The organism is Oceanobacillus senegalensis (assembly GCF_900176885.1).
Lineage (GTDB): Bacteria > Bacillota > Bacilli > Bacillales > Amphibacillaceae > Oceanobacillus > Oceanobacillus senegalensis.
Genome location: NZ_LT839648.1, coordinates 2,185,411 through 2,243,081 on the forward strand (window position 1 = coordinate 2,185,411; position 57,671 = coordinate 2,243,081).

62 protein-coding genes (2 of these 62 only partly in view) are annotated in these 57,671 nt (G+C 34.9%); 25 read left to right on the top strand and 37 right to left on the bottom strand.

Annotated features, from left to right (window positions below; all coding sequences use genetic code 11):
• Together CAO17_RS10610 and CAO17_RS10615 are read left to right on the top strand one after the other, a co-directional pair.
• Positions 1-671, top strand: the 3' portion of a protein-coding gene (locus CAO17_RS10610) for a glycosyltransferase family protein (protein WP_085992729.1). Its footprint begins 928 nt before the window's first position; the window shows 671 of its 1,599 coding nt (coding positions 929-1,599); its start codon lies off the left edge, out of view; it ends in the stop codon at positions 669-671.
• A gap of 213 nt (positions 672-884) precedes the next feature.
• A complete protein-coding gene (locus tag CAO17_RS10615) occupies positions 885-2,849 on the top strand; it encodes an acetate--CoA ligase (protein WP_085992730.1) in 1,965 nt (654 codons plus the stop codon).
• A 264-nt stretch (positions 2,850-3,113) separates the two neighbouring features.
• Here the strand turns inward: CAO17_RS10615 and CAO17_RS10620 are convergent, their stop codons facing one another.
• Complete coding sequence (locus CAO17_RS10620) at positions 3,114-3,701, bottom strand: acyltransferase (RefSeq protein ID WP_085992731.1); 588 nt, start codon at positions 3,699-3,701, stop codon at positions 3,114-3,116.
• Between the two features lie 369 nt (positions 3,702-4,070).
• Here CAO17_RS10620 and CAO17_RS21385 point away from each other — a divergent pair, with 369 nt between their 5' ends.
• Positions 4,071-4,223: a hypothetical protein gene (locus CAO17_RS21385; protein ID WP_218775556.1), complete on the top strand. Its 153-nt coding sequence runs from the start codon at positions 4,071-4,073 to the stop codon at positions 4,221-4,223.
• A gap of 171 nt (positions 4,224-4,394) precedes the next feature.
• On the opposite strand, the gene CAO17_RS10625 is transcribed toward CAO17_RS21385, so the two are convergent.
• The 4 genes from CAO17_RS10625 to CAO17_RS10640 form a co-directional block, all read right to left on the bottom strand.
• Positions 4,395-5,801: a hypothetical protein gene (locus tag CAO17_RS10625; protein ID WP_085992732.1), complete on the bottom strand. Its 1,407-nt coding sequence runs from the start codon at positions 5,799-5,801 to the stop codon at positions 4,395-4,397.
• Positions 5,802-5,824: 23 nt separating this feature from the next.
• On the bottom strand, positions 5,825-7,387 hold the full coding sequence (locus CAO17_RS10630) for a hypothetical protein (protein ID WP_085992733.1): 1,563 nt from the start codon (positions 7,385-7,387) through the stop codon (positions 5,825-5,827).
• Positions 7,388-7,407: 20 nt separating this feature from the next.
• A complete protein-coding gene (locus CAO17_RS10635) occupies positions 7,408-8,406 on the bottom strand; it encodes an SDR family NAD(P)-dependent oxidoreductase (protein ID WP_085992734.1) in 999 nt (332 codons plus the stop codon).
• 307 nt (positions 8,407-8,713) lie between these two features.
• The gene (locus tag CAO17_RS10640; protein WP_085992735.1) at positions 8,714-9,412 is read right to left on the bottom strand and encodes a BMQ_0737 family morphogenetic spore coat protein; all 699 of its coding nucleotides are present in this window, start codon (positions 9,410-9,412) and stop codon (positions 8,714-8,716) included.
• 280 nt (positions 9,413-9,692) lie between these two features.
• On the opposite strand from CAO17_RS10640, the gene CAO17_RS10645 reads away from it, so the two are divergent.
• Positions 9,693-10,238: a hypothetical protein gene (locus tag CAO17_RS10645; protein ID WP_085992736.1), complete on the top strand. Its 546-nt coding sequence runs from the start codon at positions 9,693-9,695 to the stop codon at positions 10,236-10,238.
• A gap of 102 nt (positions 10,239-10,340) precedes the next feature.
• Here the strand turns inward: CAO17_RS10645 and CAO17_RS10650 are convergent, their stop codons facing one another.
• The 4 genes from CAO17_RS10650 to CAO17_RS10665 form a co-directional block, all read right to left on the bottom strand.
• A complete protein-coding gene (locus tag CAO17_RS10650; protein ID WP_085992737.1) occupies positions 10,341-11,600 on the bottom strand; it encodes a surface carbohydrate biosynthesis protein in 1,260 nt (419 codons plus the stop codon).
• A 129-nt stretch (positions 11,601-11,729) separates the two neighbouring features.
• Positions 11,730-12,050 (bottom strand): hypothetical protein, encoded by a 321-nt coding sequence (locus CAO17_RS10655; RefSeq protein ID WP_085992738.1) that lies wholly within the window; start codon positions 12,048-12,050, stop codon positions 11,730-11,732.
• A complete protein-coding gene (locus CAO17_RS10660; RefSeq protein WP_085992739.1) occupies positions 12,043-12,618 on the bottom strand; it encodes a hypothetical protein in 576 nt (191 codons plus the stop codon). Before CAO17_RS10660 ends, CAO17_RS10655 begins: the two co-directional genes overlap by 8 nt.
• 71 nt (positions 12,619-12,689) lie before the next feature.
• Entirely contained in the window at positions 12,690-13,370 is a 681-nt protein-coding gene (locus tag CAO17_RS10665; RefSeq protein WP_085992740.1) for a BMQ_0737 family morphogenetic spore coat protein, read from the bottom strand.
• Positions 13,371-13,673: 303 nt separating this feature from the next.
• Between CAO17_RS10665 and CAO17_RS10670 the strand changes: the two genes are divergently transcribed.
• The 3 genes from CAO17_RS10670 (at position 13,674) to trpS (ending at position 17,863) form a co-directional block, all read left to right on the top strand.
• Positions 13,674-15,221: a hypothetical protein gene (locus CAO17_RS10670; protein ID WP_085992741.1), complete on the top strand. Its 1,548-nt coding sequence runs from the start codon at positions 13,674-13,676 to the stop codon at positions 15,219-15,221.
• A 1-nt stretch (position 15,222) separates the two neighbouring features.
• Positions 15,223-15,636 carry a M67 family metallopeptidase gene (locus tag CAO17_RS10675; RefSeq protein WP_085992742.1) on the top strand — a complete coding sequence of 138 codons (414 nt, stop codon included), beginning with the start codon at positions 15,223-15,225 and terminating at the stop codon, positions 15,634-15,636.
• A 1,228-nt stretch (positions 15,637-16,864) separates the two neighbouring features.
• Positions 16,865-17,863 (top strand): tryptophan--tRNA ligase, encoded by a 999-nt coding sequence (trpS, locus tag CAO17_RS10680; RefSeq protein WP_085992743.1) that lies wholly within the window; start codon positions 16,865-16,867, stop codon positions 17,861-17,863.
• A 127-nt stretch (positions 17,864-17,990) separates the two neighbouring features.
• On the opposite strand, the gene CAO17_RS10685 is transcribed toward trpS, so the two are convergent.
• The 6 genes from CAO17_RS10685 to CAO17_RS10710 all read right to left on the bottom strand — a co-directional run bounded on the left by CAO17_RS10685 (position 17,991) and on the right by CAO17_RS10710 (position 23,409).
• Positions 17,991-18,752 carry a YjbA family protein gene (locus CAO17_RS10685; RefSeq protein ID WP_085992744.1) on the bottom strand — a complete coding sequence of 254 codons (762 nt, stop codon included), beginning with the start codon at positions 18,750-18,752 and terminating at the stop codon, positions 17,991-17,993.
• Between the two features lie 275 nt (positions 18,753-19,027).
• Positions 19,028-19,234, bottom strand: coding sequence for a YuzI family membrane protein (locus tag CAO17_RS10690; RefSeq protein ID WP_085992745.1), 207 nt, complete (start codon positions 19,232-19,234; stop codon positions 19,028-19,030).
• 226 nt (positions 19,235-19,460) lie between these two features.
• Positions 19,461-20,702, bottom strand: a complete 1,242-nt coding sequence (fabF, locus tag CAO17_RS10695; protein ID WP_085992746.1) for a beta-ketoacyl-ACP synthase II — start codon at positions 20,700-20,702, stop codon at positions 19,461-19,463.
• A gap of 28 nt (positions 20,703-20,730) precedes the next feature.
• A complete protein-coding gene (locus tag CAO17_RS10700) occupies positions 20,731-21,669 on the bottom strand; it encodes a beta-ketoacyl-ACP synthase III (protein WP_085992747.1) in 939 nt (312 codons plus the stop codon).
• Between the two features lie 106 nt (positions 21,670-21,775).
• Entirely contained in the window at positions 21,776-22,732 is a 957-nt protein-coding gene (locus CAO17_RS10705; protein ID WP_245831822.1) for a BMP family ABC transporter substrate-binding protein, read from the bottom strand.
• A 77-nt stretch (positions 22,733-22,809) separates the two neighbouring features.
• Entirely contained in the window at positions 22,810-23,409 is a 600-nt protein-coding gene (locus CAO17_RS10710) for a hypothetical protein (protein ID WP_085992748.1), read from the bottom strand.
• 336 nt (positions 23,410-23,745) lie between these two features.
• Between CAO17_RS10710 and CAO17_RS10715 the strand changes: the two genes are divergently transcribed.
• Positions 23,746-23,919, top strand: coding sequence for a DUF2929 family protein (locus CAO17_RS10715; RefSeq protein ID WP_085992749.1), 174 nt, complete (start codon positions 23,746-23,748; stop codon positions 23,917-23,919).
• A 49-nt stretch (positions 23,920-23,968) separates the two neighbouring features.
• On the opposite strand, the gene CAO17_RS10720 is transcribed toward CAO17_RS10715, so the two are convergent.
• The gene (locus CAO17_RS10720) at positions 23,969-24,409 is read right to left on the bottom strand and encodes a hypothetical protein (RefSeq protein ID WP_085992750.1); all 441 of its coding nucleotides are present in this window, start codon (positions 24,407-24,409) and stop codon (positions 23,969-23,971) included.
• A 160-nt stretch (positions 24,410-24,569) separates the two neighbouring features.
• On the opposite strand from CAO17_RS10720, the gene CAO17_RS10725 reads away from it, so the two are divergent.
• A complete protein-coding gene (locus CAO17_RS10725) occupies positions 24,570-25,391 on the top strand; it encodes an undecaprenyl-diphosphate phosphatase (RefSeq protein WP_085992751.1) in 822 nt (273 codons plus the stop codon).
• 46 nt (positions 25,392-25,437) lie between these two features.
• Here the strand turns inward: CAO17_RS10725 and CAO17_RS10730 are convergent, their stop codons facing one another.
• From CAO17_RS10730 to CAO17_RS10740, 3 genes are all read right to left on the bottom strand, one after another.
• On the bottom strand, positions 25,438-25,638 hold the full coding sequence (locus tag CAO17_RS10730) for a cold-shock protein (protein ID WP_143833746.1): 201 nt from the start codon (positions 25,636-25,638) through the stop codon (positions 25,438-25,440).
• A gap of 390 nt (positions 25,639-26,028) precedes the next feature.
• Positions 26,029-26,340, bottom strand: coding sequence for a metal-sulfur cluster assembly factor (locus CAO17_RS10735; RefSeq protein WP_085992752.1), 312 nt, complete (start codon positions 26,338-26,340; stop codon positions 26,029-26,031).
• Between the two features lie 98 nt (positions 26,341-26,438).
• Entirely contained in the window at positions 26,439-27,200 is a 762-nt protein-coding gene (locus CAO17_RS10740; RefSeq protein ID WP_085992753.1) for an alpha/beta fold hydrolase, read from the bottom strand.
• Between the two features lie 171 nt (positions 27,201-27,371).
• Here CAO17_RS10740 and CAO17_RS10745 point away from each other — a divergent pair, with 171 nt between their 5' ends.
• The 4 genes from CAO17_RS10745 to CAO17_RS10755 all read left to right on the top strand — a co-directional run bounded on the left by CAO17_RS10745 (position 27,372) and on the right by CAO17_RS10755 (position 29,094).
• The gene (locus CAO17_RS10745) at positions 27,372-28,202 is read left to right on the top strand and encodes a Cof-type HAD-IIB family hydrolase (RefSeq protein ID WP_085992754.1); all 831 of its coding nucleotides are present in this window, start codon (positions 27,372-27,374) and stop codon (positions 28,200-28,202) included.
• A 147-nt stretch (positions 28,203-28,349) separates the two neighbouring features.
• Positions 28,350-28,493: a hypothetical protein gene (locus tag CAO17_RS21050; protein WP_179151935.1), complete on the top strand. Its 144-nt coding sequence runs from the start codon at positions 28,350-28,352 to the stop codon at positions 28,491-28,493.
• Complete coding sequence (locus CAO17_RS10750; RefSeq protein WP_085992755.1) at positions 28,494-28,685, top strand: DUF3813 family protein; 192 nt, start codon at positions 28,494-28,496, stop codon at positions 28,683-28,685.
• A gap of 145 nt (positions 28,686-28,830) precedes the next feature.
• Entirely contained in the window at positions 28,831-29,094 is a 264-nt protein-coding gene (locus CAO17_RS10755; RefSeq protein WP_085992756.1) for a NifU N-terminal domain-containing protein, read from the top strand.
• Between the two features lie 87 nt (positions 29,095-29,181).
• On the opposite strand, the gene CAO17_RS10760 is transcribed toward CAO17_RS10755, so the two are convergent.
• Together CAO17_RS10760 and CAO17_RS10765 are read right to left on the bottom strand one after the other, a co-directional pair.
• Positions 29,182-29,553, bottom strand: coding sequence for a hypothetical protein (locus CAO17_RS10760; protein WP_085992757.1), 372 nt, complete (start codon positions 29,551-29,553; stop codon positions 29,182-29,184).
• A gap of 18 nt (positions 29,554-29,571) precedes the next feature.
• A complete protein-coding gene (locus tag CAO17_RS10765; RefSeq protein ID WP_085992758.1) occupies positions 29,572-30,414 on the bottom strand; it encodes a YitT family protein in 843 nt (280 codons plus the stop codon).
• A 182-nt stretch (positions 30,415-30,596) separates the two neighbouring features.
• Here CAO17_RS10765 and CAO17_RS10770 point away from each other — a divergent pair, with 182 nt between their 5' ends.
• Both CAO17_RS10770 and yppF read left to right on the top strand, forming a co-directional pair.
• On the top strand, positions 30,597-31,463 hold the full coding sequence (locus CAO17_RS10770; protein ID WP_085992759.1) for a DegV family protein: 867 nt from the start codon (positions 30,597-30,599) through the stop codon (positions 31,461-31,463).
• Positions 31,464-31,665: 202 nt separating this feature from the next.
• A complete protein-coding gene (gene yppF, locus CAO17_RS10775; RefSeq protein WP_085992760.1) occupies positions 31,666-31,887 on the top strand; it encodes a YppF family protein in 222 nt (73 codons plus the stop codon).
• Positions 31,888-32,198: 311 nt separating this feature from the next.
• On the opposite strand, the gene CAO17_RS10780 is transcribed toward yppF, so the two are convergent.
• The 3 genes from CAO17_RS10780 to CAO17_RS10790 all read right to left on the bottom strand — a co-directional run bounded on the left by CAO17_RS10780 (position 32,199) and on the right by CAO17_RS10790 (position 35,609).
• Positions 32,199-33,695 carry an alpha-amylase family glycosyl hydrolase gene (locus CAO17_RS10780; protein WP_085992761.1) on the bottom strand — a complete coding sequence of 499 codons (1,497 nt, stop codon included), beginning with the start codon at positions 33,693-33,695 and terminating at the stop codon, positions 32,199-32,201.
• 270 nt (positions 33,696-33,965) lie between these two features.
• A complete protein-coding gene (locus CAO17_RS10785; protein ID WP_085992762.1) occupies positions 33,966-34,325 on the bottom strand; it encodes a DUF1516 family protein in 360 nt (119 codons plus the stop codon).
• A gap of 114 nt (positions 34,326-34,439) precedes the next feature.
• Positions 34,440-35,609: a DUF418 domain-containing protein gene (locus CAO17_RS10790; protein ID WP_085992763.1), complete on the bottom strand. Its 1,170-nt coding sequence runs from the start codon at positions 35,607-35,609 to the stop codon at positions 34,440-34,442.
• Between the two features lie 117 nt (positions 35,610-35,726).
• On the opposite strand from CAO17_RS10790, the gene CAO17_RS10795 reads away from it, so the two are divergent.
• From CAO17_RS10795 to CAO17_RS10820, 6 genes are all read left to right on the top strand, one after another.
• On the top strand, positions 35,727-35,939 hold the full coding sequence (locus CAO17_RS10795) for a spore germination protein (protein WP_085992764.1): 213 nt from the start codon (positions 35,727-35,729) through the stop codon (positions 35,937-35,939).
• 13 nt (positions 35,940-35,952) lie between these two features.
• Positions 35,953-36,159: a spore germination protein GerPB gene (locus CAO17_RS10800; RefSeq protein WP_085992765.1), complete on the top strand. Its 207-nt coding sequence runs from the start codon at positions 35,953-35,955 to the stop codon at positions 36,157-36,159.
• Between the two features lie 141 nt (positions 36,160-36,300).
• Positions 36,301-36,882: a spore germination protein GerPC gene (gene gerPC / locus CAO17_RS10805; protein ID WP_179151936.1), complete on the top strand. Its 582-nt coding sequence runs from the start codon at positions 36,301-36,303 to the stop codon at positions 36,880-36,882.
• A 3-nt stretch (positions 36,883-36,885) separates the two neighbouring features.
• Entirely contained in the window at positions 36,886-37,071 is a 186-nt protein-coding gene (locus CAO17_RS10810) for a spore gernimation protein GerPD (RefSeq protein ID WP_085992767.1), read from the top strand.
• Between the two features lie 15 nt (positions 37,072-37,086).
• Complete coding sequence (locus CAO17_RS10815) at positions 37,087-37,479, top strand: spore germination protein GerPE (RefSeq protein ID WP_085992768.1); 393 nt, start codon at positions 37,087-37,089, stop codon at positions 37,477-37,479.
• Between the two features lie 199 nt (positions 37,480-37,678).
• Positions 37,679-37,897, top strand: a complete 219-nt coding sequence (locus CAO17_RS10820) for a spore germination protein (RefSeq protein ID WP_085992769.1) — start codon at positions 37,679-37,681, stop codon at positions 37,895-37,897.
• A 320-nt stretch (positions 37,898-38,217) separates the two neighbouring features.
• Here the strand turns inward: CAO17_RS10820 and addA are convergent, their stop codons facing one another.
• From addA to CAO17_RS10835, 3 genes are all read right to left on the bottom strand, one after another.
• Positions 38,218-41,973 (bottom strand): helicase-exonuclease AddAB subunit AddA, encoded by a 3,756-nt coding sequence (gene addA, locus CAO17_RS10825; protein WP_085992770.1) that lies wholly within the window; start codon positions 41,971-41,973, stop codon positions 38,218-38,220.
• A complete protein-coding gene (gene addB / locus CAO17_RS10830; protein WP_085992771.1) occupies positions 41,966-45,475 on the bottom strand; it encodes a helicase-exonuclease AddAB subunit AddB in 3,510 nt (1,169 codons plus the stop codon). The genes addA and addB overlap by 8 nt, the downstream gene beginning before the upstream one ends.
• Before the next feature lie 116 nt (positions 45,476-45,591).
• Positions 45,592-46,245 (bottom strand): TVP38/TMEM64 family protein, encoded by a 654-nt coding sequence (locus CAO17_RS10835; protein WP_085992772.1) that lies wholly within the window; start codon positions 46,243-46,245, stop codon positions 45,592-45,594.
• Positions 46,246-46,513: 268 nt separating this feature from the next.
• Here CAO17_RS10835 and CAO17_RS10840 point away from each other — a divergent pair, with 268 nt between their 5' ends.
• Positions 46,514-46,903, top strand: a complete 390-nt coding sequence (locus tag CAO17_RS10840) for a YhjD family protein (RefSeq protein WP_085992773.1) — start codon at positions 46,514-46,516, stop codon at positions 46,901-46,903.
• Here CAO17_RS10840 and CAO17_RS10845 read toward each other — a convergent pair.
• The 4 genes from CAO17_RS10845 to CAO17_RS10855 form a co-directional block, all read right to left on the bottom strand.
• Positions 46,842-47,372, bottom strand: a complete 531-nt coding sequence (locus CAO17_RS10845) for a competence protein ComK (protein ID WP_085992774.1) — start codon at positions 47,370-47,372, stop codon at positions 46,842-46,844. The two genes, CAO17_RS10840 and CAO17_RS10845, sit on opposite strands and share 62 nt — an antisense overlap.
• 113 nt (positions 47,373-47,485) lie before the next feature.
• The gene (locus CAO17_RS21055; RefSeq protein ID WP_179151937.1) at positions 47,486-47,629 is read right to left on the bottom strand and encodes a hypothetical protein; all 144 of its coding nucleotides are present in this window, start codon (positions 47,627-47,629) and stop codon (positions 47,486-47,488) included.
• A gap of 489 nt (positions 47,630-48,118) precedes the next feature.
• Positions 48,119-49,114 (bottom strand): lipoate--protein ligase, encoded by a 996-nt coding sequence (gene lplA, locus CAO17_RS10850; RefSeq protein WP_085992775.1) that lies wholly within the window; start codon positions 49,112-49,114, stop codon positions 48,119-48,121.
• 80 nt (positions 49,115-49,194) lie between these two features.
• Positions 49,195-49,926: an MBL fold metallo-hydrolase gene (locus CAO17_RS10855; RefSeq protein WP_085992776.1), complete on the bottom strand. Its 732-nt coding sequence runs from the start codon at positions 49,924-49,926 to the stop codon at positions 49,195-49,197.
• Positions 49,927-50,027: 101 nt separating this feature from the next.
• On the opposite strand from CAO17_RS10855, the gene yhfH reads away from it, so the two are divergent.
• Positions 50,028-50,156 (top strand): protein YhfH, encoded by a 129-nt coding sequence (gene yhfH, locus CAO17_RS10860; protein ID WP_085992777.1) that lies wholly within the window; start codon positions 50,028-50,030, stop codon positions 50,154-50,156.
• 266 nt (positions 50,157-50,422) lie between these two features.
• Here the strand turns inward: yhfH and hemY are convergent, their stop codons facing one another.
• Genes hemY through hemE form a run of 3 tightly spaced genes read right to left on the bottom strand, consistent with a single transcriptional unit; the run spans position 50,423 to position 53,820 of the window.
• Positions 50,423-51,826: a protoporphyrinogen oxidase gene (gene hemY, locus CAO17_RS10865; RefSeq protein ID WP_085992778.1), complete on the bottom strand. Its 1,404-nt coding sequence runs from the start codon at positions 51,824-51,826 to the stop codon at positions 50,423-50,425.
• Complete coding sequence (hemH, locus tag CAO17_RS10870; protein ID WP_085992779.1) at positions 51,826-52,758, bottom strand: ferrochelatase; 933 nt, start codon at positions 52,756-52,758, stop codon at positions 51,826-51,828. The genes hemY and hemH overlap by 1 nt, the downstream gene beginning before the upstream one ends.
• A gap of 27 nt (positions 52,759-52,785) precedes the next feature.
• The gene (gene hemE, locus CAO17_RS10875) at positions 52,786-53,820 is read right to left on the bottom strand and encodes a uroporphyrinogen decarboxylase (protein ID WP_085992780.1); all 1,035 of its coding nucleotides are present in this window, start codon (positions 53,818-53,820) and stop codon (positions 52,786-52,788) included.
• Positions 53,821-54,404: 584 nt separating this feature from the next.
• On the opposite strand from hemE, the gene CAO17_RS10880 reads away from it, so the two are divergent.
• The gene (locus CAO17_RS10880) at positions 54,405-54,911 is read left to right on the top strand and encodes an antibiotic biosynthesis monooxygenase family protein (RefSeq protein WP_085992781.1); all 507 of its coding nucleotides are present in this window, start codon (positions 54,405-54,407) and stop codon (positions 54,909-54,911) included.
• A gap of 30 nt (positions 54,912-54,941) precedes the next feature.
• Here the strand turns inward: CAO17_RS10880 and CAO17_RS10885 are convergent, their stop codons facing one another.
• The 3 genes from CAO17_RS10885 to CAO17_RS10895 all read right to left on the bottom strand — a co-directional run bounded on the left by CAO17_RS10885 (position 54,942) and on the right by CAO17_RS10895 (position 56,617).
• Positions 54,942-55,421 (bottom strand): thioredoxin family protein, encoded by a 480-nt coding sequence (locus CAO17_RS10885; protein ID WP_085992782.1) that lies wholly within the window; start codon positions 55,419-55,421, stop codon positions 54,942-54,944.
• The gene (locus tag CAO17_RS10890; protein WP_085992783.1) at positions 55,414-55,869 is read right to left on the bottom strand and encodes a disulfide oxidoreductase; all 456 of its coding nucleotides are present in this window, start codon (positions 55,867-55,869) and stop codon (positions 55,414-55,416) included. Before CAO17_RS10890 ends, CAO17_RS10885 begins: the two co-directional genes overlap by 8 nt.
• Positions 55,870-55,978: 109 nt before the next feature.
• Entirely contained in the window at positions 55,979-56,617 is a 639-nt protein-coding gene (locus tag CAO17_RS10895; protein ID WP_245831823.1) for a phosphatase PAP2 family protein, read from the bottom strand.
• Positions 56,618-56,857: 240 nt separating this feature from the next.
• Here CAO17_RS10895 and CAO17_RS10900 point away from each other — a divergent pair, with 240 nt between their 5' ends.
• Positions 56,858-57,671 carry the 5' portion of a M20 family metallopeptidase gene (locus tag CAO17_RS10900; RefSeq protein ID WP_085992785.1) on the top strand. 398 nt of this gene lie beyond the right edge of the window, so the window shows 814 of its 1,212 coding nt (coding positions 1-814); it begins with the start codon at positions 56,858-56,860; the stop codon falls past the right edge of the window.

A 57,671-nucleotide genomic window follows, 5' to 3' on the forward strand; every position in this document is an offset into this window, starting at 1 on the left:
TACCTGAGGAATCCCTCGAAGTAATCGGTCATCCAAAATTTGATCAGCTCATTACGAGAACCCCGATGTCACGATCAAAATTCTACAAACGATTGGGATTAGACGCAAGTAAGAAAACATTACTAGTTACTGTAAGAGAACAATATGACATGGAGGAATGGAAACTTTTAATAAAAACCATTTCAGACAAATACAGTTTAAATATCTTAATTAGAGACTATCCAGGGAGAGAAACCAATACATTGTCAAAGGAATTTCCATTTGTCATTGATACAAAAAATTATAACCTTCACCTTTACGACATACTTCCTAATGTTAATGCGGTTGTTTCATATCCATCCACAGTGTGCCTTGAGGCTATGCTAGCAAATAAACCTGCATTTATTCTAAACAAAGAATTTTTAAATGAAGTAGATTATCGAAACGGTAGTTTACCTGTCAATTTATCTTGTATTAGGTCCCCCCACTTTATAGGTTATTTTAATGTTCTAGATAAAATGGTTCAAGACGACCCCCGAAAATTAGGACAATTAATAATTGATTATTTTAAAGATCCCAGATGGGAAAATTACGCAAAAAAGAAAAGAGAAAAATTTCTTCCTTATGCATACCCTGTTAATAAACGATCTGGGAAACGATTAATAGATTTAATTAATAAGCTGACAATCTAGTATTTTAAAATATAGTATCAATTAATCTTCATTACTATAATTTATTGGTCATGAACAGTTTAATAAATTAAATAAAGGCAGAAAAATAGTTAGGTGGTATTACTATTGATGGAAAGGAACATTTGGAATTCGTCGAATAATGATTCTAAAACAAATTGGTTATTAAATTTTTAATATAGATTCTAAAATAAAAAATTTAAAAGGAGAATTCACATGGATGTTAGTAGATTTTCACAGGTTGTTTCAACTAGTAAAATCATACACCCAAAAAAAGAAAAAGTACGTTCTACCTCTATTGGAAGCACAGAGGCTTTTCAAGAACTCCTTCGTCACTCTCAAGAAAATCCTGCAGAATTTTGGGATAGTGTAGCTCGTGAGCTTGTATGGTATAAACCATGGAATGAAACCATTAGTGGAAAACTCCCTGATTTTCGTTTTTTTGTAGACGGTATTAGTAACCCATGCATTAATTTAATCGACCGGCACATAGATAATGGAGCTGGTAATCGAACAGCTCTCATTTGGGAGGGTGAAAATGGCGATACGAAATTTTACACGTATAATATGCTGCTTTCTGAAGTAAATCGATTTGCAAATGTTCTTCGATCATTTGGTGTAAAAAAAGGTGATTGTGTTGCTATTTTTCTACCAAATCTGGCCGAAGCAATTATTGCCGTATTAGCTTGTTTTCGGATAGGTGCTATTTATAACACTATTTTCTCAGGTTACTCCGAAAAATCATTAGCAGATCGACTTATTAGTTTCAAGCCCAAGGTAGTAGTAACCGCAGATGCAACAAAACGGCGAGCTAAAATCAATCGTTTAAAAGATAAAGTTGATAATGTTATACCTACAATTCCATCCGTTGAAGCAGTTATTATTGTAAACCGTTTAGATTCAGAAGTTCAAATGAAAGAAGGACGTGATTACTGGTGGCAGGAACTGACAAAAAATGCTAGTATCGTTTGTGAACCCGAAAGATTAGAAGCCAATGAGAGTGGTATTGTCTTTTATACAAGTGGCACGACTGGAAAACCTAAAGGTGTTCTGCATTCCGGGATGGCTTTTGTAACTCAAAATTACACATATGCCAAATATCATATGGATCACCATAATGATGACGTTTTCTGGTGTACCGCTGATATCGGCTGGTTAACTATGCATATTTGGGGGATAACCGGTGCGTTGGCTAATGGTGTAACAACAATTGTCTATGAAGGGGCAATTGATTATCCTACAAAAGATCGTTTTTATCAAATTATTGAAACGTATCGGGTAAATAAATTATTTACTGCTCCAACTGCTTTAAGAATGTTAAAAAGTATGGGCGAAAAACCCTTGGAGAAATTTGACTTATCTTGTCTTGATGTCATTTCACTTGTCGGAGAACCCTTTGATACGGAAACATGGCATTGGGTATATGAAGTGTTAGGAAAGAAAAAGGTATACATCAATAACACTTGGGGCCAAACTGAAACAGCTGGATCACCGATTGCTGGAGCAGCTTGGTTGACTCCAATGAAACCGGGATCTTCAGGTATTCCATTTTTAGGTGCTGTTTTTGATGTTGTTGATGAAGAAGGCAATCCGGTTAAACCCTCTCAATTAGGAAACTTAATCATAAGAAAACCATTTCCTATGTTGTGCCGCACACTATGGAAAGAGCCAGAGCGATATTACAAATCCTATTTTAGCCAAGTCGATGGTAGTTATTATACTAGCGATCTTGCATTGATAGATGATGATGGTTATATATGGGTAGTTGGTCGTTCTGATGATGTATTTAATGTAGCAGGACATCGATTAAGTACGATGGAAATGGAAAGTGCTGTACTTGAGTGTGAGGGCGTTTCTGAATGTGCTATTATCGGGATTCCTGATGAAATAAAAGGAGAAATTCCTTTAGTATTTGTCCGTCTAAGTGATGGTTTTAATGGTACTGCAAAATTAGAAAAACGAATAAATGATAATATCATAAAACAAATTGGCAAGATTGCCAGACCAAAGACAATTATTTTTACCAATGTGTTACCGAAAACAGTTAGTGGAAAAATTATGCGCCGTTTATTAAAAGAAATCGTAGTATCTGGAACGGTATCCAGTGATATTACAGGTTTAGAAGATCCGACAACGGTTGTACATTTACAAAAAGTGATTGCTGAAAGCAAATTTTACTGAATAATGGTTGAATGGGACTAGTCATTTACGATAAAAAATTTCAGCTATTTTGTCTTTGGAAAAGCTAGATCAGCACTCCGAAAAACAAATAAGACCTATTGCATTGGTAAACCTACCCTCAATCAAAGTTATCTCTGTCACTAAAAAATTCAAAAGGATACAATTCCCATACTAATCTAGGAATCGTATCCTTTTTATAATGGACAATAATTTCGTTCCTCCCTGTTACCATTAGCTAAACGTAAACCAAAAAGAAGCAAGCTTTCAGTCCTTTGACTGTTCTATAGAAATTTCTTTTAAGAATGCTTCTTCTAATACTAATAAATCTCTTTTACGTTCTTTTGTTTTTCTTACAGGCACACCAACATAGACACCCCATGGATCTAAACTATCTGTTACCAAGCTGTGAGCTCCTATAGCACTTCCTTCCCCAATAGTGATATTAGGTAATACCGTTGAATTCGTTCCGATGATAACATGTTTATTTAAAATTACTTCTCCTGTTGTTACATTTAAATATTTATTAGGAACTGTAGGACCGGTTAAACTTCCTCCTAAATAATCATCAGTCGCAGTATAAATAGCAGTTCTGGATGATACACCTGCAAAGTCTTTTATAGTTATACCGCCCTTCCCTCCTAAAAGACAAAAAGAGGCAATGTGAACATTCGAGCCTATATTTACTCCTTTTTCACCACCGACCAAAATGCAAAAATCATCAATCCTTGAATCATTACCAATAGAAATAGTTTCTGGTTTGTAAATACTGCATTTTCTACTAACTTTAACGCCTTTTCCTACACTTTTAAGACCCATCTCTCTTAGTTCTTGCTCACTATAAATGGAATTCATAGCTCTCTCCTCCAGCATTTAAAATTTTAACAATTTAGGTTTTACTATAAGAAGTCACTGTAGCTATAAAGTGAATCTCAATCAGTGGCGGTTTTCTTTCTTCCCCACTGAAACAAAGGAACAAAGGCTAAAGTCACAACATCCGTTGCAACGCCTCCTGAGACCTACGTCCTGTAGACCCGAACGGATCGGCTTTTAGGGTCAGGGCAGTTTTTACCACAAGGATATGACACAAGGCCCAATTCATCTGATTATATCAACATTTACATTCCCGTATTTTTCTTCCCCTTGTTTCACAAAACGGTCGTTCCATAAAAGCTTGGTACATGAAACCCAATCTATATAATTTATGATAGAATCTGAACCATCATGTTAATATTTGGTAAGATGGATACCAATTTAGAAAGTCTTTTATTCTTTAGAAAATGGTTGAAAAAGGCATGGCGCAGTTTTCAGAAAAAACTATCTATGTATCAAGATGTTAGAATCTTATTATTTGATCATCAAAGAATCAATCAATAAAAACATCCATTTAAAAATTCCTGCATGCGAAAGGTTTTAATTATTTCTGATGAAGCAATAAATGATATAAAAGAGGGAAAGCCTTTATAATTCATTTTTCAGAAAAATTAAACGAAGTCAAGGAACAAAAACCAATAAATTTCTACGTTCGTGTACATCACCTTCTTCTAACTAGTTCGTTAGCCTATCAATTAACTGTTTCAAACGTTCCCCTGACTTCTTCATATCCGGATAAGCATATTGAAGGAATTTTTCCCGTTCTTTTTTGAAATACCTCACCCAATTAGAATCGTTGAAGTAGTTAATAATTAAATTACCTAAATTTTGAGGGTTTAATTGAACTAATTCCCCTAAGTTATTATAATACCCTGAATAATTCGGTATATTTCTATGCAATATGAATACCGCTCTGTTTGCAATCATGGCTTCTAACCCTACTGTCGATGGATAAGTAACAACGCAATCAACTTGAGGAAGAATATCATACAAATTGAACGACTGTGTTGAATGAACAAATGAAAATTCTCGAGTTAACTGGTGAGGAGTTTTAACAGGGTAGTCCTTAATCAATATATTTAAATCAACCTGTTTGGTGACGGTTTTGATTAACATTCGCCATTTATCAATGTTTTTATTTCCTCTAACAGCAATCAATAATGTTTTTTTCGATTTATCAAGCCCTAATTGTTTAAAAAATGTATTCTTTGATATGGTAGGTGGCTGAAATGCTTGGTCAAATCTCGGATGCCCAATAATTTCACAAGAACCATTTAATGCCCCCCTCTGCTTATACCAATCTACCTCAAACTGACCATAAACCGCATCCACCGTTGCGATTTTAGGTATAAAGCCGAACTCATTTCCAATGATTCCGTGCTGCACACAAATAGAAGGGATACCTTTTTCTGCAGCTACTAAAACTAATATCCGGTTGATATAACTGTGGGTAGTCGATACAATAACACATGACGTAGAAACCTCATCTAATAAAAGATGAGACTGTTCAATACCATTTACCAATTGTTTAATTTTTTTTAACAATAAAGATTGGAATGTTTTGTCCTTGTACAGATGATGGCCTCTGTATATATAAAACAAAGATTTTGCTTGTTTTTGCAATTGAAAGATTGCTTTTTTTGTATCCATTTTATAATCATTTAAATATTTGACTGGAATATTGTACATGGTTGATGGACTACTAGATTTTCGTTTGACACCCGAGCTGATAATCATGGATCGTTTATTAAAATAATCATAAAAAGTACGTGGGGGTAATCGAAGTACTCCATCGAGATGTATCATTACTTTTCCGTGTTTTTTTTTGACTATTTGCTTCTTTTGATGGGACTGAACATATTTATTAAAAATGCCTTGAATTGTTTTTTGATTATTTACTGTACTTTTTAATCGTTCCATAAATTTTTCATGATATAACGCATTCCAAACCTCAGTATGGTGTCTAATTAAGCTAGGAAAATGAACAATATAGGATAGGGAAAAACCTTTATATTTTAACTTTTCAAAATCGCGAATAAAGTCAAGGTATAAAGACCAATAGTTCCTTACATACGTATTCATCCATGTCCTCCTCATCCATATTTTTATCCCGTCAACCTATTAATCAAGTTCTTTAATCGTTTCTCTGAATTGCTTAAACCAGGATAAGCGTAGTTCAGAAACTTCTTCCGTTTATTCTCTGTATACACTCTAAATTGGCGATTTTTAAAATACTTTATCATTTGTGTAGCTAACACTCGTGGGTCTGTTTGAACCAAATCTCCTAACCTATTATAATAACCTGTATGGCCTGGAAAACTTTTGTTCAAAATAAACACAGGTTTACCGGCAATCATTGCTTCTAAACCTACTGTCGATGAATAAGCTATGACAGCATCAACGTTTGGGAATATGTCATATATATGATAGTCTTGTGTTGAGTGAACAAATGGAAACTTTTTGGTTAGTACATGCGGTGTCTTACTTGGATAGTTTTTAATTAAGATATTAAGATTTATTTTTCTTGAAACTCTTTGAATAAATGTCTGCCATTTATCTATATCATCATTATTCCTGACTGCAATCATGATTGTTTTCCTATTTGAGGATAAACCCAATTTTTTTTCGAATGTTTTTCGTGTTATTTTAGAGCGTGTGGATATTTGATCAAATCGAGGATGTCCGATAATTTCAACAGAGTGAATGGGAGCCCCTCTTTTTATATACCAGTTTCTCTCAAAATGACCATATACAGCATCAATCGTTGCAATTTTTGGTATATATCCAATTTCACTCGAAATAATTCCATGTTGCATACAAATAGTAGGAATTCCTTTTTCGGAAGCAACCACTGTCAAAACACGATTTACTATACTATGAGTAGTTGATACAATAATACAAGAAGGTGATACATCATTGAGAAAATTTATAGTCATTTCAATATAGTTGATGACTGTTTTGATGGTATTTAAAAGCCAATTTTGAAATTCCTTATCTTTATATAGATGGTGTTTCTTCAATCTTTTAAATATTAATCTCGCCTGATTCTGTACTTTCGTTACTGCAACTCTTGTATCCACTACATAATTATTTAAATTATAACTAGTCCTTTTCTTTTTAAGCACTGGTCTCTTTCTATGAACATCCTTCTTTTTCACCGCGCTTACCTTCATCGTATCTAGAGATACTGCTTTTTTTTTCGTTTTATTTTTGTTCGCTAACGGTCTTTTCACTTTCTTATTTGATTTCGTTTGATTTCCTTTATTTATCTTGCTATTTGATTGTTTTAATCGCTTCGGTTGTTTTCTCGTTTCAAGAAAAATTGTTTGGGACCCATCAAAACTGTTTATCGTTTTTGGTGATAAGCGGAGCAATTTGTCTAAATGTACTACAACTTTTCCAGGTTTCTTTTTGACCAGTTGCCTTTTTTCGTGTGCATTTACAAATGTATTAAATTCTTTTTGAAATTCTGTTTCGTCATTAACCTGATTTTTTACCTTTCTAATAAAATTCGGATGATTTAATTCATTCATCAATGGTTCATTACGTAAAATGATGCTGCGAAAATTGCTTAAATGAGGTAATGAAAAACCCTTATATTTCAACTCCTTAAAATCACGGATAAAGTCTAATTGTAACGACCTAAAATTCTTTAAAAAAGTATCCATAATAACCTCCTAACTGATAATTAAATTAACCCTGCTTTTTTTAGTAATAAACGTAATTCATTTCTATTTAACGGTGATTCATCCATTGAACTATACGTTCTTGTGCTTGCTTTTTTAGCATTTCTATAACTCCTTGTTTCCGTTCCTGGTAAAACATACATATCAGGTAATTCCCAAGCCAATCTAGCCTCATCTACTGTCATCAATTCTTCATACATTTTCTCTCCTGGCCTTAGTCCAATTACTTCTTTAACGACTTCTTTACTCTTTATGTGATATTTTTTACATGTTTCTTCTATCAAAATATCAGCTAAGTCCCCTATATTTATTACTGGCATTTTTAATACAAAAATCTCTCCACCCTTAGCATCTTTAAGCGCATTTATTGTCAACTGTGTTGCCTGAGTCAATGTCATCATAAAGCGTGTCATATTCTTATCTGTAACAGTAACTCTCTTATTCTTCTTTATTTGCTCTTTAAAAAGAGGAATAACGGAACCTCTTGACCCCATCACATTGCCGAACCGTACACTTGCAAAAACGGTTTGGTCTTCCGTTCTGTTGTATTCAGTTGCTGAGATTAACCTTTCGCCAAGAAGTTTTGTTGAACCATACGTATTCGTGGGAGAAATAGCCTTATCTGAACTTGTGAAAACTACTTTTCTAACATTTTGGTCAATAGCAGCTTCAATAACATTATGCGTTCCCTGAACATTTGTTTTAACCGCTTCGTACGGATTGTACTCACAAGTATCGACTTGCTTCATCGCTGCTAAATGGAATACAAAATCAACCTCTCGCATAGCTTTAAATAGACAATCATAGTCACGAACATCACCTATTATAAAGCGTAAGTTTTTTCTATCACCTAGTTCATCTTTTAGTTGTTGTTGTTTATATTCATCTCGACTAAATATCTTTATAACTTTTGGATTTTCTTTCAGTAAATGTTTAACGATACACTTACCGATTGTTCCCGTACCACCAATAACCAATATGTTTCTATTTTTGAAATACACAACAGTTCCCTCATTCCTAATTCGTGGTTTAGCACTTTAAATAAGGATAAATTTTATTCTTAAAGATTCCATATATGTATATTAAGATGGACACGATTAGTTAAAGACCGCCACCTATTTCCAAAGCCTATTTATAAAAAGAGGGTACGAAATCTATTGTATATACCTAATCAAAAGCTCCAGCATCTTTATAACGAATAATATCTTATTCTTTCTTTAAAAACTTGATATTCTACTATGCTAGACTTTAAGATAACGAATATGTTAAATGAAAAATAAAGAGGGGGATCCTCCCCCCTCTTTATTCTTAAGCTCCATTACCACCATTATTTCCATTGTCATTTCCATTGACAGGAAACACAACAGGGCATTGTGGTGGAATGGTTGGTGCAGGACATGGTGGGATAGGAAGCATATCTCTTGGTTGGCAGAAGTCAGCAACAATTTCAAGTGTTACATCAAAAGTGGATTGGATGCTTTGGCATAGACGTACAGTAACCGTTACATCTAATTCATCAATGTCTGTAGTTGTTCCAACATCACATGTAGCTGTACAAACAAAGCAATCTAAGTCCGTATACGTTACATCAATATCAGTACCATCTGGTGCACAAAGAATTACTTGTTCACAACGAGTGAATTCTACTGTACCTATTTCAACATTCGCGCCACCAAGGTCTGCTGCTAAATTTGCAAAGATTGTTACCTCGAAGTTTTTGCGAATGTTTACCAGCTGTAATGTTACAAGTGCACCGTCTATTTCAAACTCTTGATCTTCCCGATCTAGAATTTCAATCGGGTCAACATCCGTAGGTGCAACCTCACAAGTAACACTATTTAGGTCAATATCATCACACTCTAATTGATCACCAGTAACTGGATTAACCGGTAGTTCCAAGTCAGTTAAACTCAGATCAAATGTTGCTTCATTTAAAACCCAATCATAGACCTTCTCTGTATTAATACAAAGAAGCTCCTGACCCCCCGTTAAATTATTTGCTTGCATTTTGCAAACACCTCCAGATAAAAGTTATCCTCACCCATAGATTATGCAACCTTTGTAAAAATGTCCTAGTGAAATAGCGGAAAATTTTCTGACGTAAAAAAATACGTTTTCATTTCTATCTAAATCGTAGCCAACAACAAATAATACATAATTATCACGAATTTAATTTTCCATAATAATATATATTAATTGGTTCAATACAGGTGGTAAAGAATTAAATAAACTGGCAAACTTAGGAAAACGCATAACGAGGTTTTCAAACAAAGGAGGAACGAAGGGTATGGAAGAGAACTATCAAGAACAAAGGAATGGTTATCTAAATCATGAACATAGAAATGATATATACACCCAAATTCAAAACATGCATGATTCCATTTACCAATTAAAACACGAGGTGCGGATGCTTAGAGAACAAATTGATAGCATGCATATATCTGAAATGTATCAAATGATGAATGATGTCTTAAGTATGACGAATGATCATTTAACTATAGTAAAAAATGACATTGACTCTCAAAAAGAAGAATTTACCGAGATGAAACAGCAGTTGGATGAAAAAGCACCTAAACAGGCAACACCAAAACCATCCGAATACCGTCAATTACAAAGAATGCTTCAATCTTTCAATCGAGTGAACCCTGATCCCTTTTACCAAAATGGAATGAATCAACATGGTTCTAGACAACCACTCTCCAATAATCAAAATTTTCGCAATACCCAAAGTACAATCGCAATGAAGGGGAATTCCAGGACCTTCCAGAATCCCCAAAGTTTAATAAATAAAAATATCATTACACGAACTTCAAGTTCAAAAAACAAAAGATAGCCATAATTAGATTGGATGGATTGTCATGTTTTAAACAATAGGATGCTGTAGAGATGCTAATTTAACCTAAGCAAAGCATGCTCTACAGCTCCATTTTCCCAGTTAAAACTTGTGAATAGTAAATAGGTTATTTCCTAATTTTTTTATAACAAAATCCCTTTTTGTCCCTTCTATTGCATCTAATTTTAAGAAAAAATCTTCTATTTCTTCTTGAGTCAAAGAAAAAATTCTTTTCTTTCTCTTTTTTCCTTTTATCCGGAATGATTTATTTGGTAAATTAAAAAACTCAGATGCCTTTGATGGTACATGTAATGAATTAAATCGTTGAAGAATGTTTTCACATGAAAAACTGTCATTTGACCATTCCAAATAATCAAATAACCCCTTTTCATTCACAAACCCCTTATCATTTCTTTGCAAATCTTTTTTCAATCGAACTTCTTCCAACGTAGCATGGAGTTCAGCAATAGAAGTGGCTTTAATCCCCAGTTTATTCGGAAGGCTCACACTCTTCTTATTAGATATAGGTGGATCATAAGAAATTAATGGTTTTTCTAATAAATATGCTTCGATACCTGATGTACATCCATTGTGTATGACTACCTTGGCAGCTAAAAGCCACTTAATAATATTCCCTTCATGAATTACTTTTACATTATTGTAATCAGCAAGCGCTTGTTTATAAGATTGAAAGTTTTCGCCTGGATGAGGCCTTACAATAAACATCGTATCCGGGAATTTCTCACACGTTTCTTTTATCATGTCTAGGAAAAGATAATATAACTTTTTTATATCTTTAAAATGCGGATTATCTTTCATCCCCCTTGCAGTGTTATATTTAGAAAATCTTGTATTTATTAATATAAACTCGCCATATTCATCTATTAATCTATTAGAACCTTCCTCATACATACTCCTAAATTTAGAAGTTAATAGGTCCAATCTTGGATTACCCACAACATGATACTTTTCTTCGTATTCAGGATAGGTCCTTGTAATAGCTTCCTTCTGATATTTCCCCCAACAATACTCATGGGTAACGAATTGAAGCATCTCCCGCCTCATTCTATCTCGAAAGTATTTTTCTTCGTTTATCAGCAATCCTTCTTCATCTAACTCCACTATTATATGTCCGTTATCTTTTGCATGCGTGATAACCCTTTTCCTAAAACCATGTGGATACCCCTTTGAAAAGAAAATACCATTAGGATATTCCTCGGATGCTAGTTCAACCATATAATGATCCCCTATAATCACTTGATAACCTTCCTTAACCGCATAGTAAGCTAATAGTAACTTGGAATCCATCTCTCTGACCTTTACTTCAACTGGTAAGTATAACAATCCTTTGTTTTTGTTCACCTTTATACACCTCTTCTTATTCAGTGTATCTTCCCTAAACAGAATGCATTTAATTTCTATTGTGAAACAAGTAAATAAGGCAAGTATTTACTCGCCTTATTTACGTCTTTCTTCAAACGTTCGATTAGATTAAACCTTCCCCCTCAAATCATCTAATATTTCCTCGAATGTTTCCTTGCTTTCCATTATCATCGAATCAATAGTTGATGAAATATCCTCTAAATCTATTAATTGAAATTCTTCTTTATTACCGTTTTCACCCTTATTTTCCAGGTGATTTAACATATAGGTTAATAACAGGTACAATGTGTTGCCTTCTAAAAAAATGAAACTATGATCGTCCTTTTCACGATAATCATTGGTCAATCGCTCTGTGTAGTCTTTCATATAATCCTGAATGAATTGTTTGATTAGCAATTGTTGGTCCTCATTATTTCCGTTCTTATTCATCTTCTTTTTGCTCCTCCTCTACTATTTTCCCATTTATATTAATCTGGTTAAGTGCATTCATTCCCTCCTGTAATTCATCGCCATATGTAAATCCTTGTATGCTGCCTTTATATGAAGATTTCGGGAGCCATTTTACTTGGAAATTGGAAAAAGTTAATGTTTCAGAAGGATCCAGTGTGTTCTTATGGGTAGGTTTCAACCAAAATTCTTGTTTATCGGTTGGCTCGTTTAATCGTTCCCATGCGTTTGATAATTGAACTTTTTGCTTGGAGTCTTTATATAGATATTTACCGGAAAAATCAAATAGTGCCTCTGGGGAAATTTTTATACAAATAATCGGATTCGTAAGTTGTTTTTGTCCGATGTTACGAATATGATAAGAACCAAGACACAGATTTTCATATCCTTTCTCATGAAAAATATGAAAGGTATAGGTAAAGTAACTAATAACATGAAGATTATTTGCTGTTTTTATTTCCGAAACCATTGTTTTTATTTCATTTAAATAAGAGGTATTCATTTTATGCCAATCTGCCATTTTTTTACGAATGTCCGTTATTCTTTCCATCAATCATTCACCCCCACAGAAAAATAAAGAGAGAGAAAAAAATTCTCTCTCTTCATCACTATGCTAAACGATTATGCGTTATCACCATTTCCATTGACAGGAAACACAACAGGGCATTGTGGTGGAATGGTTGGTGCAGGACATGGTGGTAGTTCTAGTATATCTCTTGGTTGACAGAAGTCAGCAACAATTTCAAGCGTTACATCAAAAGTGGATTGGATGCTTTGGCATAGACGTACAGTAACTGTTACGTCTAATTCATCAATATCAGTAGTTGTTCCAACATCACATGTAGCTGTACAAACAAAGCAATCTAAGTCCGTATACGTTACATCAATATCAGTACCATCTGGTGCACAAAGAATTACTTGTTCACAACGAGTGAATTCTACCGTACCTATTTCAACATTCGCGCCACCAAGGTCCGCTGCTAAATTTGCAAATATTGTTACTTCGAAGTTTTTGCGAATGTTTACCAGCTGTAATGTTACAATCGCTCCATCAATTTCAAACTCTTGATCTTCTCGATCCAAAATTACAAATGGATCAACTTCCGTAGGTGCAACCTCACAAGTAACGCTATCCAGATCAAGGTCATCACATTCTAATTGATCACCAGTAACTGGATTAAGCGGTAGTTCCAAGTCAGTTAAACTCAGATCAAATGTTGCTTCATTTAAAACCCAGTCATAGACCTTCTCTGTATTAATACAAAGAAGCTCCTGACCCCCCGTTAAATTATTTGCTTGCATTTTGCAAACACCTCCAAAATAAAATTATTTCTCATCCATAGGCTATGCAACAAAAGGAAAAACCGTTTTAATAAAAGAGCGGAATTATTATTTTTTGTTCTAAATTAATGTCCAATGACATTCATCCAAATCCATACGGCATTCCTTAGCTTAAAATGAATGAGCCATGCATAAGATGAATATAAACGGAACAGCAATTAACCAACAAATGCACATTATTAATTTAAATTACTGTTCCACGTTTATCACAAATTCATGATTCATCAATAGTATATTAATGTGCTATAAAAAGGGTGAATAGAAATGTATCCATATAGATTATATAACTCTGAGGACATTGAAAAATTAAAACGAGAAATAGAGATTTATAGAAAAACAATAAGAAATGCTAATTCAGATAACGGAACGAAAGATGCTAAGTGGAAGAGCGAGTTATATGATTTGAAGTTAGAATTTTCCCAAGTAAAAGGAGAAATGATGGCTATGAAAGAAGTTTATCAAGAACAAATGAGTTTACAAAAGGAACAAGAGATTGCCGTACAGCTTCAGACAATGAATTATTCGCTATATCAACTAAGACAAGAGGTCGATGAAATAAAAGGCGAACTGGAGCACATACGGTTTAATGATCTATTTAAAAAGATGAATTCCGTAATGAATAAAACAAATGATTATTTAACAAAAATTAAACATCAAATTGACCAGCAGAATGAAGAATTCATACAATTAAAAGAAAAAGTGAATTCACTGAACTCACCAAAATCATCCGAGTATAGTCAATTGCGAAATATGTTAAACGCTTCAAATAACATAGAGCAAATTCCTAATCAAAATCGTATTACAGTCAGACAGCAACCATCTTCCTTTCAAAGTACGAATCAATCGAGAAAACGAACAACATCGTTTCAGAATTCTCGATTGGATTTAAACAGAAATATTATCACACGTACATCCACCCCCCAAAGTAAAAATAATATGAAAAAATATAATAATACAAAAGAAAACACTTCCAAAGTTTTAAATCAAGAAAAGCAAGAACATCCACTTCCAAACCATTCCGATACACAGACCGAAATTTACTCAAATACGGAAGAAAAATCAAATAAACTTGGTGGAATCCATCCAGACCATCATGAAAAAACTCAAAAACAACCATTTGATAACAAAGCCACTGAAACTCATATGGAGAGTCCTTTAAATGCTAATGAACTAGGAAAAACACAAATAAAACCCCAATCAACCGACAACCACCTTACCCAACCAAAACCAAAAGAAGAGATTGCTAAAAACATGACATACAACGATGATGATCATATTGAATCATTAAATGAAAATGCAACTAAAACTAGTACCCAGAAGAATAGTGATCATATTGAAAAATCTTTAAATGAAAATACAACTAAAACTAGTACGCAGGAGAATAGTGACCATATTGAAAAGTCTTTAAATGAAAATACAACTAAAACTAATACGCAGGAGAATAGTGACCATATTGAAGATTCTTTAAATAAAAATACAACTAAAACTAGTACGCAGCAGAATAGTGACCATTTTGAAAAGTCTTTAAATGAAAATACTACTAAAACTAATACACAGGAGAATAGTGACCATTTTGAAGATTCTTTAAATAAAAATACAACTAAAACTAGTACGCAGCAGAATAGTGACCATTTTGAAAAGTCTTTAAATGAAAATACAACTAAAACTAATACGCAGGAGAATGATCCTCAAAACAATAATGTAACACCTACGAAATCTGAAGACAAAAATGTCAAAAACAAGGATAAAGCGCCCGGATCAAAGCCTAAAAGTGATTTAGCATCATTTTTATCATTCTTCTGGAAAAGTTAATATGTCAAACAATGAAATGGTTATTCCCCAAATTATATATGATCAAATGGTTGAATATGGAAGAGAAAATTTTCCATATGAAGCATGTGGTTTATTATCGGGAAGGGAAAATCATGTATATTCTTTGTGGCCTTTAAAAAATAGTTGGAAATCAGTAAACCGTTTTTTTGTAAAAAAAGATACCGTTGAGCGTGTTATACGACAAATTGAACAACGAGAGGAGCAGGTATTAGCGATATACCACACTCATCCATTCACAGCACCTGTTCCTTCAAGCTATGATATAAGGAACCATCCAGATAATAAGGTAGCAATGGTAATTACTTCTTATAAAACATGCCCTCCTAAAACGAAATGGTATCAAATTCAAGGATCCAATTATACGGAACGTTATTTTTGCTTAAAAACATTGTAATAGCCCGTACATTTGGAAGAGAACTACAATATAATATACTATCACTTAGAAAAGGAGTGATGTTTTGAAAGCAAAACAGAAGATGAAAAGTCATTCCAATTCATTAAAACGAAAAAAACCAATTGTCATTAATTCATCATCCAAGACCATTAAAAGAAAAAGCAGAGGTTGCTGCTTGAAATAAATTTATATGTATCATTCTTTAAATAAAATTATATGAATTTATTCTTTAAATAAAATTTAGTGAATAATTCTTTTTAAATAAAATTCAGTACGTGTATGTTATCTCCAGTCATAGGTCCTGAGCGCTAGCCTGTTCTTAGTAAGTCTTCCCTCTAATTTTTAGTTGATGTTGACTTTCAACTCAGGGGTATAAGTGCGACTAAGCCTCTGGTTCAAACCAATCGGCAAAACTTCTTTATGGGGTCATTCGATGAAGGTAGTCTTGCTACAGCTCTAGCGCGTTGTGGTCGTAACTTTTCTTTTATACAATTTAAGAATTTTATACTTTAACGAGTCACTTACAAATGATTTGATATCCCCCCGGTAAACAAATTATTTGATCTCCAAAAACATTGTAATAAAATGAAAGATAAAATAGATGATAGTTTTTTATTGTTCACGTTCTCCATCTTAAGTGCAATTAATTACTTCATCATAAAAAAGGCTTCTGTCCTAAAAACCTAAATGGATATAGGATGGAATGCCTTTTTTAAGATGGAAACAAATGCAAAAGCATTTGCTCCTAATGAATCTAACATGCAACATACATACACCCAACTCACTCTTTATTTGGAAAAGAAAAAAGTAGTATAATTGATTTATCGACTGTGGCATGTCTATGCTATAATTCTGTATATGGACAAAAGAAATTTCTATAAATGAGTTCGTACGAAAGCCAGCCATATTCATTACTTTAATTTTATACATATATAAACGTCTTTGAAAGGTTATAACTTATAATACAGAAGGCGTTACACCTGATTTATTGGTTTGAAAGGAGGTCTCCATTTGAAATTAGATGCAGCCTATATACGAACCAGTATAGATAAAGAAGGTATAAAATATGTCCACATCGGGTAGTACAATGCTATCTAATGGATTGCTGATAAGTATTCGCTTGTAAATGGAGGTTACAACGAAGACATATCTAGTGAAAGCTTTGTTATTTGTCCTGCTTATCAATAATTGCCAAAGAATTTACAAACCAGAAAATGGAGTGAAAAAAGTGGAAAAAATCTTTTCAGGTATTCAACCAAGTGGAACATTAACCCTAGGGAATTACTTAGGAGCAATAAAACAATTTGTAGAGTTGCAAGATGAGTATGAATGTTATTTCTGTATTGTGGACGAGCATGCGATTACTGTTCCACAAGACCGTTTAAAGTTACGAAATAACATTCGTTCTCTTGCTGCACTTTACCTTGCTTCTGGTATAGACCCAGAAAAAGCGACCTTGTTCATTCAATCCGAGGTACCAGCACATACGCAATTAGGCTGGATGCTACAATCCATAAATTATGTTGGTGAATTGGAACGAATGACACAGTATAAAGATAAATCTAAAGGAAAAGAAGCGGTTTCATCTGCATTACTTACCTATCCATCCTTAATGGCTGCTGATATTTTGCTTTATCAATCCAACATCGTACCTGTTGGAGATGATCAAAAGCAACATATAGAATTAACTCGTGACTTGGCACAACGATTTAACAATCGATACAATGATATATTTACTATTCCGCAAATTCGTATTCCTAAAGTGGGAGCTCGAATTATGTCCTTACAAGATCCAACGAAAAAAATGAGTAAATCTGATGAAAATGTAAAAGCCTTTATCTCTATGCTAGATGAACCAAACCGAATAGAGAAAAAAATGAAGAGTGCGGTGACAGATTCTGAAGGTATTGTTAAATATGATAAAGAAAACAAACCAGGAATTTCAAACCTGCTAAATATTTATTCTAGTTGTTCTGGAGAATCCATCGAGTCATTAGAAATGAAATACGAAGGGAAAGGTTATGGCGAATTTAAACAAGACGTTGCTAATGCAGTAATTTCCTTACTACAACCTATTCAAGAAAAGTATGCGGAACTAATTGACTCTGATGTTTTAGATGATATTTTAGATCAAGGAGCAGATAAAGCTTCCTTCCAAGCAAATAAAACATTGAGAAAAGCGAAAAAAGCTATGGGATTAGGACGTGTGAAGAAAAAGAAAAAATGATATATTTTCTACAGAGCAATAAAAGGCATTCTGATTTGATCAGAATGCCTTTTATATAGTTAAATAAATTATTAATGTAATACTTATTTCTCCATGGGATTCAACTATCTCTATGTTGAATGTCTAGTTATTTTTGGTTAGATGTATTTTGTTCCTGACCATTCTCCGCTTCCCACATTTTTTCAAGAAACGGCTGACCTTTAATTAATTTCCCACATAAATCTTCATGTGCTTGACTCCAGCCTTCCTTCACACCATTGTAAAGTGTATTCCAGACTTTCTCCTCATTCATATAACGAATATATGGGTATTGTTTAGGGTCCCATTCTGTAAGCCAATAACGCAATTCCTCTAGGTTATTCGTGGTACGTAGTTGGTCCATTGCAATCATCATTAACTGCTTTAATTGACGTTCTTTTCTAGTTAAACCGAATACTAATTCAGGTTCCATTGACAGTAGATGATACTCTTTTTGATAGCTTTCATCTTCAAATCCAAATGATTGAGGTTTTGTTTTTTTAATCATGTCGTAGACCAATTGTTCTTGTCTAGGTATTAATCTACTTTTTCGAATTGGTATTTGATAACCGATTGTGTCAAATGCAATAATATCTTCACCATTCGTAACCACACAAGCATACTCTACAACAGACCTTTCATGCCCTTTACGTATATAGGCACGTTTATGAATGGTATCAAGTAAATCCTCAGGCAAGTCATGCATATCATTTTCAATGTATTCAAACAATCCAGATGTTATGTAGATAAGCGGGACTTGATCTAATAGTTCAATACCATCATCTTTACGCCATTCATGAAAATAACATACATTATAGCCATTTTCTTCACCTTCAAACCAATTCACCCAAACATCATGCAAATATAACATAAACAACCCTCGCTTTAATAAAACTTATAACTTCATTCCTTTTTTTCAACATGTTATTCATTTATCTTGTTTCAGCTGAACAAATTATTGTAACTTACCATACATTATGACCAGCATTGCGAAAAAATATTCTTTTCATAATAGACTAGGTAAGAAAGTATAAAAATTTAAGCGCTATTCCTTTTGTAAGCAAAAAAAGTCGCGTTCAGCTCCGGCGAGACTTCCCTGCACCCCCGTACGGTGCTAAACGGGCGCCCTTAGATTTTGTTATACGATTATGGGTTGTTCGGGTATCGTAAAAGTACTAAAGCCATCAGTAAAAAGCCGAATGGGAGAAAATAGCATTCTATCCTTCCGCTAACAAATATAAAATAATCAGCCCAAGTCAAGCCAGCGGGCAAAAAGTTCAAATAAGCAATTAAGGTAACTCCACCAGTAACAGCTAGTCCAAATCCAAGCATAAATATAAATATATAACCCATATTGCCACCTACACTTGTCCACTTTTAATCTATATTTATGCTTGTCCATGATTGGACATGCCTTTAAAATTTATGTGCATCGACATTTAGTCCATTATAACGCTAGGGAAATACCTACACCATCCAGTGATGCTGAGTTTCCTTCAAGTAAAGCATAAGGCAACAATTCTTTAGAAAAAACAAAAAAACTGATCAGCCAACAATAGCTGATCAGTTTTCTCATTCTTTATCCGTTATATTTTTTGAAAATCAAGGATACGTTATGTCCACCAAAGCCTAGTGAGTTACTCATGACCATATTTACCTGCTGTTCCCTTGCCTCGTTCGGTACATAGTCCAGATCACAGTCTTCGTCTGGGGTTTCATAATTAATCGTTGGTGGGATGATACTTTTATTTATTGCTAGTAATGAGATAACCGCTTCGATACCACCTGCAGCTCCAAGTAAATGTCCAGTCATTGACTTTGTAGAAGAGATCGGAAGTTTGTTAGCATGCTCATCAAAAACAGCTTTAATAGCCTGTGTTTCATATTTATCGTTTAACGCTGTACTTGTACCATGGGCATTGACATAATCTATTTCTTCTGCGGAAATCCCGGCATCTGAGATGGCATGTTGCATAGCACGTGTCGCTCCCTCACCATTTTCAGCCGGTGCTGTAATGTGGTAAGCATCACCTGTTGCACCATACCCGACGATTTCACCATAAATATGAGCTCCACGTTCTAATGCTTTATCCAAGGATTCCATTACTAAAATACCAGCGCCCTCACCCATCACAAAACCATCACGATTTTTATCAAACGGACGACTTGCCGTTTTGGGATCATCGTTTGTAGATAATGCTTTAGAGGACGAAAATCCAGCAAAGGCCATGTCAGAGATAGGTGCTTCTGTTCCGCCAGTAATGATATAGTCAACATCCCCTCTTTGTACGGCTTTATAGGCATCTCCAATAGAATTCGCTCCAGACGCACAAGCGGTAACTGTACATGAGTTGATTCCTCTTGCACCCAATTGGATGGATACTTGACCAGCAGCCATATCTGGTATCATCATTGGAACGAAAAACGGACTTACACGGCGTGGTCCTTTATTCATTAAAATGGTATGTTGCTCTTCCCATGTTTTCATACCACCAATTCCAGATCCAATCCATACACCAACACGATCACGATTATCGTCATTGATATCTAATTTTGCATCTTCCACTGCCATTTTTGCTGCTGCAACAGCATATTGCGTAAATGGATCCATTTTTCTTGCATCTTTTTTCTCCATATAATCTTTTGGTTCAAAATCTTTTATTTCGGCTGCCACTTTTGCAGGATACTTCTCTTTATCAATTTTAGTTACAAAATCAATTCCTGATTTACCAGTTACAATACTTTCCCACATGGACTCTACATTATTTCCAACAGGGGTTACTGCGCCTAAACCTGTAATAACTACTCGCTTTTGCTCCATACTATATCCTCCTTCCAAATTCCATTCATTATTTGCCCCAACGTAATGCTATTGAACCCCAAGTTAATCCACCACCAAAGCCAACAAGAACAACATTATCATCTTCCTTAATCTTCCCTTCCTGAACTGACTCTGACAATGCAATTGGAATGGATGCAGCAGATGTATTTCCATATTTTTTAATGGATTGATTCATTCTGTCTTCTGAAATTCCTAGTCGCTGTCTAGCAGCCTCCATGATTCGAATATTTGCTTGATGAGGAATCAAATAATCTACATCTTCTTTTTGTAATCCTGCTTTTTCAATTACATGAACAGAAGCTTCCGGCATTTTCCGTACAGCAAATTTAAAGACCTCTCGACCATTCATAGCTAAATAACCATCAGCTTTTTGATAAAGATGTTTTCCTCCTGTACCGTCTGAACCTAATTCATAAGACAAAATTCCTCTACCCTCAGATACCTCTCCTAATACCGCTGAACCTGCTCCATCTCCGAAAAGGACACATGTACTGCGATCAGACCAATCGGTAATTTTAGATAGCTTTTCTACACCTACTATTAGTACATGTTTATATACTTTTGATTCGATAAATTGTTTCGCAGTTGCGACAGCATACATAAACCCTGAGCAAGCTGCACTAACATCCATTGCGGCAGCATTAATAGCTCCAAGCTTTTCTTGAAGCATACAGGCCACAGATGGAAATGGTGTGTCTGGAGTTACAGTTGCTACTAAAATTAAATCAATTTCTTCTGGTTCTAATTTTGCATCTTCTAATGCTTGTAATGCAGCGTTATAAGCCATATCAGAAGTATCCATATCATCTTCTGCTATTCGTCTTTCTTCAATTCCTGTTCTTGTACGAATCCATTCATCACTTGTATCTACCATTTTTTCTAAATCATTATTTGTTATAACTTTTGGTGGGACATAATGCCCTATTCCTAAAAAACCAACACTCATTGTTAACCGCTCCTTAATAGAAGGTATATACGTTATTAAAATCAATTCTTATGACTTGGTACTAATTTTAATATATATAAGGGTAGATAGCAAGAAAAAGCAAATTTTATTTCTCATTCGGTAAGAGATTTGTATCAATATACTCCTCAACCGTTTCATCTAACTCGTTACGAAATTGTTCTGAAATACGTTGATTAAACTCTCCCATGGTAATAACTTCATCCTGAAAGTCAAAGGTAAGTATATCTCCTTTCAGCTTTCCTTTATTAAATTGTTCAGCAGTAATTTCATACAACTTGTCTACACGTTGTATCGTACTTGTCAATACGGTATTTGGTGCTAGTTCTAATTGATCTTCCACATAACCTATTACATATAGATTGTCCTTAGCTGCCAGTCTAATAATCTCTTCACTAAATGAATCTCCTGTGGGATAAAACACATCCACTCCTTCTTTTTTCATGGATTCATACAATGAAATCGCAGTTTTTAAATCATTCCAACTTTTAATATAATCAATTTCTACAACAGCATTTGGATTTTGATATTTAACCCCTTCATAAAAACCTTCTATTTCCGGTTGCCATAGAAAAGAAGCGATGACTCCAACCTTATTCGTATTCGTCATTTCACCAGCAACCATTCCACCAAAAAATCCCATGGCATGACTATTAAAATTAAGACTTGTTACATTTTCACTATGAAGGCTACCATTAAAATATACAAAATGTACGTCAGGGTAAAAACGAGCGATATCTAAGAAATAATCCCCGTACTTACTGCTATGTCCGAAAATTAGGTTAACACCATCCTGAACAAATTCATCAACCGCTACTCGTATTTCTTCCTCGGTATTAATATTTTCTTTATAAAATATATCCGTTTCAAAAGTTTCACCGATTTGCTGTAGTCCTCGATAACCACTTTCATTCCATGCATTTCCTTCAATCGTACTATCAACCAGCATGCCTACATTTTGAATATTCCCCGATTCGAAATAACTGCATCCAGTTAAGAAAAATAAAAAGGAGATAAGGTAGAGTATTTTATTGAACGATCTCAAAAAAGGCACTCCAATCTTTAATGCACTTCTCTACATTCTTTTCATAGTCCCATTATACCCATCTAGACAATGATTTTCTAATTTTGAGGGTAAAAATTTTTATATCGTTCATAATGAGTTAATACATTGTCTTTCTTTTTTGTAATGAAATTTTTATCATTCATATAGATACCATTTTCTATATCATTTCTATTCACCTTCATTTCCTTTTCATTAGGTAATTTGGAAGAGTTTACCCATTGAACGAGTGCTGAAGTAAAGTCATGGATATATATAGCATCCTCTTTAAACTCTTTTGAATCGAAAGAAAGTAGTTTTCCATCGTGATAGAAGCCATTTTGATTCATAGGCATCCATTCTCCAAATAATAATGCCTGTATATGAACGGTATTCTCATTTAAAGAATGTATCGTTTCTTCATCTGAATTAATAACGAATATTCGTTCTGCATGAGGAACATCTATTTCTTTATTATGCCCTATTATTATACATGTACTATATATTTTCCTCTCTTTACCCGAAACGAAAGAAAACGAACTGTTTCTCCCAAAAAACATAGATAAATCATCTGAAATGTTCCTATCTATAACTCCATCTACCTCATGCTGATTATCTAAAAGCTCATTTACAACATGAAAACCAATCCATTGATTACAATTTACAACGAGTACAGACATCATTATCCTCCTTTATTATCGTTAGGAAATTAAAATTTTTTAAATCCCATGCTTAAGGAAAAAGCCTTTTGGTCACCCTTTTTAGGACGAAAACCTTTTTTAGTATATCGTGTAGTTTACACTCCTCTGCATGGAATACATGAAATAGCGAATCACGAGGTAATACATGAAGTTGCTTCACTGAAGAACGGTCAAGTTTAAGTTTTTCTAAGAATCCAAGAATATAGGACGAATTAATCCTTTTCCTTTATCTTCTATTTTGGTAAACTATACGTAAGAATGTAAGAAATCTATACATGCTTATGAAATTGAATAGTAAAATGTGAGGTGTAAACGGTGCGATACATAGTTTCTATTATATGGGCTGTACTAATTAGTGGGGCTATCTCTTATGTACTTACAAGTATGGGTGGGGATCCATTTGTTCTTTTTGACATGCTGGTCCTTGCAGGTATTCTTTCAGTAGCAACATTTCTATTAGGCGATGGAATTCTAACCGATAAGTATTAAATACGTAAGTTTAAACCCTTGCCGACAAGGACTGGCAAGGGTTTCGTTATTAATACCAAGGTAATGTACTAAGTGCAACTAAGGCAGCTAACGGAAGAACTAGTCTTCTAAACCTTCTAGGTGGTCTGCCATACCAATAACCATAGCCTGGGTATCCATATCCCGGAAAACCATAGCCTGGAAATCCATAACCGAATTGGCGATGTTGATCTTGCACCTGACCGTCCATTCCATCTTGATTTCGCATGTTACTATACATTCCCGGATATTGTGGATAATTGTGCATATGGCCCATCCCAGACTGGTATCCATCATATCCCATTTCTTGGGTTGAATCTATCGGTAGTGCAAAATAAACATATTCATCGTCTAAACCTGTAACAATCCCATCAAACTTTGTTCCATCTGTTGTTTCTGCAAGTACATATGAATGCATATGCTTTTTACATAAATCATATATATGATGATGATTTTGATAATGTTTTTTCATTTTCTAAAACCTCCTCACCAACTAAGCTATTCATTAGCCTATAGGATGGTGACTATAAGAAAATCAACTATTTAATGAAATACAAGGTAATACTAACGATTTATGTAAATCCGATGAATATCGAGAACTAGAGCTAGATGTAGATTAAGGAGAGAAACCAATGGATTTTTTTGAGAAACTTACCACATTAATTCAATATTTATTTTTAGGACTGGTACAAGGTGTTACAGAACCTATTCCAATTTCATCAAGTGGACATCTTGTTATTTTTAGAGAGTTATTTGGAATTGAAAAAGAAGGACTATCATTCGAAATCTTTGTAAACTTCGCTTCATTACTTGCAGTTCTTTTAATTTATCGAGAAGATATTATCAGACTAATAAAAAATGGTGCCCTCTATCTTTTCAAGAAAGAAGAGACAGCAAAAAGCGATTTTATGTTTATCGTCTACCTTGTTATCGCAACTATTCCAGTTGGGGTAGTTGGTGTGTTATTCGGAGATGCAATTGGAGCAGCATTAAGCAATCCAGTTGTTGTTGGGTATACTTTACTTATTACAGCTGCTGCAGTATGGATCATTAGAAATATGCGTGGACGAAAGAATGATGGAGATTTAACAACAAAAGATGCTATCATTGTTGGATTAGCGCAGACCATTGCTGTAACACCTGGAATCAGCCGCTCCGGATCAACTATTGTTGCTTCCATGCTAGTCGGCATGAAACAAGAAACTGCATTACGCTTTTCATTTTTACTATACATTCCAGTTAGCCTTGGAACAACTATCTTAGAGGTCCCAGAAATGGTTGGTTCAAGCGAATTTCAGACAATGCTTATCCCTAATTTAATAGCGTTCCTTGCCTCATTCGTCGCAACCTATTTTGCATTAAAATGGTTTATGAATATCATGGCTAGGGGAAACTTAAAATACTTCTCCTACTACTGTGTCGTTGTCGGTTTACTCGTTATTTTATTCTTGTAACAAAAAAGCTCTTCTCATAACTTCGAGAAGAGCTTTTCATTTTCATTTATGACTTTTCAACATTAGATGCTTGTGGGCCACGGTCACCTTCCACTATTTCGAACGTAACCTCTTGTCCTTCATCTAATGTCTTAAATCCTTCTCCTTGAATAGCAGAATAATGTACGAAAACATCGTCTCCACCTTCTACTTCGATAAAGCCAAAGCCTTTATCTGCGTTAAACCATTTTACAGTACCTCTGTTCAAGAAAAATTCCTCCATATCTTTAATAATTCTTAATAAGCCCATTTTGGACTATATATAAGTTTATTTTCCCTTAAAAACATCTTTCTATACATGTTAAAATAAATAAAAATACATTTTCCTGTAATTTCTTATTTTTAACCTTCAAATGCAAACATTAACTGTGTAATTTGAATTCTGCACGTGTGGATTTCCGCTTTGGACACTTGCATTATGTGAACACGACATCGTGTTGGCTTAAGTTTGCTCACCTGCAGTGGAAAACGTAGTGTATTTCTGTAGCGATAATCACGCACTATTAATGAAATAACAGTTATAAATAGAAAACAGCCATAAAAAAGCACTTACGCAATCATTACGAATTCGCAAGTGCTTTTTTATGGTAGTTTTTTATCAATCTGGAATTCCCAAAGCGATTTTAGCATAGCGAGACATTTTTTCTTTGGACCAAGGTGGGTTCCAAACAATATTAACTTCCGTCTCTTTTACTTCAGGGATATCGGATAGCGCAAATTTCACATCACGCTCAATATGCGCGGATAGTGGACAACCCATTGCTGTAAGTGTCATCGTAACTGTACAAAGACCTTCGTCATTTAATTCAGCATCATATACCAACCCTAAGTTAACAATATCTATGCCTAATTCAGGGTCAATTACATTCTCTAATGCCCCCATAAGATTTTCTTTTAAAGCTTCATCCATTCCATTAACCTCCCTTTTATACCTTTCTTATATTTAAACATACTTTCACATATTTTCAAATGATATAAATCACACCTAAGAATGTTGGGAAATTTTTTTTACAGGTACGTTTCAAACCATTTTACTGTTTCCAATTTTGCTGGACGGCTCACCTTATGATCACGATTTACTTCTTTTACGTAACGAATATGCTCTTGTTGTTTATATTGTTTTTTTGCTTCTACATAAAAGCTATAGGAATGATCAAACGGTACAACTGAATCATTTTCTCCATGCCAAAAAAACAACGGGCGATTATTTAATTTTTCAACCTTTAATGATAAATCAATGGACTTAAGCTGATCATACAGTTGATTTAGCATTTCATCTGTGATTGGAAGGTTTACCATTTTACGGTAATTATCCACTAACGTTTTGGCAAACATGGAAATTTTCGGCGATCCCATCAAAATTGCTGCAACATTAATCCAAGAGAATTGTGTTAATGCAGCTGAAGTTGTTATTCCCCCCATGCTAGTGCCTGCAAGCCCAATTCGTTCATCTAAAATTAATTCATTATCCTCAAAGTATTCTTTGATGGATTGAATGTCTTTTAAATTTTGCATTACAATATCCCAGAAAGCAATGGTTCGATTAAGTTGTGAAATACCATTTTCCCGTTCTCCATGATGTAAACTATCAGGAAGGATTACGCGAAAGCCTTTCTCAGCAAGTAAATAGGCTAAATCTAGGTTATGTTCCTTTGCACTAGTAAATCCGTGTTGATATATGATAAGTGGTAATTTTTGTTTTTCCTCCACTAAATCTACTACGATTAAGCTAGGTATTTGATTTATTTCTTTTTTCAATACGCCAATCATTTTGCGTCTCTCCTTGCCATTATAATAGTTCTATTTTAAAGGGAATTCATCTTTTCAAGCATACATGTACTATCTTAACTAATTATTTACAACTTTAACAAGCTTTTAACAAAAAATAACTTTACATGTAAGGTTTTGCACTATAAACTTAGGGCATATGAGGTGAATGTGATGAAAAAAAGACATTTAATTGCTTTAGATTTAGATGGAACGCTATTAACAGATCAAAAGGTAATTAGTCCCCGTACAAAGTGTACTGTCCAAACTGCGATTCAAGAAGGTCATATCGTGGTCATTGCAACGGGTAGACCACATCGTGCAAGCATTGGTTATTATCATGAACTTCAGTTAGATACACCGATGGTAAATTTTAACGGAGCTCTTATCCATCATCCTACAGATAGAAAATGGGATGTTCTCCATAACCCAATGCCTATACGCACCGCCAGGCAAATTATTGATGCGTGTTATGATTTAGAAGTCCATAATATTCTTGCTGAAATTATGGACAATGTATACCTTGATCAGTACGATGAAAAGATATTAGAGATCTTTCACGAGTCAAAAGATGATACACCAATTACCATTGGAAACCTAAAACATAAATTAAAAGAGGATCCGACTTCCCTTCTTATTTATCCAAAAGAAGAGGATATTTTAAGATTACGGAATCATTTAACAGAATATCATGCCGAATTGATTGAACATAGAAAATGGGGTGCACCTTATAATGTCATTGAGATTGTTAAAAAAGGTATGAATAAAGCGGTCGGCCTACAGAAAATTGCCCACTACTTTAATATACCTAAAGATCATATTATCGCATTCGGTGATGAAGATAATGATTTAGAAATGATTGATTATGCTGGTGTTGGCGTAGCAATGGAAAATGGAATTAATGAATTAAAGCAAATTGCTAATCATGTCACCAATACAAATGAACAAGATGGTGTTGGAGAATTCTTAGAAAATTATTTGCAATTGAACATAAAATCGGTATAGTTTACCATGCTTATAAATTTAATTATCAGTCATACTATTAGTGAACGTTTCAAAAGCGTTCACTTTTACTTTTTGAGCATGAGTTTGGAGTTAGGACAAAATTTCAGGTTTTCCAATTGATTCTGAATCTCTGAAGGAGGAATTAGTTTGGGAAAAAGAAGTAAATCAAAACGATTTATACAGCAAGGGGCTGACTCCGTTAGAAAGCATGCTGAAAGATTCCCCTATCGTTCCACATTGTCCGAACGAAACAGAGAAAAGAATGATACAGACACATTAGGAGGGTTTTAATTGCAAAACAATTTATTCCAACAAGCAAAGAATGCGGTTAATAACTTAATGAAAATGAATGGTACCAATGAAGCCGAAAAACAAGCTGCACAGAATGCAATTCAATCAGCATATGCTGAAGCTTCTCCTGAAGAAAAACAGCAATTACAACAGCTTGAGCAGCAATTAAAACAGCAAAACCAATTAAAATAACCTCTGCATATTGCTTACGGTGAGTTCGGGAATTTTCCTAAGCACCTATCCTCATCCTTGTTATAAGGGTGGGGATGTTACTTTATTCCAACCTCAGAATCTGCTAATATAGAGATAACAATGAAAGAAGAAGGTGGAATGAATTATGAGTATTCGAGTAGAAAGTACTCCAAACCCAAATGCCATGAAATTTACAACAGATAGTATTATTTTCGAAGGAACTTCAAGTGTTTCCGTTATGCCTGGTGATACAAGTGAGCATGCAATATTAAACGACTTAATGAAAATAGATGGTGTAGATAATGTTTTTGGATATCAAAATTTTATTACCATTAATAAACAATTTGATGTGGAGTGGGATAGCCTTACACCTAAAGTAACAGAAATTATGGAAAAATACGGGTATTAAATTTTGTAATATAGAATTATACATAACAAAAGCAGAGCTAAAAAGCCAGTAAATTTCAATGCTTTATTAGCTCTTCTTTTTTATTATTTAACTTTGGATATCAATCGGTATATAGTTCGGATTTAACATTTTACCTTTTCCATCTTTTGAATAGATTACAATGACTGGAGGTTCCTCACTCTTCCCTACTCGCTCCGTAATAATTGATTTAATTTCGATGTCAACCCATGTATCTTTGTCTACTTCCACTTTTTGTTCTTCTTTTAAAACTTCTTCCCCCTGTTCCATTCGATAATAAATTTCTGAACCGGATACGTTTGCTTCTGCTGTTACATGTACTTTCTTGTTATCTACATTTACATCCACATTTCTTAATTCAAACGTAGCTGCTTCTTCATCAACGTTATTACAACCAACTAATAGAATGGCCATACAACAAATTAAAAGAAAATATTTCATATCTTCTCCCTCCGATTTTCAATCACGTCTAAAGAATCCATAAATCCCTGCCGTATCTACTATATTTGTAAAAGCCTCGGGATCAACGTCATAAATAATGGATTCCAAATCATATAACTCATACCTTGTAACTACTAGGTATAGCATATTCTTATCTGTTTTTGTATACGCTCCTACAGCTGGAAGTATCGTTATTCCTCTGACTAAACGATTATGAATAGCCTTTTGCAATTCTTCCGCTTTATGTGTAATAATCATGGCTGTTACTTTTTCATGACGAGTATGGAGAGCATCAATTACTCTCGTTGATACGTAAAGGGTTAACATCGTATACAACGCATTTTCTGGCTCATAAAGTATTCCAGCTAATACAATGATTACACTGTTCATAATTAAAAAGTAATTACCTATTGGCTTATCCTTCATTCGGGACAAAATCATAGCAACAATATCCATTCCACCTGTAGACGCCCCATGCTTTAAGGTAAGTCCAATACCTACTCCGGCTAAAACCCCACCAAAAACAGCATTTAGGATTATATCATCAGACAAACCCATTACAGGTAAAATTTCAAGAAAAAGAGTGGAAAACACAACCGATACAATACTATAAATTGTAAACCCTTTTCCAACTTTAAACCACCCTAATATCAAAACGGGGACATTTAGTAAGAATAAAATAATCCCTGTACTTAAACCAATCCCTAGAAAATCATTAAATATGCTCGCGATTATTTGTGCAGCACCGGTGAATCCACTTGCATACACATTCGCTTCGATTAGAAAGAAGTTCAGCGATATCGCATTTAATAATCCCCCTAGGATAACAATAAAAATACGTTTTGCCTCAACCATAAACATAGCAAACTCTCCTTAGTTCATTTTCTAAACATCCATTAAATCCGTTTAATTAATTACACTTCCATAATCAATCACTAAATGAAAATAGGAAGATCAAAGATATCCTAAACTTTGACTAATTTTCTGTATCACTATACACTTAAAATGAAAGAGATGAAACTATTGATTGCAGGTGAAAATATATGACAATTAAAATACTCACGGATTCTGCATGTGATTTAACCGAAGAACATTATAACGAATTTGATATTGAAATGGTACCCTTAACAGTAAATTTAGATGAAATAGAATATGAGGATGGAAAAACAATTGAACCTAAAACGGTATATGATTCTATGAGAGAGGGGAAAACACCTAAGACTTCCCAGGTATCTCCACAAACGTTTAAACGGGTCTTTACCTCCTATGCTGAGATAAATCAACCATTAGTATACATTGCATTTTCTTCTCAATTATCTGGGACCTTTCAAACCGCTAAAATGGTAGAAAAAGAAGTTAAAGAAAAATATCCTGATGCTCCTATACATGTATTAGATACGAAATGTGCTTCGCTTGGCCATGGTTTAGTTGTTTTACATGCCGCAAAACAAGCAAAAAAAGGTGCTTCACTCCAAGAAATCATGGATGACATAAAATTTCATGCTGAACACATGGAGCATATTTTTACAGTTGACGATTTAGAATATTTATATCGTGGTGGTAGAGTTAGCAAAACGGCAGCCTTCGTCGGATCTCTACTTAAAATAAAACCACTTCTTCACGTGGAGGACGGAAAGCTAATCCCCCTTGAAAAAATTCGTGGTTCCAAAAAGGTACTTGGTAGAATGCTTGATTTAATGGGAGAAAGAAGTGCAGACCTTACAAATCAAGTCATTGGTATCAGTCATGGGGATGACCGCGAGCGTGCTGAACAATTAGCATCCATGTTACAGGAAAAGTTTAACGTACGTGAAGAAAATATTGTCATCGAAATGGTTGGAGCAGCTATTGGTGCACATGCTGGTCCTGGAACTATCGCTTTATTCTTTTCTAATAAACCTGATAAATAAATCCAAAAAGCTTGCTTTACATCTAAGATATTAATTAGAAAGCAAGCTTTTTTGTTTTCTAATGTATACAGTAAATAAAATACTATACCCTATCTTTTAGTAGTTTAAACTACTTTTTCTTCAAAAAAAGCATGATTAAAAATTTCTCATCATATATATACAAATATATAACGAGAAAGTTATCTTTTAAGGGGGAATAACCATGCTCATACATGATTTAGTAGATATGTTTATCACCGAACGAAACCACACTCCAGATTCCGTGAATAATTTACTTGACTATTTCCAATACAAATACATTGCTGGCGAAATCAATATTAAAGATTATCGCCATATTTTTACCTATCTACATAAGAAAGGAGCAGTATCCGCTTTTGAGTATATTGAAGAACGACCAATAAAGCAGTATCACTACAGTTTTTAACGTACTTTTTCTAGTGCTTCTACATTTTGCAAAATTTGTTTAGGATATGATTGGTATCTGACATGATACCTTCTTTTTATTAATCAAAAATAGTTTTTCTAAGGGCAACAAAAAATACGAGGCTGGGACTACTCTTTCGCATTAAACACTTTGATTATGTCCCAACCTCACTATTTTTTTAACTCCAAACCTCACTTAAAATAATAGAACTAAGCGTTACGCATGCAGCTAATGTGAAAACGATTAAGCCTAACATTCCACTACACCTCCACCTTTCCATTGTTAAAATAGGAATTATATAGGAAAAGGACTTATCCTATTTCACGCTTTCTTTGTTTCATGCTTAAATAAATGACACCCACAATAAAGATTAAAAATACACCACCAACAAAGCTAATAAATGTCCAATTCAAACCAGTATTTGGCTGTACATGGTATACTTCTGCAGTCTCACGAGCTAAACCAATACGGTATACTCCCTCATCATTTTCACGTACAAGATTATCACCGAGATAACCTCTTAATTGCAAACCAGAGTCTAAATTTGTTACAGCTAAATCCTGTGACTCACTACTATTATTTATTGCAATATAAAACGTTTCTCCGTTATAGGAACGGCGAAATACACTCATTGCATTACTAGAACCAACTAATTCAAAATCTCCAAATTGCAATGCAGGAAACTGCTTCCTTAGTGATGAAATTTGATGATAGAATTCCTGTAAATCTGAATCTCCACTATTAAATCGTACTAATTGTTGCGCTTCTTCTGCATTAGCGCCATACATCGGGATTTCGGACCCTTGGTAAATAGATGGTATTCCTGGGGTTGTGAACATATAAGTTAACGCCAATTTCCACGCTGTAAGTGCATTTCGTCCCCCTTCAGCTAATTCTTGCGTGAATCGCTTCGAGTACATATCATCCATTGCTAACAATGGTACCTGATTATTACTAGATTCCCATACTTCATAAATATTCAATACATCTTGATTGACCTTTGAAAAAGTCTCTACCATCACTTCTGTTAAAGGAGGGTTATCGATTACTTGAATCTCTGTATTTTCTAGTATCACTTCCGAATTTTCATCCGTAATCAATGTATCTCCAAGTAAATAGAAGCCAGGATTTTCTTCCCTAATTTGACTTGTTAAGGCCTCCAAAAAATCTATTGGTATTTGATCAATAGCCTGAAAATGTAATCCATCAATATCTGTTTCTTCCATCCAATATTTTGCAACATCTGTTATATATTCTTGTACTTCTGTATTATCAAGATTTAGAGCCTTTGCTCCACTTGTCCATTTTGGTCCCTCTATTTCTTGATTATCTAGAATCCAGTTTTCTTTTTCAGAATCCTGTACAAATGGATGATTAGGTGACACATAATTCGCCATAAATTCCATTACTACTTTAATATTTCGTTTATGTGCTTCTTCTATTAATAAATTAAATTCTTCTAACGTACCGAACTGTTCTTCTACTTCATAAAAGTCCTCGACCCAATAACCATGGTAGCCTTTTTCTGAGTTATTCATGATTGGTGAAAGTGAAATGGTTGTAACTCCTACTTCAACTAAATCATCTAATTTATCAATAATACCCTGAAAATCACCACCATGATAGGCTAGCGGATCATCCGTGTTAACCCCTTCATCATTGGAGTGATCGCCATTGTTATACCGGTCAATTAAAATAGAATAAATAAACTCTTCCTGGATTTCTTCTTCTGCTGCATACAATGTAGCTGGATTCCATCCAAGAAAAAAGATACTAATAATTGAAACTATACTTATTAATTTTTTCATTAAACGTTCCCCCACCAACAAAATGTGTTACTGCTTCTATTATTAACCAATCAAGGAAATAGTCAACATGAATTCCAATATTGTTAAAAAGGATTCACTTTTTAATACAAAAATTGCATCTGTCCTATACATTGAAGCTAGACAAAACTATACCTCCACAATTTTTTTCACTACTTGAAAAAGGAAAAGGTTGCCCAAATTTAGGCAACCTTTTTTCATGATCCGATAAAGTAAAATTTAATTTTACTGTCAATTAGCCTTCGACAGCAATTACATAGGTAGACGAATAAAGCCTAATACTAAGACAATAATGAGTGCAATCACAAATTGAATCCACCCAGCCTTTGCAGGTTTTGCTTTAGCTTTTTTAACCAATATCATTTCCATAACAGCAATTAACCAAATTCCGGCTATTGCTTTGGTTATCGCCTCAGCAAATAATGGCATCTGGATACTTGCAAAGTAACCTCCTAATAAATCTCCACCAGTATACAAAATAAATAAGTAATCAAGTCTTAAAATCATCTGAACGATTTTTGCGGGCTTTGCTTTCCCTTGATTTTGCAGAGCGATCACTACTATAAATAAAATAAAGCCTAATACCCAAGAAGTAATGTGCATGTGTGTCATTATGTATCCTCCCTTTTAATTTCAAGAAATTTACTATCGATATCATAACATGTTAAATTTAAAAGGTCATTTGTTAACTAACTAGATATATTTTAAATGTTGTCCTTTTAAAACTTATTTCCGAAGTGGTTGTCGATACCAATAGGTTAGACTCCTCCATATCCATTCAAGTGGTCCAAAACGAAATCTACTCACCCACCATTTACTAATAAGAATCTGACAGGTATAAATAATAAAAACCATTAATACTCCCAAAAGGGGACTAACTTTTCCATATAAACCAAAGCCAATACCATAAAAGAGGATAAAACAAATAATCGATTGGAAAATATAATTCGACAATGCCATTCTTCCAACATACGTAAACGGCTTAATGATTTTTTGTCCCTTTTTATTTCCTGCAATCAAAGTTATAGAAATAATATAGAATAATGCGGAAAACGTCCCACCTACATTATCCTGGGCAAAGGAAAACCACCTCGGATTTCCCAATAGGTAAGGGCCAAGTTTTAACCCAATAAATAAAACGAATGAAATAGTCCACAGTTTCCATAAAATAGATTTATGTTTATTTGGTTCATGTAGCCATCTCTTCTCTGCCAAAAACATTCCAAATAAAAAAAGAGGTAACAATACAAGAGTTAAAAAGAAAATAGTTAAAGGAGTGTTGGAATACATCCAATCTTGATAGTTTTGCATCCAAATTATGGATAAACTGTTGCTTTGATAATTGGAAAAGGCTTGGTCAATTCTAGCTTCATTTCCAATACTTAAATAATTTCTTGATAAATAGGACAGGAATGTTATAAAGACAACATTTCCACTTAGTAATATGAAACCAACAATCAGCTTTGTTCTTGCTTCAAGCTTCAAAAATAACAATAAGATAATACCAACAAACCCATATGTTAAAAGAATATCCCCATGCCATATTAGAAAGGCATGAATCGCTCCCATGGCAAACAAAATAGTTAACCTTCTAACTAGGAATGGATAAACCGGTATCCCCTTTACAAAAGTCCGTTCTTTCATCATTTGTATCCCAAATCCAAACAGTATGGAGAATAATGTATAAAAACTTGCCTGGAAAAATATATCAATTATTTCAAGTGTCCACTGACTAATATCAGACATCCATATCTCCATCTGTCCCCCGTATAAAAAGTACGGAGCACCAAATGCACCAATATTAACAATAAAAATTCCGAATATAGCAAACCCTCTTGCTGCATCAATCCATTCAAGACGCTTACCTTCTTGTATAGGGGAAACATCATTATTCATTCATACCTTTTCCTTTCTAAAAATCCAATCCCTTATTTTAATTAGAGAATATGAAAAGTTAATTACTTTTCAACATTTCTAGGATACAACATAAACTATAGCAAAGGAGGATTTTGTATGCCTGCAAAAGTTGGAGCAGTTAAAGTAACTAGCGTATCCTCTTCAAGCATTTTTAATATTGGAGATGTTTATTCGATGGCACCAATCAGTAATGCAAAAACATATGCAGGAGGCGGATCCTTCAATACCGGTAGTGGAATTCGAATAAATGTTAACGATTCCTATACGTATATAAATGATACAGATAAATTGGATCAGCCTGTAAATTAGTTGGGGTGATACGATGAACATTACTATTCACCAAACCATAAATATCCATTTATTAAAGATTGGATCCATTACGAATTCATCTGTCGTACAAATAGGTAGTACTGGAAGCATACAATCCCAATCCGACATCCATAATACTGGTGGTTTTACAGAATTAGCCGAACAGGCAATTCCTCAAGATATTGTTGATCCGCCCCTTGTCCCTCTCTCTCCTCAATGAAAACACGTACAGCACATTTTTGCATAGACTGATATAGGCAACTGTCTAATGCTGTTAAGAATCACATATAAGATAGAGTCTACTCATATAATAACATGGGACTTTAAGAATAAAAGACTCTTAAGACAGGGGGCACTCTTTATGTATGGCAACAATTGGAGTCAATACATGCATGAAATCCAACAATACATCCAATATCAGGATGCTAAAATCAAAGAACTAGAGGAACGAATCCAAGCACTTGAGGCTAAACAACAGGACCATAACAGCACGAATATTGAAAGGATAGAATATAAATTTGATCAATTAAAGATTGAAACCCTATCCGGTTCATTGCATATTGGCCTCACCCCTGAAGATATACAAAATATGGATGACTTAGCATTAGGACACTCAAACCAGGCTGTCCCAGTAAATAAAACAACACCATTGCATCAACAATTAGCTTCAGAATTACAATCCTGGTTCCAAAAGGAAGGACCATCTATCATCAGGGATATTGCTAAAAATTATAACAAAAAAATTGATGATTCCCATGAAATACTCTTACTACAGGATATTCAAAAACAACTCCCTGAGCGAATAACTTATTATAATGAGCAAGCAAAAAATAACCAATCTATAACAAATGATGAAGAATTCAGAAATTACATTGATGAACAAATTAAGGAAGAAATTCACCATTCCTTATCTCAATATATAAATAACTGGAGGGGAGAATAATAGATGATTATGGAAGTTCATAATTGGGGGCTTTGTGTTGAAAAAGTAGAAATTGACAGCGTTGGAGCCTCCTCCGTGTTTTTAATCGGAGATAATGAATCAATCGTACTATCATCTTTTTTTGACACGCCACCTGAGAGCTATAAGGTTGGAAACTTAGTACCACTCTTCGGAATTACTACAAGATAATTTGGGGTGAAATGATTGCAAAAGCGTACATCCGACGTGACTCAAATAAATGTGACCGCTATCTCAAGCAGCTCCATTCTCAATCTTGGCGATACACATCAAGTACAACCTAAGATGAAAGGAATCGCAGTCCAAAAAGAAGGGGAAACCTTTCAAGGTGATTTAAAGTTCGAGAATTTTCCAATTTTCCAAAGAAAAGCTAACTGGCCAGATTACCAACCAACTTCAAACGTACAAAAAATAACCTTTCATCACAACCCTACCATTCATGTCAAGCAAGTATATTTATTAGCCTTAAGTACTTCATCTATTTTCCAAGTAGGTAATATTAACCACATTTCATCTGAAGCAAGAATAAAACACTTCCGGATTATACTAGAAGAAGACGAAGATGAAGATGAAGGTTAACAACATATTACATTCTTTCATAGTTTAACAATATAGTGAATATAAAGTAAATCAGGAGTTTATTGGCTGCCCGCCCCCACTTATATTTCTTGAAATATCTCAAACTCTTGAACAGGGGGTTATCTAGTGCCGACAATGCTAAAGGACGCGGCATTTTTGTCGGTCAGCCAGTTAATCACGTGATAAAGTAGGTGTTAAAATGCCATCGATTGTTGGACCTATCAAAATAAACAATGTTGGCGGTGGGGTTATTAATTTTGGGGATGCATTCTACTTGTCGCCAAAGAGCACTTCCAAAACTAATGCTGGGTCAGGAGGATTAAATACCGGAGATTTTATCAATACAAACAATGGATATAGCACTACTCGCACATTAGACCCAGATTTAGCCGATCAAACGCAAACTGGAAATGCATAAGAAGTTTAAAGACATAAATAATAGCATGCGTAATAGGAATTCCTTCTGCATGCTATTATTTATGTCATCTTTTTTATAACATCCAAGAAGGATTGATTCTTCAAATTCGCAAATACACCATAAAGTGAACCTCAATCAGTGGGGGTTTTCTTTCATCCCCCACTGATTGTTAAATTCGGGCTTTTAGGGGCAGTTTATACCACAAGGGTATGACACAAGGCCTTCCCCCACCTAAAATGATTCATGTTTCCTCCATTTTTGAGATGGGGGTATTACTGCCCCTTAACCTGCGATAAATTCCTAGAGCTAGTTAGCTAACTCTATTCTGTTTTCCCTGGAACTTCCACTAATAGCTGCTTTGAAAAGAAATACAAATACGTCCCTATTACCGGTTGCTTCCAGATTTGTTCAATAGCATGGCGGTACAAATTCATTTGTGTTTCATATCTTCTAATTAATTTATCCTTCAAACTGTCTGTAAGGTCTTCCGTGATTGCATCTGTCTTATAATCTAAAATAACCCAACCATTTTCTCGTGGGATTAGGCAGTCAATGACACCTTGGACAAGCACACGCTCTTCGTCACCTGACCAAGTTGCATATACCTCACTAGCTGAAACGGTTAAGCTAAATGGTACCTCGCGACGAATTATGGATGATTCTTTTATCATTTCAGAAGCGACGTCTGTTTCATAAAATTGCTCAATTGCTGGAATATCAATAACTTGCTGTTCTTGCCTTGTTAAAATTTCTTTCTCTACAAGCTTTTCCAGCTCCTCCTCAATTTCGAATGAACTCAACTTCTTCGCAAGCGGTAAGTGTTGCATGACGGTGTGCATGGCAGTACCTTTTTCAGCAGCGGTTATAATTTTTTCTTTTTGCATAAATTTCGGACGCTTAATAATCGGCGCACGAAAATCTTTAACAAGTTGATCTGCACTATACTCATCCTTGATTTCACGTTGTCGCTTAATTTCTGTAACCGATTGTTTAGCTCGAGAGGTTACTGCCTGTTGATACGGATATTGGTAGAATAGTTTTTCATTCACTTCTCTTTCTAGTTCTTCATCCTCTATATTAATAGGAGCCCATTTCATTAATTTTTCTTTTAATTGTGCTTCTGTTTTATTTGATGGTTCCTCGAGATTCGTGTAATCACTAGCATGCACAACGGAAATATCCCATTCTGAAGGGTCAATCTGTATTTCCTTTAAAACCGCATCCTTTAATTCTTTAGAACGTAATATAGTACTGCCATGGTGACGCATCAATGCTGGACCGACCCAATCGAGATAGGAGTTTGCATCAGAACGAAAATATGCAGGTAGAATCCACTCCGAGTGATCAACCATCTTCTGCCACTTTTCCAATTTTTTCTTGATGGAATCTACATTACCAACCATCACTAACTTTTCTTTCGGCCTTGTTAAGGCTACGTATAGAACACGCATTTCCTCCGCTAGCAATTCCCGCTTTGTCTCTACGTATAGTGCATGGAAAAACAATGTAGGGTATGTAATTCGTTTAATAGGATCAATATATTTGCTCGCAAAACCTAAATCCTTATGAGCTAAATACTTGCCCTTAAGATCCTGCATATTAAATTGTTTATCCATCGCCCCCATAATGACTACAGGAAATTCCAGTCCCTTACTTTTATGGATGGTCATAATCCGAACCACATCTTCTTGTTCACTTAATGCCCGCGCTGCACCTAAATCATCACCACGTTCTTCCATCCGTTCGATAAAGCGTAAAAATCGAAATAGTCCTCGGAATGATGTAGATTCATATCCCCTCGCACGGTCGTATAGTGCGCGTAAATTCGCTTGACGTTGCCTGCCCCCTGGTATTCCTCCAACAAAATCATAATATCCTGTTTCTTGATAAATATCCCAAATCAATTCGGATAATGCACCTTGTCTAGAAGCCAAACGGAATTGATTTAATTGCTGTAAAAATTCAGCTATTTTTTCTGCCGTTTCATTGGATTCCTGTTCCTTATATTTCTTTAGTGCCTCATAATACGAATTGTATTTATCAGCCAACCGAACCTTAGCTAATTCATCTTCAGTTAATCCGACAATTGGGGATTTTAATACCGATGCCAGCGGAATATCCTGTCTCGGATTATCAATTGTTTTAAGTAGGCTTATCATAATCTTGACTTCGATGGCCTCAAAATATCCAGTTGAAAGCTCAGCATATACTGGGATCCCTTGATTTTTTAATTCATCCGCAATCGTTGGTGCCCATGTCATAGAACGTAGTAAAATAACGATATCACGATATTGAATATCGCGCTGCATCCCCGTCCCTTTATCAAACACCTGTAATGGACTTTGACCATCTTCTTTACCAATCCAACCATTTATTTTCTCGGCATATGCTCTCGCTTCAACCTGAGCTTTTTCAAGGTCCTGGAAATCTTCTGCATCCTCTGTATCATTTTCCTTTGCTTCCTCTTTATCACGATCAATAATTAAAAGCTCTGGATTTGGTTCAGGAAACTCCAATTCATCATACATTTTATTTCCATAGATTAATTCAGCCTTATCATCATAATCAATTTCACCTAATGCTTCGTCTAGGATTTGTCTGAATATATAATTGGCACCGATTAAAACATGTTCACGACTTCTAAAATTCCTTGCTAAGTCAATCCGTTTACCAGTCACACCTTCATTGGCAAACTGTTTATATTTTTGAATAAACAAAGACGGCTCAGCATGTCGGAAGCGATAAATACTTTGCTTTACGTCCCCAACCATAAACCTATTTCCAGGACCCTCTTGATCACTAATTAAGGATAATATCGTTTCCTGAACAAGGTTGGTATCCTGATACTCATCGACAAGTACTTCACTAAACTGATTTTGAAATTCTATCGCGACCTTGGATGGAATTAAATTCGTTTGCGTCGATCCCTCTTCTATTAATAACTGTAAACAGTAGTGCTCAATATCTGAAAAGTCAACCAGACCTCTCTCTCGTTTTTGTTCCTTGAATCGTATATCAAATTGTTTCACCAATTTTGTTAAATGTTTAATAATGGGTGCCATCTCTTTCATATCTTCCATATGGCTTGAAAGGTCCCTACTAAACCACTTATTCTTTAGGGTGTCATTCCATTTCTTTTTATAGCCTTCTCTTAATTTCTTAAACTGCTTAATTTTCGTATCGTCAATTATTTCCCCTTTACCTTTTCTTCCAGAAAGCTTTTGAAACGTGTTATCTTCATCTATCATAAATGCTTGTAAGGATTCCCATGTTTGAAAATGAGCCTTGGCATTTTGTAATAATAATTGATCTGCTTCAATGGTTTTTGCATAATAGTGTGGACCGTCACTCTCCCTTGTTAAATCTAAGGCAAGCTGCATTTCTTGCTCCATAGCTGAAAATTGTTCCATAACTTCTCGCTTTAGGAGATCTAACCATGCTAGGTCCTCTTCCTCCCAGTCCTCTGGAACATCATAAGTCTCACCCAATCTATCCAACCATAGTTCAGGCCAAGGATTTTTAACCGAAAAATCGTATAGGTCATAAATGACTTTTTCCACTTCAACATCACTACGATCACTGGAAAACCGGTCTACCACTGCATAGAATTTATCTCTTTCTTCTCCCTCATGGCCATACCATTCCTCAAATAAATCATCCATTACTTCCTGTTTAATGATGTCTGCTTCCATATCATCAGCGATTCGAAATCCTGGATCAATATCGAGCAAATAATAGTACTTTCTAACAACATCTAAACAGAATGAATGCAACGTGGATATAGATGCTTTCTGTAATAAGGAAATCTGCTTTTTCAGATGAAGGGATGTTGGATTTTGCTCTAACGCCTCTTCTAATGCCACCCCTACTCTATTTCGCATTTCCTGTGCAGCAGCATTTGTAAATGTAACAACAAGTAAGGAGTCAATGTCTACTGGTTGGTCTTTCTTCAACAGCTTTTGGATAATCCGTTCAACAAGGACTGCCGTTTTCCCTGACCCTGCAGCTGCAGCAACAAGGATATCACTACCATCCGTATATATTGCCTCTTCCTGTTCTTTTGTCCAACTAACCATCCAATTGCCCCTCCTCACTTATTTTTTCTAGTATTTCATCGTCTTTCATATCTTTTAATTTATGGTAATCATTTTCTTCCAAAGTAGGATCAAATTGACAAACGGAAAGAAATGGACAATATGTACATGCAACTTGGTTTTTACTTTGAAATGGATTCAGATGCACTCTACCTGATGTGATATCTAACCCTGCTTTTTCCATTAAATAATGGATGTGGCCTTGTAGTTTAGTAAATGTTTCCCGCTCTGCCACCTTAGATTCTTTTTTACTGAATCCACCGTTCTTTTTAATTGCTGCTGGGATTATATCACTGCGTTTTAGACCTGATGCATCCTCCATGGAAACATCCATCATTTGGACTATCTCTTCATCAGACAGTAAAAGTCCTTTCATCTTAAATTTCTTAAAGAGCTCTGTATCAATTTGATTAGAATCCAAATTATTATCTCTAGTAATCATTGGGTTATGCACATGAAAATAAAGTACTCCTGCAGGTGTTGCTTTTTGCTGTAGCCATGCTTCGGAATGGGTTAAAACAACGTCCAGATATGCAAGCATTTGCAGTGCAAGTCCATAATATACATCCACTAGATTTAACCCTTTGTCACTCGATTTATAATCAATAATTCGTAAATAAAGCTCATCCGTACTTATTGCCTTATCCACACGGTCAATTCTTCCCCGAAGTAGTAGCTTATAACCATTTGGAAGTTTCATCGAAAGTGGTGGAAGCTTTTCCCCCACACCAAACCCTAATTCTAGCCCTACTGGTGAAAAATGACTCATTCTTGCTTGCTCACTTAAAATAAATGTTGCTCTTGCAATAACCTCTTGTAACTTTTGACTAATATACTGATGTCGATTTGTACTATGCAAAATTTGATGTTGTAATATTGGTGCTAAGTTTCCTACTGCTTTACTCGCATAGGAATTTGCATCCTTCTGAGTGATTGCCGAAAAATCTCTACCTTCCTTTTGTATCCATTCTGTAATAATTTTAAGTGCTTCATGGAAAAGCATGCCAATATCCGGTGCATCTAATTTGTAAGTTTTACGCTCATCTAATCCTAAGCTATATTTGGCAAAATGCTGGTAAGAGCATCTGTAATAGGATTCTAGCCTACTCACACTAGCCTTAATTTCCTTTGGATAAAGCTCTTTTACTGTATTCTCTTCTAAATCAACTGGATTATTTTGATAATACAAGCTTTGTAGAACTTTATAGGTTGTACTATTTTTTGGTTCATTTTTTATATACCAATTTAATACTTGCCACCAAACTGGCTGAATTGGATATCCCTTTTGTGTACGTGAAAGCTGTACAGTAAGAGCAGATTTTGTTTTAACAGGCGTAGTAATAAATCGCTCCGCTTCATATAATTCATCCGGATCCTGTAAAAGTAGACGTTTCGAATTTGATGGAAATAAGTCCTCCATCCGCTTTATGAGCTGTGATGGAAGTTTTGCCTTTCCTTCTTCATCACTTAACGGATAACTTACCCATAACCGGTCCTTTGCAGCGGTAAATGCTAGGTACATATAAAACCAATCATTAAGGAGCATACGCTTACTGCTATCTGCTAACTGAATCCCCTGAAAGGCTAGTCTTTCACGTTCTTCCTCATTAATCATCCCTTCAGCAGGTGGTTTCATTGGCCATACACCATCATTTACTCCTAGTAAAAAGGTACATTTGATACCACTTATACGTGAACGATCAATGGACCCTATTATGACATGATCAATACTTGGGGGAACATGTGAGAAGGTTAACGTTTCAAATCCAGCATCAAGAGCGGAACGGAAGGTTGTGAGGGACATTTCCTCTTCCCCAGCCATTTCAACAATCTCATCTAATAACTGGATAACAGCGTTCCAAACTTGATCTTGCTCTCTTCCTTTTTCCAATTGACCTTGCTCATCATAATACATACGCATCTTTTCCAAACGATTTGGAACCTGAAGTTTTTCAAGTAGTAAATATACTATTTCAGATAACTCTTTAACTGTTTTCGCACTGCGAATACCCTCATCAAATGATTGTAATACTTGTACTACTTGAGAACGGTAACGATTTATCCGCTTCTGGGTTTCCATTTCGCGGTTAGTCTGTGCAGCTTGATCAAAACCACGAAAACGTTGAAACTTCCATTCCTTCTCACTAAACCAACGCTCCCTAGATCGGATACCATATTCGAGGACATAATTTTCTAGTTCATCGATAGCATCATTGGAGAGTGGATACTCCTCATCTGAAGGACGTATAAATCCTGTTTTTAACACACGGAATACCGCCTCATATCGCCAATTTCCTTCAACAATATCTAAACATGAGCGAATCAATTCAATTAGCGGATGATTAAGCATTGTCCGTTTCTCATCAATAAAAACAGGAATACCGTGATCATCAAAAATGGTATGAATCAAATCCTGATACATTTCAGTTTGTCTGACAAATACAGCAATATCCTGGAAACGATACTTTTCTTCACGTACAAGCCTAAGAATTTCCTGTGCCGCTCCTTCTACTTCCGCTCTGGGATGAACCGCCTCTGCTAATTGAAGATGGGCTTCTCCGTTATAAGCAGGTGCTGGTCTCGTATCAAAATGCTGTTCTAAATGGGCAAAGTATGGTCGGTTACGAAATTTTCCATTCTCTGGTTCCATTATTATTGTTTCATCGGTAGTAATTTGATTTTCAACTGCTATTTGTTGTAAGACATGATAGGTTTCTGTTGTTTGATAAAAAAGATCTAGTTCATTTACTTCCCTAACCGGATCGTCCAATGTTAGTGTGACGGTAACCGTTTTAGATAGTCGCATTAATTCTGCGACTACCTCTAGCTCCTGTGGTGTAAAGCTGTGAAAGCCATCCAGATAGATTTCAGCACCCTGTAAAAGCTTAGATTCCTTCATTTTTTCAGCAAGTAATTGGAGTTGATCTTCATTATCAATGTAGTGCCCCTGTAATGCTAGGACTAACCTGTCATAAATATAAAGTAAATCTTCTAATTTTTGAGTGAGTACTTCTTCCCCAGGTTCTTTATGTACAAACTGCTTCATATGTTCAATTTGTGCCTTTAGTACTTCCGGAGAAACTTGATATCGCTTAAATTCAGCAATCATTTCTTCTAATTGTTTCAGAAAACCTTGTTTTTCTAAAACCTTATTAAAGGTTTTCCAATCACCTTGTCTTTCTTCAATTATTTTACGCAGCATCATTTGAATCCCTACAGAACTAATAAATTGCTTTGTTGCACCACCAGTTTCTTGTAGGATGCGCCATGCTAGTCTAGAAAAACTGACAACTTGTGCTCTAATGCTACCCTGAATCTCTTGATCATTAAATAACGTATATTCTTGTTGGAACGTCATTTGATCTGGGACAATATAAAAAATAGATTTCCCTAAAGGGCTTTGTAGCTGCTTTTCTTTTATTTCATCTAAAACTCTTCCACTTTTCCCAGTCCCTGATCTTCCCAAAATAAAGCGGAGTCCCATGTTATATCCTCCATTCTTTTTATACTATGTCTAATTTAATCAGAGCCCCTATCTAAAAGATAGAAGCTCTATATAGGGGTTGTTACTGAAATATTGTAGAATTCCTTTATTGGTATCTATTCCTCAACATTAGATTTCTGTTCTCGCTCCACTTTTTTTTCAAATCGCTTTTCAATCAATTTACCAATCAACCAGAATAACCCAATGATGATAAGAACAATAATGGTTTTCAATGGATTCTCAGCGAATTCCATAATACTCGATCCAACATAAGATATGGAAAAAATCATCACCGACTTACCAAGGAGCACTGCTAAGATAAACTGTTGTATGCTTATTTTAGATAAACCTGCTACCACATTTATAATGGAAGATGGGGAAAACGGAAAAGCTAGAAGCAAGAACAATGGACCAAACCCATGCTTTTCTACCCAAGTAGTAACCGCACTGATTTGCTTGTTTTTTCGTATCTTTTCCACCCATTTTCTGGTTCTTAGTTGACGAATGATGATAAAAACGATAATTGCACCAACACTTGCCCCAATCCACGAAAGTAGAAATCCTTCTAATAATCCATAAGCAGCTGCATTCCCGATAACAAATACAATTAACGGTAAAAACGGCAGGAACGCTTCTATAAATGGGAGCAAAATGCCGGGAAGGGGCCCAAGTCCTTCATATTGGTCCAATAATTGAAGAATAAATTCCTCTACACCCTCTTTTTCGAGCATTACTTGCCAATTAGAAAAGTTTATATTCATGATATACATGTAAAAAATACTCCTCATTATGTACAAAATCTATTTTGTTCTATTAGTGTGTGTTCCATTAGTAGGTTAAAAAGAACCTGTCGGCTAAGATTTTTACCGGACTATTTGAACATCCTCTATTATTAACCATTTCATTCTTTCTAATATTTATTTTATCTCATGATGAGTGCCACTGTCTTTTCATTTTACTAAAAAATATTTATTAATGTTGTATTTTTAGCTTATTATATCATATAATAGAACAAATGTTCCTTTTAGGAGGTTTTTTATGCGTTATCTTCATGAGGATGAATTAAAAATTGCAACAAGGTTCCTTTTCCTTTCCATGGCAATGGTCGTCATAAAACAAGATATTGCCCATTTTCAAAACGGAAAATTTAAAATCAATGAACCGTATCTTGAACTTCTTGAAAAAATGGCTTCTTTGGCAAGAAATGAACGTAGAAGACTTCGGAAAGTAATGGAGGACAGAAAGATTCAGGTTGTTCGTCTAAATAAAAACGATTCCTTTTCCTCTTTTCTCTTTCTTTGTCAAGGAAGGGAAGAAAAGCGGAATTATTTTAATCCTGTCATACGAAAAGAAGTAGAAGAAATTATTAGAAATCTAATGAAAAAGGCTCTGCAACCATCTCAGGCTTCTGCTGCTGCAAAGACTTAAGCCTTTTATTCAACATATAACGAAATTGTGCTGTTCGTTGTACTTGATTAATTAATATTCCATACGAAACATCTAAATTCAGAGCCTTTCCACTTTTAAAAGTAATTTCTGTAAGATGGTTTGTTACCTTTCTCAGTTTACTTATGTGGGAATGAGCAATCCAAGAGCACTTTTTATTTTTAGGTGAACTTGTTGGAAAAAAATACATTCCACTAGAGGGGTCAACAGAAATAGGTGTTTTATGGGTAATGCCACATATATCCCTAGTCCCGTCCTGCCTCCCTTTGAGGCTTGATCCAAAATACTTACAGGCTTCATTGATGACTTGGTGTGGAGGTTTCTCGACAATATACTCTACATCTTCTTCTATCACTTTCGAAACAAGATTTTCATCTAAGTCGCGATATGAAAGTATTGCCAAAGTAAGTGGGTGTATCTCGTAATTCGGGGTATCAAAATAATCTACCATGTAATAACCTTCTTTCCATTTTAGAAAATGAAAAGAAAGTGGCTTACAGATAATTTACCAAAATTTGCATAAAAAGGAAAGTAAAAAGAGGAAATTATCAAAAATAATTATCATCAATCTTGTGAATCAGTACTTTCAGATTCCTCTTTTTCTACTTCTACATGTACCTTTTCTTTACCTATTTCCTGATTTTTAACTGAAAAATCAGGATTCAATATCGTGAATGTTTCCAATTCAGGGTTTTTATTTTTATCCATATCCATCATCTCCTCTTCCTTATTTTACCTAATGGGCATTCATTTCATACCAAAAAATCTTTAAAATATTGTTAGAGTGTGGAACAATTTCTTAGTAATGAATGAACAGTCACTCATACCACATAATATAAAGTGTTTCTTCCATTAATGGGAGGTATTCTTTCACTTCCCACTGAAACAAAGGATAAAGGCGCAACATTAACCCACAATGGGAAATCTGAATTTTTACAATTATCTTTAATTATATTATAAATGATTTTAATTTTCAACCGTAGGCGCTATCATCAAATGTTTCGTAATCTCATGAAAAAAACAGTCCACCTCATTGGTGAACTGTATCTTATGGGTTATGGTGAAATTGTCACGCCCAACTTCGACTTACAGGACATGCTAATACAAACGCCCTAGACAAATGATTTCAGTTGGACGAGTAACCTTCATCCTATGACGTGGTATTCTATGCCGGCAATGGCGCTTGCGCTTTTGTATTTAATAAAGTAAGCTTATAAAGTCTTCTTTTGAAATTTTACCTAAGTAATGTGGCACTTCTACATCTTTTAGAGCTTCTTCAATGGCATTCTTCTCATGTCTGACGCCTGCTAATTTTTCTTCTAATTCTTTTACATCACCGATACCGAAGAAGTCCCCGTATATCGCGCAGTTGTTTATTACCCCTTTTTGTACATCAAGACGAACATCCACTAAACCTGCAGGGAATTTATGCGATTCTTGAACATTATATGATGGTGATTTCCCGTAATTCCATTCCCATTTTTGATATCTATTTATAGATATCTCATGAATGTTTTGCCAGTCTTCCTCTGTCAATTCATATTCTGGAACATCCTTTACGTCATCTACTTCGAAAATACTTTTAAGAATAGCTTCTTTAAATTCCTGCATGGTGATTTTCTCATCAAGAAATTCTGAAATATTAGCAACACGACTGCGGATTGACTTGATTCCCTTGGACTCAATTTTTTCTTTTTTCACTTTTAATGCATTAGTAACCTCTTCAAGCTGAGAATCAAGCATTAATGTTCCATGACTAAACATTCTTCCTTTTGTTGAGAACATGGCATTACCCGAAATTTTACGTCCTTCTACAGCCATATCATTTCGCCCTTGAACTTCAGCAGGAACTCCTAGATCATTTAAAACTTTAACAATAGGTTTTAAGAACTTAGCAAAGTTTTGGAAGCTCTCTCCATCATCTTTGGTGATGAAGCTAAAGTTTAGGTTTTGTTCATCATGATAAACGGCTCCACCACCAGAAAGACGACGAACAACTTTGATTCCTTTTTCATCCACATAATCCGTATTAATTTCTTCTATAGTATTTTGATTTCTACCGATAATGATGGATGGTTTGTTTATGTAGAACAATAGAAATGTATCCGTTTCACCGAAGTTTTCTAAAATATATTCCTCAATAGCCAAATTGACCATTGGATCGGTAATTCCTTTATTATCAATAAATTTCATATCTTATGCCTCCCAAATTATGTTCATTATTTATGTTTAATCCAACTAATTATAACATTTATTTGCGTAACTTTTTATCATTAGGCTTCCCACACTACTCCTTCTTTGGCTAACAAAACCTGACCATCAAACTGTTCCTTAGCTTCTGCAATTAGTTGCTCTTGGTTCCCATATTGAGGTAAATGTGATAATACAAGGCTTTTTACGGAAGCTTGTGCAGCAATTTTACCGGCTTCCACACTATTCATATGCCCGGCCTTTGATCCATCTTGTCCTGCATAGTAATTACAATCTGTTATAAGCAAGTCTGCATCTTTTGAAAAAGCCTCCCACTCCTCTTTATAACTCGTATCTGCTGTATAAACAATAACAGATTCCCCATCTGTTATACGGAAACCATAACAAGAAACAGGATGACTAGTTTTTAAAAATGAAATAGAAAAAGGTCCAATAATTAATGATTCACTTGGGTCATAGGCTATTCCCTTTGTATAACTATGGGCCAGGGATTGAAATCCGTTTACATCTTCTTTATGCCCATAAATTGGCAAAACCGCATCATTTCCAGTTACATAATAATGAATCAGTTTAGCATATTGTAAAACACCGATGTCTGCCACATGATCATGATGGTAATGGGATACAATAACAGCATCCAATTCGGACACTTGTTTGTATTTTTGTAGTTTTGATAATGAACCGCTGCCAACGTCTATTAATAGTGAAAAATCCCCCTTCTCCAGTAAATAGGATGAAGTTGCTCCATCCGTTGCAGGGAAGCCACCCCAATAACCGATAATTGTTAATTTCAAATAAATCACACCTTTTTTTCAAAAATGTTATACAACAGTATTGACAACCAAGAAACTGTTGCATATAATTGTATTATAACAAGAACAAGGAGGAAACATTCATGATCAACGTAATCGAATTTTTTAGAAACTTACCTAAGAAAAAATGTAGACAATGTGGTGGAGAAATCTTCGAAAAGGCTGATTGTTACGGAAACATCTGCGACGAATGTGATCATCCAGCACGATAAGTGATTTGAAAAGATTTCAATTAACTTGTTATACAACAAAACTCCATTCATTTTGATATGCCATGAAAAATTTACTCTTCATTCTCTTATTATAATACAGCTGTAGAACAGTTGTATTTTTTTGTGTCCAAATCCCCTTAGTGTTATTACACATATCGCCCCAAATTACGGGCTTACGTTAAACTTTCGTACTCGATCCACCTTTATTATCTCATTAAAAAACCAACTCCAAACATAATAATGCTTAAAGTTGGTTCATACTTTGCTTAATTTAGGAATTCTATTACATCCGCTGCTGCTTGTTCTCCTTTCGCAATACAATCTGGGATTCCAGCTCCGTCATAGGAACTACCCACTAAATAAAGACCTGGTAGCAAATCACCCACACTTTGTCGGACTGAATTCACCAGCTCTAAATGACCTACATTGTACTGTGGGCGAGAGTCTCTCCATCTTGTCACAAGAGAAAATTCGGGTTTCCCTTTTATTTTCATGATTTTCTTCAAATCTTTCAAAACAATTTCTGTAATTTCCTCATCAGAATAGTCAACAATGGATTGATCGCTCGGTTTCCCTACATAACTGCGTAATAACACCTTCCCTTTCGGTGTCGTTGTTGGCCATTTTTTATTCGTCCAAGTACATGCTGTAATCCGATATTTGTCACTATTTCTTGATACTTGAAAACCAGTCCCATCAATATCATTTTTGATAGCAGACTTGTCAAAGGCTAATACAACATTTGCTGAGGAAACTGCAGGTATGTCATATAGTTTTTTCATGAAATCATATTGACTAAGCATACGTGGAACAGCGTCGTGCTGTGTTGCTATAATAACAGCGTCTGCCTTTTCCACCATTCCATTGCTTAAAAGTACATGATATCCCTGTTCTTTTTTCTCAATATGATCCACCGCTGTATTTACAGAAAAAATATTCTTATCCATTTCTTCTACAAGACGATGAACAAGTGTTTCTAATCCATTTTCAAAAGAGAAGAACATACTTGTCTTATTTTTCATCTTCTTTTTATTAGATTTTGGCATGGTTTTTTGAAGCCCTTTCATCAAACTGCCATATTTCTGTTCTAAATGATAAAAATTTGGATAAGTTGCCATGAGGCTCATATCATCAATATCACCTGAATGGATACCAGACAATAGTGGAGAGATTTGACTATCAACAATCTCATTTCCAAAACGATGACGCATAAATGCACCTAACGACTGATCTTCCAATGGTTTACTCTTTGGTAAAAATAAATCACGTAATGCACATAACTTTCCTTTTGATGAAATGAGTCCAGATGATAATAAAGGGCCCACTTCTTTTGGAATTCCCATAAAGGTTCCCTTTGGCAATTTATGTAGTTTATTATTGGCTAAAATATAAGATTGACCTGTTGCATTACGAATGACCTTTTCTTCCAGTCCTAGTTCGTTTACTAGATTTACAGCAGCTGGCTTTCTTACTAATAATGAGTCCGGTCCTTTTTCAATTGTATAACCATCTTTTTTAATTGATTGAATCTTTCCACCTAAGCGGTCACTTGCCTCAACGAGTTTAATACGATATGGTAGATGCTTTTCCTTCATTGTCTTTTGTAAATAGTAGGCAGCGGACAATCCGGTAATTCCGCCACCTACGATAACGATATTTCTTTTATTCATTACGCTTCACTCTTTGTTACATTTAATACAACTTCGGCAAGTGTATTAATAAATTGTGGATGTGAATTAGGCATTTCAGGACGATAATACGGAACGCCTAACTCATCACATACTACCTTACATTCATAATCATTATCGTATAATACCTCTAAATGATCCGCTACGAATCCTACAGGTGCATATACAAATGAACGGTAGCCGTCCTCATATAAATCACGTGTTAAATCTTGTACATCTGGTCCAAGCCACGGATCAGGTGTATTTCCTTCACTTTGCCAACCTAAAGCATAATTAGTAACCCCGGATTCCCTTGAGACCATGTCAGCTGTTTCTTTTAATTGGTTAGGATATGGATCTCCATTTTGTAAAATTTTCTCTGGTAGGCTATGTGCAGAAACAATAAGAACAGCTTTTTCTCGTTCCTCATCTGACATACCTTCATAAACTTCTTTAATTCCATCAGCCCAGAATTTAATAAATCCAGGTTCGTTATACCAGCTCTGAACAGGTTTAATGGAAACCCCCTGTTTTTCACCCTCACTTACAGCACGATCATTATATGATTTCACACTAAATGTAGAATAATGCGGAGCTAGAACAATTGACACTGCGTCTTTAATTCCATCCTTCGCCATTTCTTGTACAGTATCTTCAATAAAAGGATGGATATGTTTTAATCCGATATATGCTTTATACTCGTACTCATCCTGACTAGAGTTCAATGCTTCCTCTAATGCTTTAGTTTGTTCCTCCGTAATTTTTGCTAACGGTGATGTACCACCAATTGCTTTATATCGATCTTTTAAATCCTGAAGTGCTTCTGGCTCAGGCTTTCTACCATGACGAATATGGGTATAATAAGGTTCAATATCCTCTTCTTTATATGGTGTACCATATGCCATTACTAATAATCCTAATTTCTTTTTACTCACTTTTTCATGCACCTCTTTGTAAAATATCTATCTGTTTGTATATTCATGAATAAAATTAGTTAATTCTTTTAATGTTGCTGGTTGCACTTCCGGTGTAACTCCATGACCAAGATTGAAGACATATTTCCCTCGTTCCATGCCCTCATCTAAAATGGCTTTGACACGATTTTCTATTGTTTCCCAGTTCGTTAATAAAATAGATGGATCAAGATTTCCTTGTACTACCTTTGTTACACCCATTTCATGTGCTTCCTTAATAGAGGTTCTCCAGTCAAGACCAATAACATCAACTGGTAAATCATTCCATTCAAGCAGTAGATGTCTTGCACCGACACCGAAAATAATTAATGGAACCTGTAAATGACGGAGTTCAGAAAATATTCTTGTCATGACAGGCTTAATAAATACACGATAATCCGGAGCATCCAGAGCGCCTACCCATGAATCAAATATTTGAATAGCTCTAGCGCCTGCCTCAACCTGAGCCTCTACATAGGTAATAATCATATCTGCTAACTTATCCATTAAAAGAAACCAAGTTTCAGGTTCACGATACATTAATGCTTTGGTTTTACCGTAATTTTTAGATGGCCCACCCTCAATCATGTAGCTAGCAAGTGTGAATGGCGCACCACTAAAACCAATTAACGGAACTTCAAGTTGTTCTTCCGTTAAAAGACGAATCGTATCCAACACGTAAGGAACATCTGCTTTAGGGTTGATTTCTCCTAAGTTTTCCACATCTTGAAAGTTTCTAATTGGATTATGAATGACTGGACCAATACCAGATTTAATTTCCACATCAATTCCAAGTGCAGGTAGTGGACTCATAATATCCTTATATAAAATAGCCGCATCTGTACCATAATTTTCAACCGGCAGCCTTGTAACATAGGCACAAAGTTCCGGCTGATGTGTAATTTCAAATAAAGAATATTTTTCTTTAAGTTTACGGTATTCCGGCTGGGACCTTCCAGCTTGGCGCATAAACCACGCCGGAATATAATCTGTTTCTTCACCATTGTAGGCTCTAATAATTGTTTCATTCAGTTTTTTAGACATATTTTCCATCCTTTGGTTAGTAATACTATCACTACTATAAGGTTAACAAATTAAAAAGTGTAGTAATAATCAATTTTTGTCATGAAATTGACTAATTTCATGATATAAAAGCGATACCGGTAAACATCATACAAGCAATCGACTATTTTTCTAGTTTTCTGCTCTATCATGACAAAAATTCCCTCAACACTCTCCATATTGCCAGGGAAATAATGACTATCCTAACACTGGCTGACACCAATGAATCCAACGATACGATACCCGCCACATCATAATTGAAATGAACCATTCCCGCAACCGTTTGAATTACTAATTTAATTTATCGAATTCTGTACTTTATATTTTATATAGTAAAGACCCACTTTCTCTGCAGTTCTACTCTTTTTTATTTACCAATAAACTAGATTACAGTGATTATTATACGACATTTTTTGACAACAGAAAAGGAAAATAAATTTTATATAATAATTATTATAATTTGGTATAATTTAAGTATGCAAATTCATGTTTTTTTCATTACTACTCATTTCTTTTTAGATTTTAGGGTATTATAATAACAGGAAAGGTTTAGGGAGGTTGATTTGATGCATGCCCATATGACAAATGGAACACTAGACTTCCTGAAAAAGCTAACAGAATCTCATCCTCAGATGACATTCTACTTCATGACAGGTAGTGGTGGTGCGCTAGCCTATTACGAAGACAGGAATAAAAAAAGTATTTTTAGTTCCGGAAGATCATATGAAGTTCTTAAAGAGGCAGGAGACCTAATCCAAGAGGGCTATGTTATTATGAGCACCATTCCTATTACAGAAGAAAATCAAGCAGCCTATGAGGATCGAATAAAAAGTAATCTCCAACAGGTATTACCAGGTTCGAATGCATTTCGCTTTCTTCGTCCTACAAAAGGAAATAAATATGTTGTACTGATTCATTGGAATACTGTTTCCGCTTATGAAATATGGAAAAGGTCTGACAACTATGATAAAACCTTGCAAATTCTTGCAAGCAAGAAATCTGCATACCATGGAGATATTCCTTTTACCACCTCATATCATATGCATAAGGATGAAGCAGAAAAGTCAAGTTAACTAGAATAGTTTCCAGTTAACTTGACTTTCTTAATTTAAAACATATTCATCAAAGAATGCTTGAAACTCTTCTTCTGATCTTTGTCCAACAATCCGACCGACTTCTTCCCCATTTTCAAAGTGAACCAAAGTAGGTGTTGATTGTATTTGATAAGGTATACCTTCTTCGCCAAATTCTAATAGATTGTATTTCTTCATATCTATCCCATTCTCTTCCGCCAATGGTACGAGATATGGTGTCGTGTTTTGACAATAGACACATGTTGGACTATAGAAATACACGGTAACATCTTCCCCATTTTCTAATCGTTCGCTTAGTTCATCTGGCAAGATTTGATTTTTATAATTCGGATCATCCAATTGATCAATGGTAGCCTGTTCCAAATCAGTTGTTCCATATGGATTATCCGCACCTTTTAATGCCTGATTATTTTGATATTGTACAACAAAAAATAGCGCAATCACTAATACAGCAATAACTCCAACAATTGCGAGCATTTTCTTACCCATTATTGACTCCTCCTTTTTCCTTAGCTAGTTCCTTTAATAGAGCTAGATGCAATACAAATATTATTATAAATGCCATTAATGCCAAAAATGGTATGGTAATAAAACCAAAATAATTTACATAAACAACGTTACACGGTACTCCACCTGTACAGGAACCTCCTATCTCCTGAAGTGCAGGGACTTTCTGAATTAGATAATGGTAGGCCGAAACTAACATACCGATTCCGCTCAATATAATCCCAGGAAGTGCCATATTTATTTCTTTCTTTATGGCTGCTATACCATAAATAACTACAAGCGGATACATAAGGATACGCTGATACCAACATAGCTCACAAGGAAGATACCCCATAATTTCAGAATAGAACAAACTACCTGTCATTGCAACAAATGCCTGAATCCATATTAGCAGTAATAGGTTTTCAGCCCGTTTGGTTAATTTCACCACTACGTTATTTCCTCTCTATTGGAATTCTTTACCTCCATGTTATAACGTGTATTATACACGACAAAATTTACAATTTACAATAAGATTACTAAAAATAACGATGACAAATTTACGAATTATTTTTATCAACGCTCCATTGGGTAAGTTTTTCATAAAGATAGATCAAGCCAATTAAACATATAAATCCAAGGGTGAATCCTGCAAAAACATCGGTCAAATAATGAACATTAATAATATACCTACTTATACCAATTAAAAAAACAATGAAAGAAAAAATAAATTGTATGGCCAAAGAGATTCCTCTTGACTTTATTTTTCTCGCTAAAAAGTAGGCAAATAATCCATAGCAAACCATTGATATCATTGCATGTCCTGATGGAAAGCTATTCCCTATGGCATTTGCTTGTTCTAGAATAGTTGGTCTTTCACGTTGAATCAAATCTTTTATCCATTTATTTAATTCATAAGTTAATAAGGTTCCTCCTGAAAATAATACTGGTAAAAGAAGATTTTTATAAAGAACCCCTAGAGTAATAGCCATCACAATGACGATGGGAACAAGAAAGTGTCTAGAACCAAGATTCGTAATCATCAAAAAGATCGTATAGAAATTTGTATGACCTAAACTTTCTGCTAAATTTCTTGTCCATTGATCAATAAATGGAACATATCCATTGATAATTTGTATTATCCAAATACCTATAGTAAATAATACCACTACAAAAAAAGACCATAGTACATTTCGCAAAATGAAAGTCTCCCTTGTCCTAAATTCCTTAGATGTAGTATACCAAAATTTACTCCATATCATTATCATTCACTCTCAAAACGAAGTATTTTTTCATTATTATTGGAACTTCTGCCGTGAAAAAAGTAACAAACGATACATAAAGAGCTATGAAAAAATACGATTATCGTAGTATATCTCCGTAAAGTTATTCGATAAATGATATAATTATGAAAAATGTCTTAAAGGTGGGGATTTAGCTTGCTTAAACAAGTACATAAAGAAATTGAAGAATTATTTCCAGAAATGGTAGAAATTCGGAGATACCTTCATCAGTATCCAGAACTGTCCTTCCAAGAAACAAATACAGCGAAATATATTGCTAACTTCTATAAAGAATTAGGTATTCCCTATCGAACCAATGTCGGTGGAAATGGAGTTATCGCGACACTAAAAGGGGGTAAACCTGGTAAAACGATTGCCCTTAGAGCTGATTTTGATGGATTACCAATTCAAGATGAGAAGGATGTTGAATATAAATCAAAAGTGGATGGTGTCATGCATGCATGTGGTCACGATGGTCATACAGCAACTCTATTAATACTTGCTAAAGTAATGAAAAAGTATCAAGATGAGCTCCCTGGAACCATTGAATTCCTGCATCAGCATGCAGAGGAATATGCGCCAGGTGGAGCGAAACCAATTATAGAATCAGGTGCGATTAATCACGTGGACGCAGTATTTGGTACACATCTTTGGTCAACTACCCCTTTAGGAAAATTACAAATATCAAATGACGTTATTATGGCCGGTGCAGATCGATTTGAAATCATTATTAAAGGAAAGGGTGGTCATGGTGCATACCCACATGAAACAAAAGATGCGATTGTTATTGCTTCCCAGTTAGTCACGGATTTCCAACAAATAATAAGTAGAAGAATCGATCCATTGGAATCAGGAGTAATCACAGTTGGCTCGTTTCACGCAGGTGATGCCTTTAATGTGATAGCAGATTCTGCGAAAATCGTAGGAACAGTTAGACATTTTAATTTAGGTATACAAGAGAAAATTATAA

Bases quoted from the DNA above. Each gene is read 5' to 3' on its own strand.
- CAO17_RS10725 (WP_085992751.1), top strand. From the start codon at position 24,570: ATGGATTTTTTTGAGAAACTTACCACATTAATTCAATATTTATTTTTA.
- CAO17_RS10845 (WP_085992774.1), bottom strand. From the start codon at position 47,372: ATGGTAGATTATTTTGATACCCCGAATTACGAGATACACCCACTTACT.
- CAO17_RS10835 (WP_085992772.1), bottom strand. From the start codon at position 46,245: ATGTATATCATGAATATAAACTTTTCTAATTGGCAAGTAATGCTCGAA.
- CAO17_RS10795 (WP_085992764.1), top strand. From the start codon at position 35,727: ATGCCTGCAAAAGTTGGAGCAGTTAAAGTAACTAGCGTATCCTCTTCA.
- fabF (WP_085992746.1), bottom strand. From the start codon at position 20,702: ATGGAGCAAAAGCGAGTAGTTATTACAGGTTTAGGCGCAGTAACCCCT.
- CAO17_RS10760 (WP_085992757.1), bottom strand. From the start codon at position 29,553: ATGAAATATTTTCTTTTAATTTGTTGTATGGCCATTCTATTAGTTGGT.
- CAO17_RS10710 (WP_085992748.1), bottom strand. From the start codon at position 23,409: ATGTCTGTACTCGTTGTAAATTGTAATCAATGGATTGGTTTTCATGTT.
- CAO17_RS10660 (WP_085992739.1), bottom strand. From the start codon at position 12,618: ATGGAAAGAATAACGGACATTCGTAAAAAAATGGCAGATTGGCATAAA.
- CAO17_RS10780 (WP_085992761.1), bottom strand. From the start codon at position 33,695: ATGAAAAAATTAATAAGTATAGTTTCAATTATTAGTATCTTTTTTCTT.
- CAO17_RS21055 (WP_179151937.1), bottom strand. From the start codon at position 47,629: ATGGATAAAAATAAAAACCCTGAATTGGAAACATTCACGATATTGAAT.
- CAO17_RS10640 (WP_085992735.1), bottom strand. From the start codon at position 9,412: ATGCAAGCAAATAATTTAACGGGGGGTCAGGAGCTTCTTTGTATTAAT.
- CAO17_RS10690 (WP_085992745.1), bottom strand. From the start codon at position 19,234: ATGGGTTATATATTTATATTTATGCTTGGATTTGGACTAGCTGTTACT.
- CAO17_RS10675 (WP_085992742.1), top strand. From the start codon at position 15,223: ATGTCAAACAATGAAATGGTTATTCCCCAAATTATATATGATCAAATG.
- CAO17_RS10645 (WP_085992736.1), top strand. From the start codon at position 9,693: ATGGAAGAGAACTATCAAGAACAAAGGAATGGTTATCTAAATCATGAA.
- CAO17_RS10740 (WP_085992753.1), bottom strand. From the start codon at position 27,200: ATGATTGGCGTATTGAAAAAAGAAATAAATCAAATACCTAGCTTAATC.
- gerPC (WP_179151936.1), top strand. From the start codon at position 36,301: ATGTATGGCAACAATTGGAGTCAATACATGCATGAAATCCAACAATAC.
- CAO17_RS10790 (WP_085992763.1), bottom strand. From the start codon at position 35,609: ATGAATAATGATGTTTCCCCTATACAAGAAGGTAAGCGTCTTGAATGG.
- CAO17_RS10820 (WP_085992769.1), top strand. From the start codon at position 37,679: ATGCCATCGATTGTTGGACCTATCAAAATAAACAATGTTGGCGGTGGG.
- CAO17_RS10745 (WP_085992754.1), top strand. From the start codon at position 27,372: ATGAAAAAAAGACATTTAATTGCTTTAGATTTAGATGGAACGCTATTA.
- CAO17_RS10765 (WP_085992758.1), bottom strand. From the start codon at position 30,414: ATGTTTATGGTTGAGGCAAAACGTATTTTTATTGTTATCCTAGGGGGA.
- CAO17_RS10785 (WP_085992762.1), bottom strand. From the start codon at position 34,325: ATGACACACATGCACATTACTTCTTGGGTATTAGGCTTTATTTTATTT.
- CAO17_RS10720 (WP_085992750.1), bottom strand. From the start codon at position 24,409: ATGAAAAAACATTATCAAAATCATCATCATATATATGATTTATGTAAA.
- CAO17_RS10615 (WP_085992730.1), top strand. From the start codon at position 885: ATGGATGTTAGTAGATTTTCACAGGTTGTTTCAACTAGTAAAATCATA.
- hemY (WP_085992778.1), bottom strand. From the start codon at position 51,826: ATGAATAAAAGAAATATCGTTATCGTAGGTGGCGGAATTACCGGATTG.
- addB (WP_085992771.1), bottom strand. From the start codon at position 45,475: ATGGGACTCCGCTTTATTTTGGGAAGATCAGGGACTGGGAAAAGTGGA.
- CAO17_RS10630 (WP_085992733.1), bottom strand. From the start codon at position 7,387: ATGGATACTTTTTTAAAGAATTTTAGGTCGTTACAATTAGACTTTATC.
- CAO17_RS10770 (WP_085992759.1), top strand. From the start codon at position 30,597: ATGACAATTAAAATACTCACGGATTCTGCATGTGATTTAACCGAAGAA.
- CAO17_RS10655 (WP_085992738.1), bottom strand. From the start codon at position 12,050: ATGAATAAGAACGGAAATAATGAGGACCAACAATTGCTAATCAAACAA.
- addA (WP_085992770.1), bottom strand. From the start codon at position 41,973: ATGGTTAGTTGGACAAAAGAACAGGAAGAGGCAATATATACGGATGGT.
- CAO17_RS10700 (WP_085992747.1), bottom strand. From the start codon at position 21,669: ATGAGTGTTGGTTTTTTAGGAATAGGGCATTATGTCCCACCAAAAGTT.
- hemE (WP_085992780.1), bottom strand. From the start codon at position 53,820: ATGTCTAAAAAACTGAATGAAACAATTATTAGAGCCTACAATGGTGAA.
- CAO17_RS10880 (WP_085992781.1), top strand. From the start codon at position 54,405: ATGCATGCCCATATGACAAATGGAACACTAGACTTCCTGAAAAAGCTA.
- CAO17_RS10685 (WP_085992744.1), bottom strand. From the start codon at position 18,752: ATGTTATATTTGCATGATGTTTGGGTGAATTGGTTTGAAGGTGAAGAA.
- CAO17_RS10625 (WP_085992732.1), bottom strand. From the start codon at position 5,801: ATGAATACGTATGTAAGGAACTATTGGTCTTTATACCTTGACTTTATT.
- CAO17_RS10885 (WP_085992782.1), bottom strand. From the start codon at position 55,421: ATGGGTAAGAAAATGCTCGCAATTGTTGGAGTTATTGCTGTATTAGTG.
- CAO17_RS10670 (WP_085992741.1), top strand. From the start codon at position 13,674: ATGTATCCATATAGATTATATAACTCTGAGGACATTGAAAAATTAAAA.
- CAO17_RS10665 (WP_085992740.1), bottom strand. From the start codon at position 13,370: ATGCAAGCAAATAATTTAACGGGGGGTCAGGAGCTTCTTTGTATTAAT.
- CAO17_RS21385 (WP_218775556.1), top strand. From the start codon at position 4,071: ATGTTAATATTTGGTAAGATGGATACCAATTTAGAAAGTCTTTTATTC.
- lplA (WP_085992775.1), bottom strand. From the start codon at position 49,114: ATGAAATTTATTGATAATAAAGGAATTACCGATCCAATGGTCAATTTG.
- yppF (WP_085992760.1), top strand. From the start codon at position 31,666: ATGCTCATACATGATTTAGTAGATATGTTTATCACCGAACGAAACCAC.
- CAO17_RS10755 (WP_085992756.1), top strand. From the start codon at position 28,831: ATGAGTATTCGAGTAGAAAGTACTCCAAACCCAAATGCCATGAAATTT.
- CAO17_RS10800 (WP_085992765.1), top strand. From the start codon at position 35,953: ATGAACATTACTATTCACCAAACCATAAATATCCATTTATTAAAGATT.
- CAO17_RS10735 (WP_085992752.1), bottom strand. From the start codon at position 26,340: ATGGATGAAGCTTTAAAAGAAAATCTTATGGGGGCATTAGAGAATGTA.
- yhfH (WP_085992777.1), top strand. From the start codon at position 50,028: ATGATCAACGTAATCGAATTTTTTAGAAACTTACCTAAGAAAAAATGT.
- CAO17_RS10620 (WP_085992731.1), bottom strand. From the start codon at position 3,701: ATGAATTCCATTTATAGTGAGCAAGAACTAAGAGAGATGGGTCTTAAA.
- CAO17_RS10840 (WP_085992773.1), top strand. From the start codon at position 46,514: ATGCGTTATCTTCATGAGGATGAATTAAAAATTGCAACAAGGTTCCTT.
- CAO17_RS10810 (WP_085992767.1), top strand. From the start codon at position 36,886: ATGATTATGGAAGTTCATAATTGGGGGCTTTGTGTTGAAAAAGTAGAA.